Annotated in this window: 51 protein-coding genes, 1 tRNA gene and 3 pseudogenes (2 of these 55 cut by a window edge); 25 read left to right on the top strand and 30 right to left on the bottom strand. The window is 63.7% G+C overall.

Annotated elements, in window-relative coordinates; genetic code table 11:
* Together CK224_RS02560 and CK224_RS02555 are read left to right on the top strand one after the other, a co-directional pair.
* On the top strand, positions 1–791 hold the 3' portion of the coding sequence (locus CK224_RS02560) for a hypothetical protein (protein ID WP_095780901.1). 388 nt of this gene lie to the left of the window's left edge; 791 of the gene's 1179 nt are visible here — the last part of the coding sequence; its start codon lies beyond the left edge, outside the window; its stop codon occupies positions 789–791.
* A 155-nt stretch (positions 792–946) separates the two neighbouring features.
* Positions 947–1450: a hypothetical protein gene (locus tag CK224_RS02555; RefSeq protein ID WP_067000288.1), complete on the top strand. Its 504-nt coding sequence runs from the start codon at positions 947–949 to the stop codon at positions 1448–1450.
* A 28-nt stretch (positions 1451–1478) separates the two neighbouring features.
* On the opposite strand, the gene CK224_RS02550 is transcribed toward CK224_RS02555, so the two are convergent.
* Positions 1479–2807 (bottom strand): DNA polymerase IV, encoded by a 1329-nt coding sequence (locus tag CK224_RS02550; RefSeq protein WP_095780676.1) that lies wholly within the window; start codon positions 2805–2807, stop codon positions 1479–1481.
* A 65-nt stretch (positions 2808–2872) separates the two neighbouring features.
* Here CK224_RS02550 and CK224_RS02545 point away from each other — a divergent pair, with 65 nt between their 5' ends.
* Both CK224_RS02545 and CK224_RS02540 read left to right on the top strand, forming a co-directional pair.
* The gene (locus tag CK224_RS02545) at positions 2873–3448 is read left to right on the top strand and encodes a GNAT family N-acetyltransferase (RefSeq protein WP_067000293.1); all 576 of its coding nucleotides are present in this window, start codon (positions 2873–2875) and stop codon (positions 3446–3448) included.
* A 101-nt stretch (positions 3449–3549) separates the two neighbouring features.
* Positions 3550–5133 carry a hypothetical protein gene (locus tag CK224_RS02540; RefSeq protein WP_067000296.1) on the top strand — a complete coding sequence of 528 codons (1584 nt, stop codon included), beginning with the start codon at positions 3550–3552 and terminating at the stop codon, positions 5131–5133.
* Positions 5134–5210: 77 nt separating this feature from the next.
* Here CK224_RS02540 and CK224_RS02535 read toward each other — a convergent pair whose 3' ends face one another.
* Positions 5211–5864, bottom strand: a complete 654-nt coding sequence (locus CK224_RS02535) for a hypothetical protein (protein WP_067000299.1) — start codon at positions 5862–5864, stop codon at positions 5211–5213.
* A complete protein-coding gene (locus CK224_RS02530; protein WP_067000920.1) occupies positions 5861–6160 on the bottom strand; it encodes a DUF3572 domain-containing protein in 300 nt (99 codons plus the stop codon). Before CK224_RS02530 ends, CK224_RS02535 begins: the two co-directional genes overlap by 4 nt.
* 238 nt (positions 6161–6398) lie before the next feature.
* Here CK224_RS02530 and CK224_RS02525 point away from each other — a divergent pair, with 238 nt between their 5' ends.
* Together CK224_RS02525 and CK224_RS02520 are read left to right on the top strand one after the other, a co-directional pair.
* Positions 6399–6770 carry a response regulator gene (locus tag CK224_RS02525; protein ID WP_027166515.1) on the top strand — a complete coding sequence of 124 codons (372 nt, stop codon included), beginning with the start codon at positions 6399–6401 and terminating at the stop codon, positions 6768–6770.
* A gap of 15 nt (positions 6771–6785) precedes the next feature.
* The gene (locus CK224_RS02520; RefSeq protein ID WP_067000302.1) at positions 6786–8159 is read left to right on the top strand and encodes a PleD family two-component system response regulator; all 1374 of its coding nucleotides are present in this window, start codon (positions 6786–6788) and stop codon (positions 8157–8159) included.
* Between the two features lie 509 nt (positions 8160–8668).
* On the opposite strand, the gene rpmG is transcribed toward CK224_RS02520, so the two are convergent.
* The 7 genes and pseudogenes from rpmG to topA form a co-directional block, all read right to left on the bottom strand.
* On the bottom strand, positions 8669–8836 hold the full coding sequence (gene rpmG / locus CK224_RS02510) for a 50S ribosomal protein L33 (protein ID WP_040995604.1): 168 nt from the start codon (positions 8834–8836) through the stop codon (positions 8669–8671).
* Between the two features lie 155 nt (positions 8837–8991).
* Positions 8992–9231, bottom strand: a pseudogene (locus tag CK224_RS02505) (hypothetical protein); the annotation flags it as partial.
* A 13-nt stretch (positions 9232–9244) separates the two neighbouring features.
* On the bottom strand, positions 9245–10420 hold the full coding sequence (locus CK224_RS02500) for an MFS transporter (RefSeq protein WP_095780675.1): 1176 nt from the start codon (positions 10418–10420) through the stop codon (positions 9245–9247).
* A 19-nt stretch (positions 10421–10439) separates the two neighbouring features.
* Positions 10440–11180 (bottom strand): NUDIX domain-containing protein, encoded by a 741-nt coding sequence (locus CK224_RS02495; RefSeq protein ID WP_067000311.1) that lies wholly within the window; start codon positions 11178–11180, stop codon positions 10440–10442.
* A 184-nt stretch (positions 11181–11364) separates the two neighbouring features.
* Positions 11365–11805, bottom strand: coding sequence for a DUF983 domain-containing protein (locus CK224_RS02490; protein WP_067000923.1), 441 nt, complete (start codon positions 11803–11805; stop codon positions 11365–11367).
* Positions 11805–14114: a ribonuclease R gene (gene rnr, locus CK224_RS02485; RefSeq protein ID WP_095780674.1), complete on the bottom strand. Its 2310-nt coding sequence runs from the start codon at positions 14112–14114 to the stop codon at positions 11805–11807. The genes CK224_RS02490 and rnr overlap by 1 nt, the downstream gene beginning before the upstream one ends.
* 6 nt (positions 14115–14120) lie before the next feature.
* Positions 14121–16688, bottom strand: coding sequence for a type I DNA topoisomerase (gene topA, locus CK224_RS02480; protein WP_095780673.1), 2568 nt, complete (start codon positions 16686–16688; stop codon positions 14121–14123).
* A 406-nt stretch (positions 16689–17094) separates the two neighbouring features.
* Between topA and CK224_RS02475 the strand changes: the two genes are divergently transcribed.
* From CK224_RS02475 to CK224_RS02460, 4 genes are all read left to right on the top strand, one after another.
* Complete coding sequence (locus CK224_RS02475; protein ID WP_067000319.1) at positions 17095–17841, top strand: cytochrome c biogenesis CcdA family protein; 747 nt, start codon at positions 17095–17097, stop codon at positions 17839–17841.
* Between the two features lie 147 nt (positions 17842–17988).
* Positions 17989–19356, top strand: coding sequence for a bifunctional UDP-N-acetylglucosamine diphosphorylase/glucosamine-1-phosphate N-acetyltransferase GlmU (gene glmU / locus CK224_RS02470; RefSeq protein WP_095780672.1), 1368 nt, complete (start codon positions 17989–17991; stop codon positions 19354–19356).
* Positions 19357–19589: 233 nt separating this feature from the next.
* Entirely contained in the window at positions 19590–21413 is a 1824-nt protein-coding gene (gene glmS, locus CK224_RS02465) for a glutamine--fructose-6-phosphate transaminase (isomerizing) (protein ID WP_095780671.1), read from the top strand.
* Between the two features lie 291 nt (positions 21414–21704).
* Entirely contained in the window at positions 21705–22460 is a 756-nt protein-coding gene (locus CK224_RS02460) for a DUF502 domain-containing protein (protein ID WP_067000327.1), read from the top strand.
* Here the strand turns inward: CK224_RS02460 and recG are convergent.
* Positions 22412–24520: an ATP-dependent DNA helicase RecG gene (gene recG / locus CK224_RS02455; RefSeq protein ID WP_095780670.1), complete on the bottom strand. Its 2109-nt coding sequence runs from the start codon at positions 24518–24520 to the stop codon at positions 22412–22414. The genes CK224_RS02460 and recG overlap by 49 nt on opposite strands.
* A gap of 93 nt (positions 24521–24613) precedes the next feature.
* Here recG and CK224_RS02450 point away from each other — a divergent pair, with 93 nt between their 5' ends.
* The 4 genes from CK224_RS02450 to CK224_RS02435 all read left to right on the top strand — a co-directional run bounded on the left by CK224_RS02450 (position 24614) and on the right by CK224_RS02435 (position 30886).
* Complete coding sequence (locus CK224_RS02450; protein WP_095780900.1) at positions 24614–24901, top strand: succinate dehydrogenase assembly factor 2; 288 nt, start codon at positions 24614–24616, stop codon at positions 24899–24901.
* 7 nt (positions 24902–24908) lie between these two features.
* The gene (mfd, locus tag CK224_RS02445; protein ID WP_095780669.1) at positions 24909–28406 is read left to right on the top strand and encodes a transcription-repair coupling factor; all 3498 of its coding nucleotides are present in this window, start codon (positions 24909–24911) and stop codon (positions 28404–28406) included.
* A gap of 213 nt (positions 28407–28619) precedes the next feature.
* Positions 28620–29993: a 3-deoxy-7-phosphoheptulonate synthase class II gene (locus CK224_RS02440; RefSeq protein WP_067328161.1), complete on the top strand. Its 1374-nt coding sequence runs from the start codon at positions 28620–28622 to the stop codon at positions 29991–29993.
* A 188-nt stretch (positions 29994–30181) separates the two neighbouring features.
* Positions 30182–30886, top strand: coding sequence for a hypothetical protein (locus CK224_RS02435; protein ID WP_095780668.1), 705 nt, complete (start codon positions 30182–30184; stop codon positions 30884–30886).
* Here CK224_RS02435 and CK224_RS02430 read toward each other — a convergent pair whose 3' ends face one another.
* The 3 genes and pseudogenes from CK224_RS02430 to CK224_RS02420 form a co-directional block, all read right to left on the bottom strand.
* Entirely contained in the window at positions 30887–31654 is a 768-nt protein-coding gene (locus CK224_RS02430; protein WP_095780667.1) for an RES family NAD+ phosphorylase, read from the bottom strand.
* The gene (locus CK224_RS02425; protein ID WP_095780666.1) at positions 31614–31991 is read right to left on the bottom strand and encodes an antitoxin Xre/MbcA/ParS toxin-binding domain-containing protein; all 378 of its coding nucleotides are present in this window, start codon (positions 31989–31991) and stop codon (positions 31614–31616) included. Before CK224_RS02425 ends, CK224_RS02430 begins: the two co-directional genes overlap by 41 nt.
* Positions 31992–32062: 71 nt before the next feature.
* Positions 32063–33134, bottom strand: a pseudogene (locus CK224_RS02420) (diguanylate cyclase).
* Between the two features lie 322 nt (positions 33135–33456).
* On the opposite strand from CK224_RS02420, the gene CK224_RS02415 reads away from it, so the two are divergent.
* Together CK224_RS02415 and CK224_RS02410 are read left to right on the top strand one after the other, a co-directional pair.
* The gene (locus CK224_RS02415) at positions 33457–33876 is read left to right on the top strand and encodes a GFA family protein (RefSeq protein WP_095780899.1); all 420 of its coding nucleotides are present in this window, start codon (positions 33457–33459) and stop codon (positions 33874–33876) included.
* Positions 33877–33953: 77 nt separating this feature from the next.
* Positions 33954–34313 (top strand): diacylglycerol kinase, encoded by a 360-nt coding sequence (locus tag CK224_RS02410; protein ID WP_095780665.1) that lies wholly within the window; start codon positions 33954–33956, stop codon positions 34311–34313.
* Between the two features lie 23 nt (positions 34314–34336).
* On the opposite strand, the pseudogene CK224_RS02405 reads toward CK224_RS02410, so the two are convergent.
* Positions 34337–34946, bottom strand: a pseudogene (locus tag CK224_RS02405) (DedA family protein).
* The gene (locus CK224_RS02400; protein WP_095779282.1) at positions 34946–35506 is read right to left on the bottom strand and encodes a DUF1003 domain-containing protein; all 561 of its coding nucleotides are present in this window, start codon (positions 35504–35506) and stop codon (positions 34946–34948) included. Before CK224_RS02400 ends, CK224_RS02405 begins: the two are co-directional and overlap by 1 nt.
* Positions 35507–35703: 197 nt before the next feature.
* On the opposite strand from CK224_RS02400, the gene CK224_RS02395 reads away from it, so the two are divergent.
* The 3 genes from CK224_RS02395 (at position 35704) to CK224_RS02385 (ending at position 40419) form a co-directional block, all read left to right on the top strand.
* On the top strand, positions 35704–36423 hold the full coding sequence (locus tag CK224_RS02395) for a DNA-3-methyladenine glycosylase I (protein ID WP_095780664.1): 720 nt from the start codon (positions 35704–35706) through the stop codon (positions 36421–36423).
* Between the two features lie 103 nt (positions 36424–36526).
* Positions 36527–38206, top strand: coding sequence for an NAD+ synthase (locus tag CK224_RS02390; protein ID WP_095780663.1), 1680 nt, complete (start codon positions 36527–36529; stop codon positions 38204–38206).
* Positions 38207–38613: 407 nt separating this feature from the next.
* Complete coding sequence (locus CK224_RS02385) at positions 38614–40419, top strand: ABC transporter ATP-binding protein (protein ID WP_095780662.1); 1806 nt, start codon at positions 38614–38616, stop codon at positions 40417–40419.
* Positions 40420–40470: 51 nt separating this feature from the next.
* On the opposite strand, the gene CK224_RS02380 is transcribed toward CK224_RS02385, so the two are convergent.
* From CK224_RS02380 to CK224_RS02360, 5 genes are all read right to left on the bottom strand, one after another.
* Entirely contained in the window at positions 40471–40782 is a 312-nt protein-coding gene (locus CK224_RS02380) for a PilZ domain-containing protein (RefSeq protein WP_066998925.1), read from the bottom strand.
* A 115-nt stretch (positions 40783–40897) separates the two neighbouring features.
* Complete coding sequence (locus CK224_RS02375; protein WP_095780661.1) at positions 40898–41386, bottom strand: NUDIX hydrolase; 489 nt, start codon at positions 41384–41386, stop codon at positions 40898–40900.
* Between the two features lie 220 nt (positions 41387–41606).
* Entirely contained in the window at positions 41607–42107 is a 501-nt protein-coding gene (gene gpt, locus CK224_RS02370; RefSeq protein WP_066998919.1) for a xanthine phosphoribosyltransferase, read from the bottom strand.
* 206 nt (positions 42108–42313) lie between these two features.
* A complete protein-coding gene (locus CK224_RS02365) occupies positions 42314–43147 on the bottom strand; it encodes a universal stress protein (RefSeq protein ID WP_067328185.1) in 834 nt (277 codons plus the stop codon).
* A gap of 103 nt (positions 43148–43250) precedes the next feature.
* Complete coding sequence (locus tag CK224_RS02360; protein ID WP_066998913.1) at positions 43251–43991, bottom strand: competence/damage-inducible protein A; 741 nt, start codon at positions 43989–43991, stop codon at positions 43251–43253.
* A 127-nt stretch (positions 43992–44118) separates the two neighbouring features.
* On the opposite strand from CK224_RS02360, the gene CK224_RS02355 reads away from it, so the two are divergent.
* Positions 44119–45087: an alpha/beta fold hydrolase gene (locus tag CK224_RS02355; protein ID WP_095780660.1), complete on the top strand. Its 969-nt coding sequence runs from the start codon at positions 44119–44121 to the stop codon at positions 45085–45087.
* Between the two features lie 191 nt (positions 45088–45278).
* Positions 45279–45560, top strand: coding sequence for a hypothetical protein (locus tag CK224_RS02350; RefSeq protein WP_095780659.1), 282 nt, complete (start codon positions 45279–45281; stop codon positions 45558–45560).
* 70 nt (positions 45561–45630) lie between these two features.
* On the opposite strand, the gene CK224_RS02345 is transcribed toward CK224_RS02350, so the two are convergent.
* The 3 genes from CK224_RS02345 to CK224_RS02335 all read right to left on the bottom strand — a co-directional run bounded on the left by CK224_RS02345 (position 45631) and on the right by CK224_RS02335 (position 47375).
* Positions 45631–45870: a DUF2188 domain-containing protein gene (locus tag CK224_RS02345; protein WP_066998906.1), complete on the bottom strand. Its 240-nt coding sequence runs from the start codon at positions 45868–45870 to the stop codon at positions 45631–45633.
* 32 nt (positions 45871–45902) lie between these two features.
* Positions 45903–46181 carry a DUF982 domain-containing protein gene (locus CK224_RS02340; protein WP_066998903.1) on the bottom strand — a complete coding sequence of 93 codons (279 nt, stop codon included), beginning with the start codon at positions 46179–46181 and terminating at the stop codon, positions 45903–45905.
* 90 nt (positions 46182–46271) lie between these two features.
* On the bottom strand, positions 46272–47375 hold the full coding sequence (locus CK224_RS02335; protein ID WP_066998900.1) for an NADH:flavin oxidoreductase/NADH oxidase: 1104 nt from the start codon (positions 47373–47375) through the stop codon (positions 46272–46274).
* Between the two features lie 153 nt (positions 47376–47528).
* On the opposite strand from CK224_RS02335, the gene CK224_RS02330 reads away from it, so the two are divergent.
* A complete protein-coding gene (locus CK224_RS02330) occupies positions 47529–48107 on the top strand; it encodes an NUDIX domain-containing protein (RefSeq protein ID WP_095780898.1) in 579 nt (192 codons plus the stop codon).
* 100 nt (positions 48108–48207) lie between these two features.
* Here CK224_RS02330 and CK224_RS02325 read toward each other — a convergent pair.
* The 4 genes from CK224_RS02325 to CK224_RS02310 all read right to left on the bottom strand — a co-directional run bounded on the left by CK224_RS02325 (position 48208) and on the right by CK224_RS02310 (position 49805).
* Positions 48208–48296: transfer RNA gene (locus CK224_RS02325), tRNA-Leu, on the bottom strand.
* A 117-nt stretch (positions 48297–48413) separates the two neighbouring features.
* A complete protein-coding gene (locus tag CK224_RS31145) occupies positions 48414–48587 on the bottom strand; it encodes a hypothetical protein (RefSeq protein WP_156752709.1) in 174 nt (57 codons plus the stop codon).
* Positions 48588–48833: 246 nt separating this feature from the next.
* A complete protein-coding gene (locus CK224_RS02315) occupies positions 48834–49502 on the bottom strand; it encodes an outer membrane protein (protein ID WP_066998895.1) in 669 nt (222 codons plus the stop codon).
* A gap of 90 nt (positions 49503–49592) precedes the next feature.
* A complete protein-coding gene (locus CK224_RS02310) occupies positions 49593–49805 on the bottom strand; it encodes a hypothetical protein (RefSeq protein ID WP_095780658.1) in 213 nt (70 codons plus the stop codon).
* Positions 49806–49969: 164 nt separating this feature from the next.
* Here CK224_RS02310 and ade point away from each other — a divergent pair, with 164 nt between their 5' ends.
* Positions 49970–51781: an adenine deaminase gene (gene ade, locus CK224_RS02305; protein ID WP_095780657.1), complete on the top strand. Its 1812-nt coding sequence runs from the start codon at positions 49970–49972 to the stop codon at positions 51779–51781.
* 60 nt (positions 51782–51841) lie between these two features.
* Here the strand turns inward: ade and CK224_RS02300 are convergent, their stop codons facing one another.
* Together CK224_RS02300 and CK224_RS02295 are read right to left on the bottom strand one after the other, a co-directional pair.
* On the bottom strand, positions 51842–53005 hold the full coding sequence (locus CK224_RS02300) for an alpha/beta hydrolase (RefSeq protein ID WP_095780656.1): 1164 nt from the start codon (positions 53003–53005) through the stop codon (positions 51842–51844).
* Between the two features lie 106 nt (positions 53006–53111).
* Positions 53112–54221 (bottom strand): alpha/beta hydrolase, encoded by a 1110-nt coding sequence (locus tag CK224_RS02295; RefSeq protein ID WP_164747326.1) that lies wholly within the window; start codon positions 54219–54221, stop codon positions 53112–53114.
* 215 nt (positions 54222–54436) lie between these two features.
* Here CK224_RS02295 and ilvA point away from each other — a divergent pair, with 215 nt between their 5' ends.
* Both ilvA and CK224_RS02285 read left to right on the top strand, forming a co-directional pair.
* Entirely contained in the window at positions 54437–55693 is a 1257-nt protein-coding gene (gene ilvA, locus CK224_RS02290; RefSeq protein WP_095780655.1) for a threonine ammonia-lyase IlvA, read from the top strand.
* Positions 55690–56066 carry the 5' portion of a DUF1697 domain-containing protein gene (locus CK224_RS02285; protein ID WP_095780654.1) on the top strand. 196 nt of this gene lie beyond the right edge of the window, so the window shows 377 of its 573 coding nt (coding positions 1–377); its start codon is at positions 55690–55692; its stop codon lies off the right edge, out of view. Before ilvA ends, CK224_RS02285 begins: the two co-directional genes overlap by 4 nt.

Raw genomic sequence — 56066 nt, 5'->3', positions numbered from 1 at the left:
TCGGCGATCCCAACTATTACAATCTCTGTCCCTCGCATCCCGACGCGCGCGCCTATGTCCGGGCGCTGGTTGCGGACATCTCGCACGGTTACAAACCGGACAGGATCGAACTCGAAAGCCCTTCCTTCATGGGATTTGCCCATGAATACCATCACGAGAAGGACGGCGTCGGCCTGACGCCCGAGGAGGATTTCCTGCTGTCGCTGTGCTTCTGTCCGTCCTGTGTCGATCTCGCGGCTAAAGCCGGGGTCAACGCCGAACGGGCGCGAGCGCTCGTCCGGCAATGGATCATCGAGACCTGCGAGCGCGCGGTGCCGGAGCGGCGCTTCCCCGGTTTTCCAGCGGGCGGACTCGAGGTTTTCGGGCCGTGGCCGGAGCTACACGCCTATCTGGTCTGGCGCTTCGAGCCGGTGACCAGTCTGGTCGCCGAGTTGCGCGAGGTGGCGCATCCGGTCACCAAGGTCCTCATCATCGACCTCAAGGAAGGCTGGCTGGGCGGCTGCGATCTGGCGGCTGTCGGCAAGGTCTGCGACGGGGCGATCCTGTGCGCCTATGACATGCAGGCCGAGGATGTCGCAAGCCTGGTGACGGACGGCCGCGCCGCGCTCGGCGCCGGCAAATTTCTCGGCACCGGCTACCGGCTTTTCTACCCGGAAATGGCGGGTCCGCAGTTGCTAGCGGCGAAGGTCAGCCCGGCGCGGAAAACTGATGTCGATGGCATCAATTTCTATAATTACGGGCTGGTGCCGGCAGCGCGGCTGGATTGGGTGAAGGCCGCGCTCTCGGCCTGAGCCGCCGCCGGCTTAAAATACCCTCACGGCAACCGGCCTTGTTGCAAAACGGTCATATCGGCAGGGGAACCTGCCAAGATCGCTTGCGTTCCTGAGTCTGTTTGCGCCTTCCGAAGCCAGGAGGCGTGTTTCGGCTCCAACGGGGGAGAATTTCGATGAGACCAGTGGTTCCGCTCGTTCTCGCCGGCTGCCTGATGACTGCCGCAAGCGCCTACGCCGACGATGCAGATTTCCTGCGCTCGTTCCAGGGCAGCTTCGCCGGCAACGGCACCTTCAAGGTGAGCGCGAATGCGCCGACGGTGAATATCTCCTGCGACTTCAAATCCGGCGCTACCTCGACCTCGCTGTCGCTCGACGGCAAATGCCGCGGGCTGATCTTAATGACGCGGGAGATCAGCGCGGATCTGAAGGCCACCGGCAGGGGCTATAGCGGCGTCTATATCGGCTCGCGTACCGGGCCGGCGCAATTGAACGGCAGCCGCTCGGGCAACGCGCTCAATCTCGGCATCCGTTGGGCAAAGGAGGTCAATGGCGACCGCAAAGCGCAGTTGACCGTCGAAAAGACCGGCAGCGACAGCATGCGGCTGACAGTGACCGACACGGATCCGAAGACCGGCAAGACCATGGTGACGAGCCGGATCGACCTGCAGCGCACCTGATCAAGCCAGCCATGAATGCCAGCCGGTCTCAGTCCTCGAGCGGCTCGGGCGGGTTGGCGGCACGGCCCTTGCCGAAGGTGTAACCGGTCTCGACGGCCTTCCTGCCGAATTTGTCGCGCAGCTCGTCGATCGCGGTTTCGGCCATCGCGCGCTTGCGCGACTGGACGTCGACCAGATCCGGCGGATCGGCCTTCCCGTCGTCGGAAAGATCGCTGACGCCGATGCCGAGCAGGCGGAATTTCGTGCCGTCGGTCTCGCGACGCAACAAATCGAGCCCGGTCTGGAAGATGCGATCGGCCAGCCGTGTCGGATCGCCAAGCTGGCGGTTGCGGGTGCGCAGCTTGAAATCCTGCGTCTTCAGCTTCAGCACCACGGTGCGCCCGGCAATGCCGGATTTCTTCAGCCGCGCCGAGACTTTTTCCGACAGGCCGCGCAGCACCGGCACCAATTCTGCCAGCGAGCCGATGTCGTTGTCGAAGGTGGTTTCGGCCGATACGCTCTTGGCATCGCCGTCGGGGTCGACGCGGCGGTCGTCCTCGCCGCGCGAAAGCCGGTAGAGCCGGTCGCCCATGACACCGTAACGGCGCATCAGCTCGCCGCGCTCCATGCGCTGCAGTTGGGCAATGGTGCGGATGCCGTCGCGCTCGAGCGTCGCGGCCAAGGCCTTGCCGACGCCCCAGATCAGCGTGACCGGCTGCCCGGCAAGAAAGCTTGGCGCTTCCGCTTTGCCGATGACTGAAAAGCCGCGCGGCTTGCGGAAGTCCGACGCGATCTTGGCCAGGAACTTGCAGTAAGAGAGACCGGTGGAAACGGTGATGCCGAGTTCCTTCTCGACGGTCTGCGCGAAGCGGGCCAGCACAAGCGCCGGCGGCATCCCATGCAGCCGCTCGGTACCGGCGAGGTCGAGAAAAGCTTCGTCGATCGACAGCGGCTCGACCAGCGGCGTCAGCGCCTGCATCAGCGCGCGCACCTCGCGGCCGACGCCGACATATTTTTCCATGTTCGGCGCAATCACCACGGCCTCGGGACAAGCCTCGAGCGCCTTGAACATCGGCATCGCCGAGCGCACGCCCTGGATGCGGGCAATGTAGCAGGCAGTGGAGACGACGCCGCGCCTGCCGCCGCCGACGATCAGCGGCTTGTCCTTCAGCGCCGGATTGTCGCGCTTTTCGATGGCGGCATAGAAAGCGTCGCAGTCGATGTGAGCGATGTGCAGCCGGTAGAGTTCCGGATGATGGACAAGGCGCGGGCTGCCGCAGCGCTCGCAACGGCGCGTCTCGCTGCGCTGAGAAGCCAGGCAGTCGCGACAAAAGCCGTGTTCGGGATTGTTGACAGGAGCCGCCATCGCTGCGAACATAAAGAGAACAAGTGCAATGGTACGACAGTGCAGGGCCGGCAACAAGCTTGGCCTGGGGAGAACGTATGAGCACGACCATAGTACCGCTGAGTCCTGAGCGTTGGACCGATTTCGAGGATCTCTTCGGCAAGCAGGGCGCCTGTTACGGCTGCTGGTGCACGCATTTCCGGCTGACTCCGGCGGAGCGGCGGGCGAGCGACCGCGAGCGCAACAAGGATCACATCAAGGCGCGCATCGGAGCCGGCCCGCCTCCAGGGCTTCTGGCTTTCGAGGACGGCAAGGCCGTCGGCTGGATGCAGGTCGGCCCGCGCGCCGACGTGCCCGAATGGAACAATCAAGGCCGGGGCTCGGCGCCTGTCGATCCCGCGGATGCCCAAGACCCGAACGTCTGGGCGATCTCCTGCTTTTTCATTCGCGCCAAGGCGCGGGGCAGGGGCATCACTCATCGCCTTGTCGACGGCGGCATCGCCTTTGCCCGCGAAAATGGCGCCAGGCTGCTGGAAGCCTGCCCGATCGATCTGTCGCGCGATTCGCGTTCGATCGGGCTGTTCGTCGGCTCGTCGCGCGTGTTCGAGAAGGCCGGGTTCGAGAGGCTTCTGGAGCGCAAGCCCGGCAGGCCGCTGATGCGGCTGGTGCTTTAGCCGCTTGAGGATTTGGCTTACGGTCATCGTCTTGCGGCTGTAATGCTTCTTTTCTACCAGAAGACGAAACGATTTGCCTTCCGAGACCGACGGAGACTGACGTGAAGCGTGTTTTGCCACTTGTTTTCATTCTTGCTTTCAGCGCGCCGGCCGTTGCACAGACCGTCGACAGCCAGGGCGCCAAACAGCTTTCGGACAATCTGGCGCGCTATTTCGGCAAGCAGGCGTTCGAGAAGGGCGTGCTCAAGGTCTCGGTCGAAGGCGACGCCTACAAGATCGCAGTGGACGTCAAGGCCCTGGTCAGCGCCCTGCCGGAGCAGAAGCCGTTCAAGATCGACCTCGCGCCCTATGCCTTGTTGGTGAAGCCGCGCAGCGATGGATCCTGGGACGTCAGCTCGGATTTTTCCCAAACCATGTCCTTCGAATTCAACGGACCCGAAGGCCCGCAAAGCATGCAAGTTTCGGTCAAGGACGGCAAGGGCTCCGCCGTCTACGATCCGAACCTGGCGGCGTTCACCAGCGGCGCCAGCTCGATGGCGGGCATGACGATGACGTCTCGGGAAGCCAAGCAGCAGGCGGACGTCACCGCCGGTGCCGGCACCGCGACGATTGCCGCCACCAAGTCGGCCAATGGCGGCGTCGACTTCAAGGCAACGCAAAAGGTCTCGAGCTTCGTCGAGACGATCAAGATCGACGATCCCAACAGCGGAATGAATTTTCCAGTCGCCCTGAAAACGCCCGAACTTTCCGTTGATGCGAATGGCAAGGGCGTACGGACGAAGCCGTTGCTCGACCTTCTTGCCTTTGCCGTCGCCAACGAGGACGAAGCCAAGCTCAAGGCTAACCAGGCGGAGCTCAAATCGCTCCTGTTGGCCGCCCTGCCCGTCTGGGAAAGGATCGACGGCAACTACAGCTTCAAGGATTTCGAGGTGGAGAGCCCCGTCGGCAAGTTCGCGGCGAAGCAGTTCAGCACCGCGTTCGCGATGGACGGAATCTCACCGAACGGCAGAGTCGATTACTCGATCAAGGCCTCCGGCCTGACGATCCCGCAGCAAGCGCTGCCCGCCTGGAGCGTCGCGTTGCTGCCGACGGATATCGACCTCAACTTCGGTGGCGCCAATATTGATCTCGATACGATGGCAAGGAAGACGATCGAAGCCTTTGATCTCAATAAGAATCCGTCGCTGCCGGATGCATTCGGCAAGGCTTTGGTCGAGGATTTCAAGGCCAAGAAGCCCAAGATCGTGTTCGGGCACTCGACAGTGAAGAATGGCGGTATCGAAGTCGCCATGGAAGGCGAGGTGTATTTCCCGGATAGCAAGAAAGCCGATGGGAGCGTGACCATCGACGTCGCCGGCTACGACAGGATCGTCGATGCCCTGAAGGAAGCGGCAAAGAGCGATGAGCAAATGGTGCAGGCCTTCCCGTTCGCGCTTGCCGTCAAGGGTTTTGGCAAGACACTGCCTGACGGTCGCCTGGAGTGGGTGATCAACACCAAGGCCGACGGGTCCATCGTCGTCAACGGCGCCATGCTGAAGGGCCCGGATAAAGTCCAGGACGACAACGCGGGGCAGGACGACAATTCGGGCGGCGATGACGGCGCGAACAGAACGGACAATTCAACCGGCGGGGCCGATTCGGACGGCGGCGACAATGGCGGGGCTGGAGCGAAGCTGCAGCCCTGAGCACTTGAAGGTAAGGCGTCTAACGTTTTCGGACGGAGCTACGGGGAGCCCAACGCTCGCACTTTTCCTGCATCGCCCTAAAGGCCGAGCGCGGCCGCAATCCTCGGCGCCGCCTCGCGCCAGTTATCGACCGAGATGATGTCGTCCGGCGTCGGCGGCAGGAAAGCGCGCAGCGAATTGTCGGCCATCAGGTGGAAGAGATGCGCGTCGGTAACCGAATTGCGCGCCGACACCAGGTTGGCGGGCTGGTCGTCGACGAAGGCGACGGGCCGGCCCTTGGCGCCGCGCAGCTTGGCGATCGCCGGACCCTTGGCCATTTCCGTGGTCAGCAGAGGGTAGTTCAGGCCAAGCGCGTCGAGATACGTCCGGCGCACGGCGCGGTGCTTGTGTGGCATCGCGGTCAGGAGCACGATCTCGGCGCGCTGTCCGAGCGACGTCAGCGCCTCCGCGGCGCCGTCGGTGATGCTTTGCCAATCGGCCTGGGCATCGAAGAAATCGCCGAGAAGCGCCGTCACTTCCGCCTGCTCGATCAGCCGGCCGGACGCCGTCTCGGCGATGTTGCCGGTGAGGCGGAAGGAGGCGAGGGTGAGTCCGAAGCCGCGCGACCTCAGGTAGTGCGGGAAGGGACGGATAAATTCGAGCACGACATCATCGACATCGAGCACCAGCAGCGGCCGGTCGTCGGCCGCCAACTCCTCGATCTGGCGCGCGGTTTCGGGATCGTCGCTCATGTCGAGCGCTCATGATCGTCATTGCCGAGCGGCAGCGCCCGCAAGGCCTTGCCGACGGCAGCCGGTGGCGTGCCAGTTTCCTCGGCAAAGCGCAAAAGCGTCGGCTCGTGGGCGAGGATGAACTGCAGCACGCCGGCAAGGAAGCCCGGCTCCGCGGCAGCGTGGCGGATCGACCGCGCCTCGATGCCGGTTATCGCCAGGAAGCGAGGCAACAGCTCCGGATCGCCGGCGACGAAGCCAAGCGCCCTGACGGCAAGGGTTTCCGCCTCCTCGCGCATTGACGCTGCGTTCGTCATCATTACCTTTTGCCGATGTGCATGTTGAGTCTTTCTTCCGCAGTAATGGCAAGCGTCGCTTGCGGCAAGTCTCAGCCGCTTCAGCCCTGCAGCCGCAAGTGGAATGGGTGTGCTTTTCCAACGGCAGGTTTGCGTTTCGTCAATCATATTGACGTAGGGTACAGGCGGGTTGGGTGCGATCCGGCAAGGACGCATGACGGCGGTCTTCGGCTCAGGGGACCGTCGGGACGGGAAATTGATGGCTAAGAAGGTCATGATCGTCGAGGACAATGAGCTCAACATGAAGCTCTTTCGGGACCTCATCGAAGCCAGCGGTTACGAAACGGTCCGCACGCGCAACGGCCTGGAGGCGCTGGATCTCGCGCGCCAGCACCGGCCGGACCTGATCCTGATGGACATCCAACTGCCCGAGGTTTCTGGCCTGGAAGTGACCAAGTGGCTGAAGGAAGACGACGAATTGCACTCGATCCCGGTCATCGCCGTCACCGCCTTCGCGATGAAGGGCGACGAGGAGCGCATCCGCCAGGGTGGCTGTGAGGCCTATATTTCCAAACCAATCTCGGTGCCGCGCTTCATCGAAACGATCAAATCCTATCTGGGCGATGCCTGAGCCGGAGCCTTTGAGATGACCGCGCGGATCCTCGTCGTCGATGACATCCCCGCCAATGTGCGGCTGCTGGAGGTTCGGCTGCTGGCCGAATATTTCGAAGTGCTGACGGCCGGCAACGGCCCGGATGCGATCGAGACCTGCGAAAACGGCAAGGTCGATGTCGTGCTGCTCGACGTGATGATGCCGGGCATGGACGGCTTCGAGGTCTGCAAGCGGCTGAAGAGCGACCCGGCGACCTCGCATATTCCGGTTGTCATGATCACCGCGCTCGACCAGGTATCGGACCGGGTGCGCGGCCTTGAGGCGGGCGCCGACGATTTCCTCACCAAGCCGGTCAATGATCTGCAACTGATGACGCGGGTGAAGAGCCTGGTCAGGCTGAAGTCGCTGACCGACGAATTGCGGCTGCGCGCCTCGACCACGCGCAACATCGGCATCGAAGAGCTGCTCAGCCGCAACTTCGCGACGGAAGACACCAAGCCCAAGGTGCTTCTGGTGGACGAGCGCAAGTCGTCTATCGAGCGTATCCAGAAGATGCTTCGCGGCAGCGCCGATCTCGACGTCGCCACCGATCCGAATGCCGGATTCTTCCAGGCCGCCGAGACCGCCTATGAATGCGTGCTGATCTCGACGGCCTTCGCCGATTTCGATGCGCTCCGGCTTTGCTCGCAACTGCGCTCGCTCGACCGCACCCGCTTCCTGCCGATCATGCTCTTGGCCGATGAGGGCGAGGAGGGCCGCATCATCCGCGGCCTCGAACTCGGCATCAACGACTATCTGACGCGGCCGATCGATCAGCACGAGCTGACGGCCCGGCTGCGCACGCAGGTGCGGCGCAAGCGCTATAACGATCAGCTGCGCGCCAGCGTCACCCAGACCATCGAGATGGCGGTGACCGACGCGCTGACCGGCCTGCACAACCGCCGCTACCTGGATAGCCATCTTGAGACGCTGTTCGACCGCGCCGTGGCGCGGCGGCGGCCGCTCTCGGTGATGATCACCGACCTCGACCGTTTCAAATCCATCAATGACGCCCATGGCCATGACGGCGGCGACGACGTTCTGCGTGAATTCGCCAGGCGGCTGCGCAAGAACGTGCGCGGCATCGATCTCGCCTGCCGCTTCGGCGGCGAGGAGTTCGTCGTGGTTATGCCGGATACCGACGGGCCCATCGCCGAGAAGGTGGCCGAGCGTATCCGCGCCGAGATCGCGCAGGCGCCCTTCGCAATCGGAAGCGGTGGCAAGACGATCGAGGTGACGGTCAGCGTCGGCGTGTCATCGGTGCTGAGGGGAGCCGATACGGTCGCGGCGTTGATGAAGCGAGCCGACCTTGCGCTCTACGAGGCCAAGAGCGGCGGCCGCAACCGGGTTGTCGCCAAGGCCGCCTAATCCATGCCACCCAATTGGTGCGCAGCAGTTTTGGCGCACCGACATGGACAAGACCAGAAGACTTAAGCGCGTTGCCTGAATCGTTGCGCCGCGATGCGGTTACCCACGGAAGCCCCAATTCCGCGTCAACCCGATAGGGTTAGGAATTTACCTTAATCCAAGCGATTCGGGAGCCGTGGTTAAGAAATGGTTGATTTTCATAAGTTCTTGAGCAAATCTGCTTGGCATAGAACGAAGACGAAGCCGGCACGAGGGTAGACTGCCCGGCTCGATCCAGAAAATACCCCATGATGCTCAGGTCCGCCGCATCTCCTGGGTCCGTGGGGTCGGCCGGCCGGCGCTGGCACATAGTGGCCTCCTCGTACCGCTGCCAACCGCCGACCGGCCCCCTTTTTCTCATGCATGATTCAGCGTCAGGCAGCCGCGGGCTTTCTTGCTCGAGCGTCCGCCCGCTGAAAACAAAAACGCCGCCCCAAGGGGCGGCGTTCGGCATTTCAGGATAAACCGGATTACTTGATCTTGGTTTCCTTGAACTCGACGTGCTTCTTGGCAATCGGGTCGTACTTACGGAACGACAGCTTGTCCGTCTTGGTGCGGCTGTTCTTGCTGGTCACGTAGAAGAAACCGGTGTCGGCGGTCGACAGAAGCTTGATCTTGATGTTTGCGGCTTTGGCCATGATGTTCGTCCGTTAATGTTCGTGGAGTTTTGGCCGCTGGAGCACGGGGAAAACACCCGGACGCGGGAAACTTGGCGCGACACATAAAGAACGCGCCCGGAAAGTCAAGCCCAAGCCCCTTCTTGCCCCGTTTTGACGCGGCGGAACTCGCCGCGTCAGGCGTTCTCCCTGACCTGCAGATCGGCCTTCTTCCAGTCGCCGCTGGTGTTCCACCAGCGGTTCGGATTGGTACGGTCGTCGAGTCCCTTGGAACGGCTGGTCAGCAGCGGCTGAATGCGGATCACAGGCTCCTGGTAGGAATGGGCCTGGAATATCGCTTCGGCGACACGGGCGGCGAGCGCCTGATCGTCGGGCAGTTCGAACGATACCTCGACCGTGCCCGGCCGCCTGCGCAGGGCGACATTTTCACTAGAGGATCTTTCGCACCAGCCTGACGAGGACCAGGAGCATGTACGCGGCAAAGAACAGCGCCAGCGACCAGCCGAAGCCCGAAGGGCCGAAGGCGTCCATGCCGATGCCGATCGCCTGCGGACCGATCACCATGCCGACGCCGTAGCAGAGCACGAAGGCGGCGTTGGCGGAGGCGAGCTCATGGCCGGAAAGCTGGGTACCCAGATGCGCAAGGCCGATCGTGTACATGGCCGCGACCACACCGCCCCAGACGAACAGAAGCGCCGCCATCAGGTGCCAGTCCTTGGCAAAGAAAGGCATGAACACGGTTCCGATGAGGCCGACCGTGGCGCAGGCCAAAAGCAGGTAGCGGCGGTCCGAGACTCGGTCGCTGATCATGCCAATCGGTATCTGCAGCAGCACGTTGCCGAGCCCGATCATGGTCAGCAACAGCGCAGCGTCGGCCTCCGAATAGCCGATGCGGCTGCCATAGACCGGGAACAGCGAAAAGCCGCCGGTCTCGACGGCGCCGAACACGAGCACGGCGAAGGTTGCTGTGGGCACCATCCAGATATAGCGCAGGAAATGGCTGGTTTCGCCGTCGGCGACGATCGCCGGGCTCTCGTTACGAGCCGCCAGCACCGGGATGGCAGCAAGCGTTACCAACGCAATGGTGACGCCGAACGGCAGGAACCCACCGGAGCCGACATGGGCGAACAGCCACGGCCCGGCGGCGAAGCCCAGAGAAAGCACCGTAGCGTAGATGCCAAGCACAAGGCCGCGACGATGCGGGGGCGCCGAGGTGCTGATCCAGAATTCCGACAGAATGAAGAGCACTGTCAGCGAAATGTGCAGCGCGACGCGGAGCGGAAACCACATCCAGAAGGCCGGCGCGAAATGAAAGCCGACAAAAGCGAGCGCGCCAACGGCGATCATCAAAAGCATGGTCTGGGCGACGCCGAGGCGCATGGCCAGCGGCGTGGCGAGCGGCGCGCCGGCGATCGAGGCGAGCCCGGCGACCGCCGTGTTGAGGCCGATCATCGAGGCCGAGTGGCCGCGCGATTCGAGGATGACGCTGAGCAGCGGCATGCCGAGGCCGATGGCGATGCCGACCACGCTGATCGAGGAGATCGCCGCAGTCATCGGCAGCCAGTGTACGCGTTCGTCGCCCTGTTGCTGGGTATCGACCGTCATCGATGTGGATGCTCTGCTTCTAAAGGACTTCGCGAACGAAGCGGTTTCGGATGAGCCGGAAGAACGGCACTGCGCCGCCCGGACGCAGTAACGGATCGCGGGCGAGGCGCCTTTCCAGTTCTTCCAGGATCATGCGGGTGATGTCGGGAATATCGGCCTTGCGGGCGTTGCCAAGCGGTAACCAGACGAGCTCTTCCAACTCGTTGGTTGGACCGCCGTCGGGCAATTCGACGGCAACATCCTCACGCCAGGCGCTGAAGAACCGGGTATCGAAGCGGCGCACGCGGTTGGGCGGCGTGATGGCGCGCGCAATAAAGCGCAGGGCGTCCAGCGACGGTGCGACGCTGTGTTCGACGAAACCCTGCCAATCGCGCTTGGCGGTGGCGAACGGGCCTTTACGACCGATCAGCAGGCCGGCTTCCTCGTAAGTCTCACGAATTGCCGACATGGCGATGGCGCGCGCCCGTGCGGCACTCGCGCGGCCGGGGCCGCTCACAAGCCTCGCCTCTTCCTCAGGATGCAGCGGGGCAGCCACCGGAACGCGGCTGTCGGCGGGATCGGTGCGGCCCCCGGGGAAGACGAATTTTCCCGGCATGAAGGCGTGGCCGGCGTGGCGGCGGCCCATCAGCACCAGAACGTCGCTGGCTCTCCTGTCGAGCAGGATCAAGGTTGCGGCATCGCGCGGGCGAAGCGGCCGACCGCCGTGCACGGCCAAGCCTTTATCGAGCTTGTCGACATCCGCCTTGGTCATTCCTTCCATGCGCTCGACCTAGCGGAAACTTCTCGAACGCGAAAGTGGCTTACGTGTTCGGGCCTTTGCACCAGCCCGGACCAAACGTCGCTGCCGGAGCAATTCCAGGAAAAAACGCGCAGCGGTTCTCGATCTGGAATTCCACTGCTCGGAGATGGTCGTTGCTTGTATCAAGGACAGAACCGCTCCAGGCTTAGAGATGCGGCTCGAACTCGTCCTTCTCGCCGCCGAAGCCGTGCATATAGAGCGCCCATTGCAGGCCGATGACGGCGCCTTTGACCGGCTGCAACAGCGCGACGGCCAGAATAATGGTCAGCGGCACCCAGATCAGCGCGTGCTGCCAGGTCGAAAGCGTGGTGGCGGCCTCCACAGTCATGAAGGCGCCAACCACAATGTGGCCGACGATGACGATCACCAGATAGGCGGGAAGGTCGTCGGCGCGATGGTGATGAAGCTCCTCGCCGCAGACGCCGCATTTGTCGACGGGCTTTGTGAAGGCGCCGAACAGCTTGCCTTCGCCGCAATGCGGGCACCGGCCAAGCATGCCGCGCTTGATTGCCGTCCACAGCGGACGCGCGACGTGGCCCGAATGGTGCTCGCCGCCGAAAACCTGTTCTTCCATGCCCTTCGACATCATCTTCTCCTGCCGCGGGGACCCATGCGCGACTGCGACGCGCGGGCGCGGCCCTTGGTCTTGTGGAACGACCGTCGCGAGCCTGGCAGCGGCTTCGGGTCGCTCAGCATTTCGAAACGCATCGCGCCCGCCATCGGCGCAACCTCGAGCAGCCGCACCTCGACGCGGTCGGCTAGTTGGTAGCCCTTGCCAGTGCGCTCTCCGAACAGCGATCGAGCGGTTTCATCGTAGATATAGTAATCGCCGTCCAAACTTGACACCGGGATGAAACCATCGGCGCCATACTGCGGCAATTGGACAAAGAGTCCCGCCTTGGCGACGCCGGAGATGCGAGCGTCGAAGGTGTCGTTGATGCGCTCGGCGAGATAGGCCGCGATCAGCCGGTCGACCGTGTCGCGTTCGGCCGCCATGGCGCGGCGTTCGGTGGCCGAGATCAGCGCGCCGACCTCTTCCAGGCGATCCGCTTCCTGCTGCGTCAGGCCGCCGGGACCGAGGCCGAGCGCGGCAATCAGTCCGCGATGCACGATGAGATCCGCATAGCGCCGGATCGGCGAGGTGAAATGCGCGTAGCGTCTCAGGTTGAGACCGAAATGGCCGATGTTCTTCGGCGAGTATTCGGCCTGGCTCTGTGAGCGCAGCACCACTTCATTGACCAGCGCCTCGTTGTCGGCGCCGCGCACCCGCTCCAGAATGCCGTTGAACTGTCCGGGCCGCATCTGCGCGCCGCGCGCCAGCGACAGGCCAAGCGTGTGCAGGAACTCGCGCAGCGATTCCTGTTTCGCCAGCGACGGCGCGTCGTGGATGCGGTAGACGAGCGGCTCTTTCTTGCCTTCAAGCGTCTCCGCGGCCGCGACATTGGCCTGGATCATGAACTCCTCGATCAGCTTGTGGGCGTCGAGGCGCTCCGGCACGACGACCCGGTCGACGGTACCGTCGGGCTTGAGCAGGATCTTGCGTTCCGGCAGCTCCAGTTCGAGCGGCTGGCGGCTGTCGCGGCCGCGCTTGAGCACGGCATAGGCGTCCCAGAGGGGCTTCAGAACGCCTTCGAGGATCGGCCCCGTCTTGTCGTCGGGCACGCCATCGATCGCCGCCTGCGCCTGCGGATAGGCGAGCTTGGCCGCCGATTTCATCATGATGCGGTGGAAGGAGTGCCTGAGCTTGCGGCCTTCCGCCGAAAAGGTCATGCGCACGGCGATCGCGGGACGGTCCTCGCCTTCGCGCAGCGAGCAGAGGTCGTTGGAGATGCGCTCGGGCAGCATCGGCACGACGCGATCCGGGAAATAGACCGAATTGCCGCGCTTCAGCGCCTCGCGGTCGAGCGGCGTGTCGTAGCGGACATAGGCCGCGACATCGGCGATTGCCACAGTGACGATGACCCCGCCGTGATTCTTCTCATCCGTATCGGGCGTGGCGAACACCGCGTCGTCATGGTCCTTGGCGTCGGCCGGATCGATGGTAACCAGCGGCAGATCGCGCCAATCCTCGCGCCCGGCAAGCGCCATAGGCCTCACGGCGTCGGCTTCGGCGATCACATCGGCCGGAAAGACGTGGGGGATGTCGTGGGCGTGGATTGCGATCATCGAGACCGCCTTCTCGCTGGTCAGCGAGCCCAGCACCGCCAGCACCTTGGCCCGCGGCAGGCCGTAGCGCGAAGCGCGCGCCGGCTCGACCTCGACCAGATCGCCATTTTTGGCGCCGTTCTGGAATTCCTTGTCGACGATCAACTCGGGCTGGCGGCGTTCCACCGGCTCGATGCGAAAGGTGCCGTCCTTCAGCACGCGGAAGACGCCGAGAACGGCTTCGCTGCGCTTCTCGAAAATCTTCATGACCCGCCCGGTATAGGCGGGGCCTGAGGGATCGTCGGTCGGGAAGGTCTTGGCGAGGACGCGGGCGCCGATGCCCGGAACCGGGCCGCTGGCGCCGCGCGAAATGCGGATGGCGATCACGGGCGGCGAGCCCGGGCCGGTGTATTCGCTCGGATGCGCCAGAAGCACACCGTCGTTATCGCGGCCGAAAATGTCGAGCACGGCGACATGCGGCAGGGAGCCGGCGCGGGTGAGCCGCTTGCGGTTCCTGGTCAGCAGGCCCTCATCCTGCAGGTCGCGCAGCAGATCCTTGAGCCAGATGCGGTCCTCGCCGCGCAGCGCGAAAGCCTTGGCTATGTCGCGTTTTCCGGAGCGGTCGGGGTTCTCGGCGATGTAGCGCAGGATTTCGTCGCGCGAGGGCCGGTAGTCATCCTTGACCACCTTCGCCCTGGTGTCGGCGCTGCGCGGATCGCCGTGACTTCTTCCGGAGATCCTGCGCGCCACGTCGTGCTATCCTTTCTTTGCCGCCCGGCGGAACGGCTTCTTGCCGCCTCCGCCCTTGGCTTCCTTCTCGGCAATCAGGGCGATTGCCTCGTCCATCGTCACCGATTGCGGATCCTTGCCCTTGGGCAGCGTGGCATTGACCTTGCCGTAATTGACGTAGGGTCCGTAGCGGCCGTCGCGCACGACGATCTTGCCGCCGCCGTCGGGATGCTCGCCCAGTTCCTTCAACGCAGCCGGCGTGCTCCCGTTGCGGCCGCCCTTGCCCTTCTGATGCTTCTCGGCGATCACCGAAACGGCGCGGTTCAGGCCGATCGAGAACACGTCCTCGATGCTTTCGAGATTGGCGTAGGTGCCGTCGTGCAGCACGAAGGGTCCGTACCGCCCAAGACCGGCCGAGATCATCTTGCCGGTTTCCGGATGCTTACCGACATCGCGCGGCAATGCCAGCAGCGCCAGCGCCTTCTCATGGTCGATCGACTCGGCGGTCCAGCCCTTGGGCAGGCTCGAGCGCTTGGCGTCCTTGCCTTCGCCGCGCTGGATGTAGGGGCCGAAGCGGCCGCTCCGGAGCGTGATCTCCTCGGCGGTGTATGGATCCTTGCCGAGCAGCTTGACGCCGTCGTCGCCGTTGCCGTTCTCGCCGTTGGGATTGGCGGCGTCGCCAAGCTGGCGGGTATAGGAGCATTCCGGATAATTCGAGCAGCCGACGAAGGCGCCGAATTTACCGAGCTTCAGCGACAGATTGCCGGTGCCGCATTTCGGGCAGACGCGCGGGTTTGAGCCGTCCTCCCGCGCGGGGAACACCAGCGGCGCCAGCTCGTCGTTGAGCGCATCGAGCACGTCTGAGACGCGCAGTTCCTTGATGTCGTCGACGGCGCCCGAAAAATCCTTCCAGAAGTCGCGCAGCACGTCCTTCCAGGCGAGCTTGCCGTCGGAGATCTCGTCGAGCTTTTCCTCGAGCGAGGCTGTGAAGTCATATTCGACATAGCGCTCGAAGAAGCTTTCGAGGAAGGCCGACAGCAGCCGGCCCTTGGCCTGCGGCACCAGCTTGCGCCGGTCGATGGCGACGTAGTCGCGGTCCTCGAGCGTCTTCAGGATCGCCGTGTAGGTCGACGGCCGGCCAATGCCGAGCTCTTCCAGCTTCTTGATCAGCGACGCCTCGGAATAGCGCGGCGGCGGCTCGGTCGTGTGCTGGGTGGCGTTGATCGCCTCGCGGGCAAGCTGCTCGCCGGCGCGGATTTCGGGCAGGCGGCGGCTTTCCTCGTCCTCCGCGTCCTCGTCCTTCTGGTCGGTGTAGGCGGCGATGAAGCCGTCGAAGCGGATGACCGAGCCGACCGCGCGAAGCTCGGCGGTGCGGGCGCCGTTGACCGCCTCGATCTCGACCGTGGTGCGCTCGATCTCGGCCGGCTGCATCTGGCTGGCGATCGCGCGCTTCCAGATCAGCTCATAGAGGCGCGCCTGATCGGCATCGAGATATTGCCTGACCGATGCCGGCGTGCGCTTGAAATCGGTAGGGCGGATCGCCTCATGCGCTTCCTGGGCGTTCTTGGCCTTGACCGAATAATAGCGTGGGTTTTCGGGCAGGTATTTCGCGCCGAACTCGCTGGCGATGGCATCGCGCGCCGCGGTGATCGCCTCCGGCGCCATCTGCACGCCGTCGGTTCGCATATAGGTGATGAGGCCGGCGGTCTCGCCGCCGACATCCATGCCTTCGTAAAGCTTCTGCGCCACCTGCATGGTGCGGTTGGCCGAGAAGCCGAGCCGCGAGGAGGCGGCCTGCTGCAGCGTCGAGGTGGTGAAGGGCGGGCCCGGATTGCGCTTGGTGGGCTTGGCTTCGACCGACAGCGCCTTGAAGGTCGCACCTTCGAGCATCGCCTTGATGTCGTCGGCCCGGGCCTTGTTGGCGATGTCGAGCTTCTGCAGCTTCTTGCCGGCATAGGCGGTCAGCCGCGCCTCGAAACTGTCGTTGCGCGGCGTGTTGAGGATGGCGGCGATCTGCCAGTATTCCTCGCGGACGAAGCGCTCGATCTCGGATTCGCGGTCGCAGACCAGCCGCAGCGCCACCGACTGCACGCGCCCGGCGGAACGGGCGCCCGGCAGCTTGCGCCACAGCACCGGCGAGAGGGTGAAGCCGACGAGATAGTCGAGCGCGCGGCGCGCGAGATAGGCGTCCACCAGCGGCGCATCGATCTGGCGCGGATTGGCCATGGCCTCCATTACCGAGGTCTTTGTTATGGCGTTGAAGACGACGCGGCTGACCGGCTTGTCCTTCAGCGCGCGCTTCTGCCTCAGCACTTCCAGCACATGCCAGGAAATCGCCTCGCCCTCGCGATCCGGGTCGGTGGCGAGGATCAGCCCGTCGGCGTCCTTGACCGCCTTGGCGATGTCGGCGAGGCGCTTGCCGGAGGCGGTGTCTACCGACCAGGACATGGCGAAGTCCTCGTCCGGGCGCACCGAGCCGTCCTTGGCCGGCAGATCGCGGACATGGCCGAACGAGGCCAGGACCTTATAGTTCTTGCCCAGATATTTGTTGATTGTCTTCGCCTTGGCCGGCGATTCGACGACGACGACGTCCATGAGGTCTCTTATCAGCTGTGAGGCGGCGGAAGAGCTCCGCGGCGCACGACGAAATCCCACTCTTTTCGTCGCTCACATGGCCGTGCTTTTGCAATCGGTCAAGGGGACAGGCCCAATTTGCGAACTGGCCGACAGCGATACACTCTTAGAGTGTATGGCGGAGAACACATTTTTTGGCGCACCGACGGATCGTGTCTTGGCTCGGTCTTTTACCGAGGGGAGTCGCCGACAGAACCAGCATCGGCCCGGCGGTACGCGGACGGCACGCGGCACTGGCGCGCCATCCATTGAACGCGCAGCGGCCGCCGCTTCTTCCTCGGCTAGCGACCACGCGCCACACAATGGTGATTGGCACGAGGGCGCCGGCATCGCTATATCGGCGCCAGCACAACCGGGGCATCGTGAAATGGCATTGGACATCGGCTATGTCAGCGCGGTCGGAGCAGGGGCGATCTCGTTCCTGTCGCCGTGCGTGCTGCCGCTGGTGCCGCCTTATCTTTGCTACATGGCCGGCGTTTCGGTCGACGATTTCCGCGGCAACGCCGGCGCGACGGCGCGGGAAGGCGCACGTGGCGCGCTGCTCTATGCCTCTGTTGCCTTCGTGCTCGGCTTCTCGACCGTCTTCGTCGCGCTTGGCGCCGGCGCCTCGACGATCGGCCGGCTGCTGCGCGTCTGGCAGGAACCGCTGGCGATGGTGGCCGGCGCGCTGATCATCATCATGGGCCTGAATTTCCTCGGCATCGTGCGCATCCCGCTCTTGTCGCGCGAGGCGCGCTTCCAGTCGCAGGGCAAGCCGGCCAGCATGATCGCCGCCTATGTCATGGGGCTGGCCTTTGCTTTCGGCTGGACGCCCTGCATCGGCCCGGTGCTGGGGCCGATCCTGACTTTAGCCGGCGGCCGCGAGACGGTGGGCGAGGGCGCGCTGCTGCTCGCCGCCTATTCGCTCGGGCTCGGCATCCCCTTCCTGATCGCGGCGCTGTTTTCCGGCGCCTTCATGCGCTTCCTGGGAAAATTCCGCGTCCATCTCGGTCGCGTGGAAAAAGCGATCGGCGCGCTGCTCGTCGTCGCCGGCGTGTTTTTTCTCACCGGTGGCGTGCAGAGCGCATCCTACTGGCTGCTGGAAAACTTCCCGGCGCTCGGGCGGCTCGGGTGATCTGCCACTTCGTGCACAGGATCGAATTGTGGACCCGACGATCAAGAGTCCAGGTGATCCGCTGTCTCACCGGAATTTAACCGCATTGGTGCAGCATCACGCCGCTGCTAGCATGCGATGATTTGAATCCTTTCATACGGTTGCCCTATGAGCCAGAGATCCTGCCTGTCCGTCATCCTCGCCGCCGGCGAAGGTACGCGCATGAAGAGCGCGATGCCCAAGGTGCTGCACGCCATTGCCGGCCTGCCGATGGTGGCTCATGTGGTGAAGGCCGCTGAGGCCGCCAGGGCAACGGGTCTGGCGCTGGTGATCGGCCACGGCGCCGACGAGATGCGGAAGGCGGTGCAGAAATTCGCGCCGAAAGCCGAGACCTTCGTGCAGGAGAAGCGGCTCGGCACGGCCCATGCGGTGCTTGCCGCGCGCGAAGCGATAGCGAAGGGCTACGACGACATCCTCGTCATGTTCGGCGACACGCCGCTGATCGATGCGGCAGCGCTGGCTGCCGCGCGGCAGAAGCTGGCGGAGGGTGCTGCCGTTGCGGTGATCGGCTTCCGCCCGCCCAGTCCGACAGGCTATGGTCGGCTGATCGAGAAGGGCGGGCGTCTCGTCGCCATCAGGGAGGAGAAGGACTGCTCCGAGGCGGAAAAAAAGATCGGCTTCTGCAATGCCGGGATGATGGCGGTGGCCGGCAACCAGGCGCTTCGGCTGCTCGACAAGGTCGGCAACAACAATGCCAAGGGCGAGTTCTATCTCACCGACATCGTCGAGCTCGCCGGCGCGGACGGGCTCGATGTGGTGGCCACGGAGGCGAGCTTCGAAAGCGCGCTCGGCATCAACAACCGGGCCGAGCTCGCCGAGGCGGAAGCTATCTGGCAGGCGCGCCGGCGGCGCGACGCGATGCTTGCCGGCGTGACGCTGATCGCGCCTGAAACCGTCTACTTCTCGCACGACACCGAGATCGGTGCCGATACGATCGTCGAGCCGCATGTCTGGTTCGGCCCGGGCGTCAAGATCGCTTCAGGGGCGAAAATCCACGCCTTCAGCCATATCGAAGGCGCTACGATCGCCTCCAATTGCGATGTCGGGCCGTTCGCGCGGCTGCGGCCGGGCGCCGATCTGCGGCAAAAGGCCAAGGTCGGCAATTTCTGCGAGGTCAAGCAGGCAACGATCGAGGAAGGGGCTAAGGTCAACCACCTGACCTATATCGGCGACGCGCGGGTCGGTGCCGGGGCGAATATCGGCGCCGGCACCATCACCTGCAACTATGACGGCTTCTCTAAATTCTTCACCGATATCGGCGAGGGCGCCTTCGTCGGCTCCAACTCTGCGCTGGTGGCGCCGGTCACGATCGGCAAGGGTGGCTACGTCGCCTCGGGCAGCGTAATCACCGAGAGCGTGCCCGACGATGCGCTGGCCTTCGGCCGCGCCCGCCAGAAGACCCTGCCTGGTAAGGGCAAGGAACTGCGCGAGCGCTTCGCGTCGGCGGCCGCGGCCAAGAAAAGAGCAGCGGAATGATTGTCAAAAGACGTTTTTCCGGGCCGGCGCTGCTGGCGGCAACCATAAATGATCGAGCACCGCGTCGCGAAAAACCAACCATTTGCAGTAACCGGATTGCAAGCGCGGCGTGTCATGGTGCATCAGTCGCAAAACCGTTCCGGGTGACACCGAACGAAACGCAAAGTGACTTTCGCGGCAGGCCGGCCATCCGTAGATAGCGCTGGGTTTTCGCAGGGAATCGGGGGCAGCGCATGTGCGGTATCGTTGGAATTGTCGGCCATTCACAGGTCGCGCCGCTGATCGTCGATGCGCTGAAGCGGCTCGAATATCGCGGCTATGACTCGGCCGGCGTCGCCACCATCGAGAATGGCACGCTCGGCCGCCGCCGCGCCGAAGGCAAGCTGATCAATCTTGAACGCCGGCTGAAAGAGGATCCGCTGGAAGGCACGATCGGCATCGGCCACACGCGCTGGGCGACCCATGGCGTGCCGAACGAGACCAATGCGCATCCGCATTTTTCCGAAGGCGTCGCGATCGTCCACAACGGCATCATCGAGAACTTCGCCGAACTGCGCGACGACCTCTCCCGCGATGGCTACAAATGCGCCTCTCAGACGGACACCGAGGTCGTCGCGCATCTGGTGGCGCGGGAGCTCGCCAAGGGGCTGAAGCCGGTCCAGGCAGCGCACCAGGCATTGAAGCGGCTCTCGGGCGCGTTTGCGCTGGCGATCATGTTCAAGGGCGACGAGGATCTGATCGTCGGCGCCCGCAACGGTCCGCCGCTTGCCGTCGGCCATGGCGACGGCGAGATGTTTTTGGGCTCGGACGCGATCGCGCTGGCGCCTTTCACCAACGCAGTCACCTATCTCGAAGATGGCGACTGGGCGGAAGTGCGTCGCAACAGCGTCACCATCTATGACGCCGACGGCAACAAGGTCGACCGCAAGCGCCAGCAGTCGCTCTCGACCAGCTTCATGGTCGACAAGGGCAACCGCCGCCATTTCATGGAAAAGGAAATCCATGAGCAGCCGGAGGTGATCTCGCACACGCTGGCGCATTATGTCGATTTCGTCTCCGGCGTGTCGAGGCCGCTCGATCTGCCCTTCGACTTTGCCAAGATCGGCCGGTTGGCGCTCTCGGCCTGCGGCACCGCCTATCTGGCCGGGCTGATCAGCAAATACTGGTTCGAGCGCTATGCGCGGCTGCCGGTCGACATCGACGTCGCCTCGGAATTCCGTTACCGCGAGATGCCGTTGTCCGGGAACGACGCGGCGTTCTTCATATCGCAGTCGGGCGAGACCGCCGACACGCTGGCTTCCCTGCGCTACTGCCGCCAGGCCGGCATGAAGATCGGCGCGGTCGTCAATGTGCGCGAATCGACCATGGCGCGCGAATCCGACGTCGTGCTGCCGACGCTTGCCGGGCCGGAGATCGGAGTCGCCTCGACGAAGGCTTTCACCTGCCAGCTCTCCGTGCTGGCCTCGCTCGCAGTGCGGGCCGGCGTGGCGCGCGGGACGATCTCGCGCGATGAGGAGAAGCGGCTGGTGCGCGAGCTTTCCGAGGCGCCGCGCTTTGCCACACAGGTGCTGAAGCTCGACGAGCAGATCGAACGCATCTCGCGTGAGCTGTCCCGCTACAAGGACGTGCTCTATCTCGGCCGCGACACCAATTTTCCACTAGCCATGGAAGGGGCGCTGAAGCTCAAGGAAATCTCCTACATCCACGCCGAAGGCTATGCCGGCGGCGAGCTGAAGCACGGACCGATTGCGCTGATCGACGAAAACATGCCGGTTATCGTGATCGCGCCGCATGACCGCATCTTCGAAAAGACGGTTTCCAACATGCAGGAAGTCGCGGCGCGCGGCGGCAAGATCATCCTGATCACCGACGCCAAGGGCGCGGCCCAGGCCGGCATCAAGTCGATGGAGACGATCATCCTGCCCGAAGTACCTGAGATCATCGCGCCGATCATCTACGCGCTGCCGATCCAGATGCTCGCCTATTTCACCGCGGTGTTCATGGGCACGGATGTCGACCAGCCGCGCAATCTGGCGAAATCGGTCACGGTCGAATAGCACTGTCACTGCTTCTTTTGGGCACCGTAGTTCGAAGTATGGCTTGCCGATGGCCCTTTCACTCCTCGGCGGGCGTCGCGGAATGGATCCTCGGGTCTACGCCGCGTCGCTTCGCTCCTTGCTCCGCGCGTGGATGACGAAGGGAGGGGTGTTGCAGCCAGTCGCGAACGCAGGAGCTTCATTTGGAACGCTGAAAGCCGCTTCATAGAGCGCGCTCTTTAAAAACTTCGCAGTTCCAAACCGAATTGCGGTTCACTAAAGTTCAACCGCAATCTGCGCCGCGGTGATCCTATGTCCGACGCCCTGAAGACCTCTGGCATGACCCGGCTCAGGAATTACTTCCTGACAGGCTTCATCGTCTGCGCGCCGCTGGCGATCACCGCCTACATCGCCTGGTCGCTCATCGGCTGGGTCGATTCTTGGGTGAAGCCCTACATTCCCGCCCGCTACAACCCCGACACCTACCTGCCGTTTCCGGTCCCCGGCTTCGGGCTGATCGTGGCGCTGGTGCTGATCACGTTCATCGGTTTCATGACGGCCAACATCGTCGGCCGCGCAATCGTCAATTTCGGCGAGCGGCTGCTTGGCCGCATGCCGCTGGTGCGCGGCATCTACCGCTCCCTGAAGCAGATTTTCGAGACGGTGCTGTCAAACAAGGGCGACATGTTCCGCCAGGTCGGGCTGGTCGAATATCCGCGCAAGGGAGTCTGGTCGCTGGTCTTCGTCGCCAGCGAGAAGGAAACGGAGATCAACCAGAAGCTCGACCAGGAAGGCGATCCGTTGATCGCGGTGTTCATGCCCTGCACGCCGAACCCGACCACAGGCTTCCTGATGTATGTTTATAAATCCGAGATCGTGCTGCTCGACATGACGATCGAGGACGGCGCCAAGCTGATCGTTTCGGCCGGCATGGTGGCGCCGGAGGTCAAGGCCAAGCTGGTGACGCTGAACGGCGAGCCGATCGAAGGGCCGCTTGCCAATCCGGCGCTGGGCGCGGCTCAGCCGGCGCGCAGCAGCCGCACCGCCTCGTCGCGCCCGAACAGGTAGAGCAACAGCCTAAGCGCCTCGCCGCGCCCAGACTGCAATTCGGGGTCGCGCGACAGGATCAGCCGTGCGTCGTCGCGAGCGGCTTCGAGCAGGTCGGCATGGAACTCGATGCGCGCGACCTGGAAACCTGGCGTGCCGGACTGGCGGGTGCCCAGCAGCTCGCCTTCGCCGCGCAGCTTCAGATCCTCCTCGGCGATGCGAAAGCCGTCCTCCGTCTCGCGCATGACCGACAGCCGGCGCTTCGCCGTCTCACCGAGCGGATCCTTGTAGAGCAGCACGCAGGATGAGGGCTTGTCGCCGCGCCCGACCCGTCCACGCAACTGGTGCAACTGGGCAAGGCCGAAGCGCTCGGCATGCTCGATGACGATGATCGTGGCGTCCGGCACGTCGACACCGACTTCGATGACGGTGGTGGCGATCAATATGCGCGTTTCGCCCTGCTTGAAGGCGCGCATCGCATCGTCCTTCTCCGCGCCCTTCATGCGGCCATGGACGAGGCCGATCTGGTCGCCGAAGAGCGGCTTCAGCGAAGCGAAGCGGTCTTCCGCCGACATCAGCTTGATCTCTTCGGATTCCTCGACCAGCGGACAGATCCAGTAGATCTTCTGACCCTCGGCGACGGCGTCGACCATGCGCCCGACTAACTCGTCCAGCCTCTCCATTGGCAAAGTGACGGTGCGTATCGGCTGGCGGCCCGCCGGCTTTTCGGTGAGCTTCGAGACATCCATGTCGCCGAAGGCGGTCAGCACCAGCGTGCGCGGAATGGGCGTCGCCGTCATCACCAGCATATCGGGCGCGTCGCCTTTGGCGGTGATGGCGAGACGCTGGTGGACACCGAAGCGGTGCTGCTCGTCGACGACGGCAAGCACGAGGTCGTGGAAGGTCACCGTCTCCTGGAACAGCGCGTGCGTGCCGACGACGATGTCGATCGCACCGCTGGCGAGGCCTTCCAGTGTTTCGGCGCGTTCGCGGCCCTTCTCGCGGCCGGTAAGGACGGCGACGCTGAGGCCGGCTTTTTCCGCCAGCGGGGCGATGGTCGCCAGATGCTGCCGCGCCAGGATTTCGGTCGGCGCCATCAGCGCAGCCTGGCCGCCTGCCTCGACCGCGCGCCCCATGGCAAGCAGCGCGACCACCGTCTTGCCGGAGCCGACATCGCCCTGCAGCAGACGCAGCATGCGTTCGGGTTCGGCCAGGTCGGCGTTGATTTCGCCGAGCGCGAATTCCTGGCTGGGGGTGAGCCTGTAGGGCAGGGCAGCGCGCAGTTTCTCGACAACGCTTCCATCGCCGACCAGCGGCCGGCCCGAAAGGCGGCGGATTCTGGCGCGCACCAGCGCCAGCGACACCTGTCCTGCTAGGAGCTCGTCATAGGCCAGGCGCCGCCAGGCCGCACCCTCGACGGCAACGTCGATCGGGTCCTTGGGATAGTGGATGCGGGTCAGCGCAGCGCCGAAGGACGGAAAGGTGTGGCGGCGCATGAAGGCGTCGTCCTGCCATTCCGGCAGTTCCGGCAAGCGGCCGAGCGCCTGTCCGATGGCGCGGCGCAGCACTTTTGCGGACAGGCCGGCGGTTAGCGGATAGACGGGCTCGACCAGCGGCAGGCCCTCGGCCTCGTCGAGCGGCGCGATATGGTCGGGATGAACCATGGTCGGGCGGCCGTTGAACCATTCCATGCGGCCGGAGATTACGACGCGCTCGCCCTCAGGCAGCATCTTCTGCAGATAGGCGGCATGGGCATGGAAGAAGGTCAACGCGATCTCGCCGGTGTCGTCATGGGCGTAGATCCGGTAGGGCACGGACCTGTTGCCGCGCGGCGGCGGCTGGTGACGGTCGACCCGCACCTCGAGTGTTACGATCTGGCCTTCGGCCGCTAGCGCGATGCCAGGCCGGTTGCGGCGGTCGATAACCGCGTTGGGGAGCACGAACAGAAGATCGGCGGCGCGCGCGGCGCGGTCGCCGAGATCGGCCGGCACGACACGTTCGATCATGGTCCCGACCTTCTGGCCGACGCCGGCGAGCGAGGTGATCGGGACGAACAGGGGATCGAGGATGGAAGGACGCATCTCGTCAGCTTATGTCGCGGAGGCCGCAGCGCAAAGGCTGACACCGTCCTCTATCCACGCTATATGCGCCGCTTCGAACAGGGATGCAGCGCGATGACCGGAACACAGCGATCAAGCGAGGGACTGGACGTCCGCCGCCGCAAGCTGCTGTTCCGCTCCTGGCATCGCGGCATGCGCGAGATGGATCTCATCCTGGGATGCTTCGCCGATGCCGAGATCGGCGCCTTGACCGGCGACGAAATCGACCAATATGAAAAGCTCCTCGAAATCCCCGACACCGAATTCCTGCCGATGATCACCGGCGAGTGCCCGGTTCCGCCCGATATCGATTGCGCGGTGCTGCAGAAGATCCTGGCGTCGCGCCGGACCATGACATTTTGAAAGAAGCATGAGTCTCATTCCCTCCATTGGCCTGCCGAAGGGCCGCGCCGGCCAGTTCATCGTCGATGGCGTCGCTGACGGTTACGAAGCTTTCGCGCTGGCGCGGACGGCGCAGGAGATCGCGCCCGACAAGCCGGTGCTGTTCGTCGCGCGCGACGGCCAGCGGCTGCCGGCGATCATCGATGCGCTCGCCTTTGCCGCGCCCGGCCTGCCGGTTCTGGAACTGCCTGCCTGGGACTGCCTGCCTTACGATCGTGTCTCGCCGGGCGCGGATGCCGCCGCGCGGCGCCTCGACGCGCTCTCCGCCATCATTGCGCTGGCGAAAAAGCCGCACCGCGCGGTGATCCTCACGACGGCCAATGCGCTCTTGCAGCGCATTCCGCCGGCCGAGCTGATCGAGGCGCAGACCTTCCATGCCAAGCCCGGCAACCAGATCGACATGAACGTGCTGATCGCGCGGCTGGAGAATTCCGGTTTCGAGCGCGTGCCGACCGTGCGCAACGTCGGCGAGTTCGCGGTGCGCGGAGGCATTCTCGACCTCTTCGCGCCCGGCTGGAGCGAGGCGCTGAGGCTCGACTTCTTCGGCGACACGCTGGAATCGATCCGCGTCTTCGACGTGGCGACCCAGCGCACGACCGGCCAGCGCAAGTCGATGGCGCTGCAGGCGATGAGCGAGGTGGCGCTGACGCCGGAAACGATCAGCCGCTTCCGCCGCTCCTATATCGAAGCCTTCGGCGCGCCGTCGCGCGACGATGCGCTCTATGCAGCCGTCAGCGAAGGACGGCGCTTTGCCGGCATGGAGCACTGGCTGCCTTTCTTCTACGAGCAACTGGAGACGGTGTTCGACTATCTGCCGGACGCGCCTGTCATCTTCGATCATCTCGCGCATGAGGCGCTGGCCGAGCGCCATACGCTGATCCTCGATCACTATGAGGCGCGGCGGAAGCAGGCTGACGGCGCGCTGAAAGATGCCGTGCCCTATAAGCCGGTGGCGCCGGATCTGCTCTATCTCTCGCCGGAAAATCTCAAAGCCTCGCTCGGACCGCGCGAGGACATTGATTTCACCGTCTTCGACGCACCCGATGTCGGCGGCAAGAAGGTCTTCCATGCGGGCTCGCGGCAAGGCCGCAGCTTCGCCGAGGAGCGCGCCGACCCGAACAGCAATGTCTTCGACGTGGTGGTGAAGCATATTGCCGACGAGCGCGCCGCGCGCCGCCGCGTCATCGTCGCCGGCTGGACCGAGGGCTCGCTCGACCGCCTCGGCCAGATCCTCGCCGAGCATCATCTCGGCAACCTGAAACCGGTGGCGACTCTTTCCGAGGTCGAAAAGCTCGAGCCGGGGCAGGCCGGTCTTGCCGTGCTGCCGCTCGAATCCGGCTTCGAGACCGACGGGATGGTCGTCGTCGCCGAACAGGACATTCTAGGCGACAGGCTGATCCGCCGCTCCAAGCGCAAAAAGCGTGCCTCCGACTTCATTGCCGAAGCATCGTCGCTGTCATCCGGCGACATCGTCGTTCACGCGGACCACGGCATCGGCCGTTTCGTCGGTCTGCGCACCATCGAAGCGGTCGGCGCACCGCATGACTGCCTCGAAATCCACTATGCCGGCGACGACCGGCTGTTCCTGCCGGTCGAAAACATCGAGCTCCTGTCGCGCTACGGTTCGGATTCGGCGGAAGCGCCACTCGACAAGCTCGGCGGCGGCGCCTGGCAGGCGCGTAAGGCGCGGCTGAAGAAGCGGCTGCTCGACATGGCCGGGCAATTGATCCGCATCGCCGCCGAGCGGCAGATGCGCGCAGCACCCGCCATGATTCCGGCCGACGGCCTTTATGGCGAGTTCGCGGCGCGCTTTCCCTATGAAGAAACCGACGACCAGCAGACGGCAATCGATTCCGTCATGGACGATCTCGGTGCCGGCAAGCCGATGGATCGGCTGGTTTGCGGCGACGTCGGCTTCGGCAAGACGGAAGTGGCGCTGCGCGCCGCCTTCATCGCGGCGATGGAAGGGTTCCAGGTCGCCGTCGTGGTGCCGACGACGCTGCTGTCGCGGCAGCATTTCAAGACCTTCTCGCAACGCTTTTCCGGCCTGCCGATCCGCGTCGCGCAGGCATCGCGCCTGGTCGGCTCCAAGGAACTGGCCGAGACCAAGAAGGGCGTCGCCGACGGCACGGTCGACATTGTCGTCGGCACGCACGCGCTGCTCGGTAGCTCGATCTCCTTCAAAAATCTCGGCCTGCTGATCATCGACGAGGAGCAGCATTTCGGCGTCAAGCACAAGGAGCGGCTGAAGGAGCTCAAGAACGACGTGCATGTGCTGACACTTTCGGCGACGCCGATTCCGCGCACGCTCCAGTTGGCGCTGACCGGTGTTCGCGAGCTGTCGCTGATCGCCACCCCTCCGGTCGACCGCATGGCGGTGCGCACCTTCATCTCGCCCTTCGATCCGCTGGTCATCCGCGAGACGCTGCTGCGCGAGCGCTACCGCGGCGGCCATTCCTTCTATGTCGTGCCGCGTATCAGCGATCTTGCCGAAATCCATGATTTCCTGAGAGAATCCGTGCCGGAGCTGAAAGTAGCGGTCGCCCACGGCCAGATGCCGGCCGGTGAACTCGACGACATCATGAACGCCTTCTATGACGGCCAGTACGACGTGCTTCTGTCGACGACCATCGTCGAATCCGGCCTCGACATTCCGACCGCCAACACGCTGATCATCCACCGAGCCGATATGTTCGGTCTGGCCCAGCTCTATCAGTTGCGCGGCCGCGTCGGCCGCTCGAAGGTGCGCGCCTATGCGCTGTTCACGCTGCCGGCCAACCGCAAGCTCACCGATACGGCCGAGCGCCGGCTGAAGGTGCTGCAGTCGCTCGATACGCTCGGCGCTGGGTTCCAACTTGCCAGCCATGACCTCGATATCCGCGGCGCGGGCAATCTCCTCGGCGAGGAGCAGTCAGGCCACATCAAGGAGGTCGGTTTCGAGCTCTACCAGCAGATGCTGGAGGAAGCGGTGGCCGAAGTGAAGGATTCCGGCGAAGTGCTGGATGGCGGCTGGTCGCCGCAGATCGCGGTCGGCACCGCCGTGATGATCCCGGAGAGCTATGTGCCGGACCTGCAGCTCAGGATGGCGCTCTACCGCCGCCTTGGCGACTTGGAGACCACCGAGGAGATCGACGGCTTCGGCGCCGAGCTGATCGACCGTTTCGGGCCGCTGCCGGAAGAAGTGACGCATCTGTTAAAGATCGTCTTTATCAAGGCGCTTTGCCGCAAGGCCAATGTCGAGAAGCTCGATGCCGGCCCCAAGGGCGTCGTCATCCACTTCCGCAAGCGCGAATTCCCCAATCCGGTCGGACTGGTTAAATTCATCGGCGAACAGGGCTCGCTGGCCAAGATCAGGGCTGACCACAGCGTCGTCTTCATGCGTGACTGGCCGAATGCCGAAAAGCGCCTGGCCGGCTCGGCTGTTGTCATGACTCAATTGGCGCGGCTGGTCGACAAAGCTGCCTGACGGCTTCACACCGGCATCCGAGCAGTTCAAGGCATTCGCCACTGCTGAAATTCCCGGCTAGAATAGAAAATCGGCTTCGTGTAAGGAGCCGCGACCTCTGATTTGGGGCGGGAATGGCGGGCGAGACCGCTCGCCAGTTTGTTTTGACGCAATTCCGGACGTAAACCGTTCACAGTTTTCCTGGAATTGCTCTGAAGAGTTTTGGGTGCAGCGATGACAAAATGGTCGCCGAATTCGTGGAGAGCAAAGCCGATCAAGCAGGTTCCGGCCTATCCGGACCTTGCGGCGCTGGAGGCCACGGAAGCCCGGCTCACCACCTATCCGCCGCTGGTGTTTGCCGGTGAAGCGCGCAAGCTGAAGAAGCAACTGGCGGCGGTCGCCGCCGGCGAGGCCTTCCTGCTCCAGGGCGGCGACTGCGCCGAGAGCTTCGCCGAGCACGGCGCCGACAACATCCGCGACTTCTTCCGCGTCTTCCTGCAGATGTCGGTGGTGCTCACCTTCGCCGGCGCGCAGCCGGTGGTGAAGGTCGGCCGCGTCGCCGGCCAGTTCGCCAAGCCGCGCTCCTCCGACAGCGAGACCAAGGCCGGCGTGACGCTGCCGAGCTATCGCGGCGACATCATCAACGGCATCGAGTTCGACGCCGCGTCGCGCATCCCGGATCCCGCAAGGCAGGAGATGGCGTATCGCCAGTCGGCGGCGACCCTCAATCTCCTGCGCGCCTTCGCGCAAGGGGGCTATGCCAGCCTGGAGAACGTGCATCGCTGGATGCTGGGCTTCGTTGCCGACAGCCCGCAGGGCGAGAAATACGAATCGCTCGCCAACCGCATCACCGAGACGATGGATTTCATGCGCGCGGTGGGCATCACGTCGGAAACCAATTTCGCGCTGCGCGAGACCGATTTCTACACCAGCCACGAGGCGCTGCTGCTCGGCTACGAGGAGGCGCTGACCCGCGTCGATTCGACTTCCGGCGATTGGTACGCGACTTCGGGCCATATGATCTGGATCGGCGACCGCACCCGCCAGCCCGACCATGCGCATGTCGAATATTGCCGCGGCATCGAGAATCCGCTCGGCCTGAAATGCGGTCCGTCGCTGACGCCGGACGGCCTGCTGGAGCTTATCGACCTGCTCAACCCCGAGAATGAGCCCGGACGGCTGACGCTGATCGCGCGGTTCGGCTCCGACAAGGTCGCCGAGCATCTGCCGAAGCTGGTGCGGGCGGTGAAGAAGGAGGGCCGCAACGTGGTGTGGTCTTCCGACCCGATGCATGGCAACACGATCGAGGCGGCCGGCTACAAGACGCGGCCGTTCGACCGTATCCTGAAGGAAGTGCAGACCTTCTTCGAGGTGCACCGCGCCGAAGGCACGCATCCGGGCGGCATCCATGTCGAGATGACCGGCAAGAACGTCACCGAGTGCACCGGCGGCGCCCGGGCCATCACGGCGGAAGACCTGCAGGACCGCTATCACACCCATTGCGATCCGCGCCTCAATGCCGACCAGGCGATCGAACTGGCCTTCCTGGTCTCGGATCTGCTCAAGAAAAGCCATACGATCCAGCACAAGCAAGCCGCCAACGCCTAAGCCGCTTGCCAGCGATCGAACCGGGGCGTCGGACAAAGTCCGACGCCCTTTTCGTTTGGGCCGATCCTGCGAGGCGCCGGCCGCCGAAACCTTACGAAAATTTATAGTTACGCGACCATCGCAAGACCAAGATTGAGGTGGAGGTGTCGCCCGCGGTCGAAAACCGCGCACACGACACAGGTCCCCCCATGCGCCACGAGCATGCCATCGTTCATCACCGCGCGATCGACTTCTGGTCGGCGCGGGCGGCGGTGCTTGTCGTCATCTGCCTGCAGCTTCTGGTCATCAACGACCTGTCCTTCGGTCCGCGCTGGCTCGCGCCCGCGATCGAGGCGGCGCTGCTCGTGCCTTTGTCGATCGCAACGGCCTGGACGCAAATGGCGACTCAGAAGGCCGTCGATCACGAGCATTGGTATGCGATCAGCCGGTTTCGCGTCTTCATCCGCCGTACCGCCTTGGTCATGACCGGCGTCATCAGCATCATGAATTGCGGCTCGCTGGTCTTCCTCGTCCAGAAGTTGCTTGCAGGCCATGCCGGCGCCGGCACGACGCTGCTTGTCGACGCGCTCAACATCTGGGTCACCAACGTCATCGTCTTCGCGTTGTGGTTCTGGAGCACCGACCGCGGCGGCCCGCCGACCTGCGGCCTGGTCAAGCGCGCGCATGCCGATTTCCTGTTCCCGCAGATGACGCTGTCCGATCGCGAGATCCGCGACTGGCTGCCCGGCTTTGTCGATTACGTGTTCCTGGCCTTCACCAATGCGACGGCGTTCTCGCCGACCGACACATTGCCGCTCACTCAGCGCGCCAAGCTCCTGATGATGGCCGAGGCAATGATCTCGCTGCTGACGATCGCGCTAGTTGCCGCGCGTGCGGTCAACATTCTGGCTTAACTAGCGCCCGCGCTCCCAGCGCATATTCGCCAGCCTCAGATCGACAAAGCTCGTCCTTGCGAATTCCAGCCGCCTGTCTGGAAATTCGCAGATTGCCTGGACCCCGAACGAGCCGATGCGGATGCGCCAGGTATGAGGCTCCAGCGGCTTGGCCTTGGCAAAACCGCTGCACGTCAAGAGCGCGATGTTGGCGCCCTTCGGATCGCGCGCCGAGCGGTAGCGGATAGCCTGCATCCCCGCCTCGCGCGCCACGTCGGCGATGGCCTGGCAGGCGGCATAGTCAGTCGGATCCGTCCAAGCCTTCTCGTCGCGGTCGAGCGGCGGCCGCGTGAGGTCGACGGCCTTCTCGCATCTGATCGCCGCGGCAAAGGCGGTATATTCGGCCGCGTCGTTCGGCCATTGCGTCTGCGGTGATTCCGCAAAGAACAGCAAGCGGTAGAAGGCCATTTCCGCCACTGCCGTCAGCACCGTCTCGGCGGCGTAGTAGACGCCCTTGGTCTTGCCGGCGCGGCGGAAGCGCGAGCCGTACGGATAAATCGAGCCGTAGCGGAAGGGCGTCGCCAGAAGATAGTGAAGATGGCGGCATTCCAGCGGGATCCGCGGCTTGCTTTCCTCGATGAGGTCTTCGAGCAGGCCCTGCTCGTCGAGCCTGTCGACGAGCTTCAGGGTCGAGACGCGATGCTGCGCCTCGACCATCCGCCAACATTTGCCTTCGAGCCTGACGGCCTCAGACGAGAGCGCGTCGGGAATCCAGGTAGGCAATGACATCGACAAGTCCGGCAATGGTCAGGATTTTTTCGAGCGGCGTGCCGTCGAGCGCCGTGTTCGGGTTCTTCAGCCATGCCCGGGCGACCGTCTCGTCGCCGCCGACGATGGCGTCGAGCGAGCGGAACAGCCGCACGAACAGCACCGCAAGCTCGAACGGCTTGGTGCCGCGCTCGAGCAGGAATTCCTGCTTGCGCATCCGCGAGACCGTCGCCTCGGAGACGCCGATGACCAGAGCAAGCGTTCGCGCCGTGATCTCGAGCAGGTCGGCCGCGCGCAGCGTGGCCTTGGTGATGACGGCATTTTCTGCCGCCGTCGCGGCAGCGACTGGACGTTGCATGAGCGCACCTTTCATTTCCGTGGAAAATATAGTCCACAGAAATTCATTTGGAAAGGGCTTTCAAAGTGCACTCAGTCCTTCTTGTAGAGCAGCCAGCCCTTGCCGGCACGGCCGGCCATTGTGGAATGCCTGGTGACGCGGTTGCGGCCGCCGATCTTGGAGCGATAGAGCGCGCGGTCGGCCTTGGTGTAAAGGTCTTCGGGGGTGTCGGCCTCGGAAGCCATGCAAATGCCCATCGAGACAGTCACCGTGCCATAGTTCATCCCGGTCTTGGCTGCTGGTGAACGGCGTCTGTTCGATCAGCACGCGGATGCGCTCGGCGATTTCATAGGTGGTATCCTCGCTGGCGCCTTCGACGATCAGCGCGAACTCCTCGCCGCCGGTGCGCGCCACGAACATGTCGGCGCGGATGCTGGACTGGAAGATGTCGGCGATGATCTGGATGATCTTGTCGCCGACCGGATGGCCGTAACGGTCGTTGATGTCCTTGAAGCGATCGATGTCGGCAAGGATGAGCGCGTTGAAGAGGATACCGCGGTTGCTGTTGTAGATGCGCGTGATTTCCTTGTCGAAGGCGCGGCGATTCCAGATCTGCGTCAGCGGATCGGTATTGGCGAGCCGCTTGTATTCCTCCAACTTCGATTTGACGCTTTCGAGCTCGGCCGTCTTTTCGCTGAGCGTGCTCGCGATCTGGCGGTTGTGATCCAGCGTCGAACTGGTGGCGGCAGACATCGCGCCGGCGATCTTTTGCAGCAGATCCTGGGAAAGCAGGCTGCGATTGCTCAGGCCGCTCGACGTCTCGTCGAGGATGCGGCCGTACTTTTCGATATGGCTGCGCTCGCTGCGCAGCAGCGCGGCGACGTCCTCAAGCTCCTTGGCGACCACCTCGCGGGCGTGTTCGACGATCGCAGGCCCGTGGTGCTGCGGGAAGAAGGTGCGTCCGATGCGATCGAGATCCTCTTGCGTCGGCCGATTGCTCAACGAGACGACAGCGAGGCTGAGCTCGTGATTGCTGCCGCTCAGCGCTTCATAAAAGATTTCGTAGTTGCGCGGCAGGCCGAGCAGGCCGAGCTGGCGCATGGTCGCCACAACGGTGCTGGCGATGTCGCCATTTCTGTCGCTCGGGACGGCTGCCGGCTGCATAGTCTGTTCACTACCCCCTTCAGTGCGCGACCGGAGACCTGCCACCGCCGGGAGCCGCCAATATGGGGATCGAATCAGAATTGCGATGCTAGGCCGCGTCCCCAACACGACCATCGCCTGCAGGAACCATAAATGCAGCTGCGCTAAAGTTTCCTTAATGGCGGGCGTTTCCAGACCGTTTTTGCTGCTTCAGGTTGCACTGCGGTGCAGGCGCAGCTTTTGAAACGCGCCGCTTCGGTGTCGCATTTGCCTGCGCCGGACGAGCGCAAAACTGGAATCTTGTCCGGCGCGCTCGAGGTGAATGGCGTTGAAGGAGGCCGGGATGGGGGAAAATCACACTGGATCGTGCCTGTGCGGAGCGGTGCGCTTCACGACGAGAGGAGCGCTGCGCGGAGTGGTCTATTGCCACTGCTCGCAGTGCCGCAAGCAAACCGGCCATTTCGTTGCAGCGACTTCTTCGAGGGACGCCGACATCGACATCGAGGGGGCCGACGCGCTTGCTTGGTACGGCGCGTCCGACATAGCGAAACGCGGTTTTTGCAGCAGCTGCGGCTCGGTGCTGTTCTGGAAGCACAACGAGCTCGACACGATCTCCATCATGGCCGGCTCGTTCGACAAGCCGACCGGGCTTTCGGCCGAAAGCCACATCTTCGTCGGCGACAAGGGCGACTATTATGCAATCGACGACGGCCTGCCGCAGTTCGACAAGTCGACGCCGTCGATAAAGGTCGCGGTCGAGTGACTTTTGGGCCGCCTGCCTTATTCCCTTGACCCGGCTGTTGCGATATCCCCTCACGGTGATTCGAAACGGGGCTGGGCATGCAGCGGCTGATCGACGCTTTCATCAATTCGGCGCGGGCTTTCCGCAAGCTGGCTGCTCACGAAAAGGCGTTCCAGCAGGAGTTGATGCTGCTTGCGCTCGCTCTGCCGGCCGGCTGGTTCATCTCGGTATCCTGGCGCGGCTACGCCTTGCTGATCGGCGCGGTTCTGCTGATGATCCTGGTCGAGGTGCTGAACACAGGCATCGAGGCGGCGTGCGACGCGATCTCCCGCGAGTTCCACATCGACATCCAACTCGCCAAGGACTGCGGCTCGCTGGCGGTGCTGATTTCGATCGTGATCGCGGGCGCCGTGTGGGGCATTGCCATCATCGAGCGCATCATCGGCGCGCCGATCTGACCGGGAGGCATCGGTCCGACAGCTTAGGATTCGGCCTGATCCTCTTTTGCGTCCATTGCGCGCTCCCTTCCGGCAAAGTGGCGGGCAACCAGCCCGGCGAGGACGGCCACAGCGATGCCGACGGCGAGGGCGACGAGCACGCGTTCATGGCGGGCAAATGCCTGGCCGACCATGCGCTCCGCCCCAAGCCCGAAGACATAGCCGAGGGTGCCGAAGAGGGTTGCCCAGACGGCCGACGAGATGGCGTTCAGGATGACGAAGCGCGGCACCGACACGGTCGACAGCCCTGCGGCGATGCCGCCGACAAGGCGCATTCCGTAGATGTAGCGGTTCGTCAGCACGAAGATGTTGGGGTGGGTGTTGAGCAGCCGGTAGGCGCGGCGAAAACCCGGCCGCCTGCGCAGCCTGACGACATAGGGATGATCGGCAAAGCTGCGGCCGAGGGTGAAGAAAGCCGTGTCGCCGGCGAAGGCGCCGAGAAAGGCGGCCAGGAAAGCCTGCCAGAGCACGAATATGTGCTGATGGGCGAAGAAGCCGCCGAGGATGGCAGCGCTTTCGCCCTCGGCGACGCAACCGAGGAAGACCGCGATCAGCCCGTATTGCTCGATGGAGACGATGGATGGCCTCGGTCATCAGCCCGCCGACCGCGCCGACAGCTTTTCGTCGATCCGCCTGATCTGCTCGGCCATGCGCAGGATCTCGTCGCGCATGCCGATGAGCTCACTGTGGCGCAGTTCGTCGAGCTTCTCATGCAGCGCCATGATCTCGATCTCGGCCTTCAGGTTGACCTCATAGTCATGGGCGGCGTCGATGCGGTCACGCTCGGTCTGGCGGTTCTGCGACATCATGATCACCGGTGCTTGCAAGGCGGCGACCATCGAGAGCACGAGGTTGAGGAAGATGAAGGGATAGGGATCGAAGGCGTTCCGCGACAAGAGCCAGACATTGCCAAAGGTCCACAGCACCAGAAAGGCGATGAAGCCCAGAATGAAGGACCATGAGCCGCCGATACGGGCGATCGTGTCGGCAACGCGATCGCCATAGCTCTGATGAAAGGCGACTGCCTTGTTGGTGTCCCTAGTGATGGTGGTGCGTTCCAGCGTCGACTTGAGCACGCGGCTCTCTAGAGGAGAGAGACCGTCCGGCTGTCGTTTCAGCCAGCGGTTCGACAGATCCTCGACCGTCTTGTTCATCGTCCTCTCCGTCGTCAGGCCCGCGTTTCCAAGAATCCGGATGGTAACCGCTGCGCGTTTTTCCTGAGATTGCTCACTTATCTCACGCAATTCCGGACGGAAAACCGCTGCGCACTTTTCCTGGAATTGCTTATAGAGGTAGAGGCTACCGAGCCTGACGGGAAGTGATAGATTGGTCGGAGCAGGCGAGGGCGGAAATGGCCGACTTCCAGCAAATTCGTGCCCGGGCGGCAAAACGCAAGGGCGGTGAAGAGGCGCTGGCGTCGCTGCTCGGACCCATGCCCGACAACGCGGCCGTGGCGAAAGTTCATGACGACCGCATCCTCTCCACCATGGCCGAGCGCATCTTTGCCGCCGGTTTCGTCTGGCGGGTGATCGAGCAGAAATGGCCTGGTTTCGAGGAGGCGTTCCTTGGCTTCGAGCCGAAGCGGCTCCTGTTCCAGCCGGACGACTTCTGGCACGAGCTGGCGTCCGACAAGCGCATCGTGCGCAACCCGCAAAAGATCAAATCCGTGCGCGACAACGCGGCTTTCGTCGACCGCGTCTCGAAGGAACATGGCGGCTTCGGCAAGTTCCTGGCCGACTGGCCGGCCGACGACCAGGTCGGGCTGACCGCCTATCTCGGCAAGCATGGCAGCCGGCTCGGCGGCAACACCGGCCAGTATTTTCTGCGCTGGCTGGAGTGGGACACCTTCATTGTTTCCGCCGACATGGCGGCGGCGCTGCGCGACGCCGGTCTCGACATCGCCGAAAGCCCGACTTCGAAGCGGGATCTCGACAAGATCCAGGCGCAGATCAACCGATGGTCCGCCGAGACCGGGCTGCCGCGCCGGCACATCTCGCGCATTCTGGCGATGTCGATCGGCGAGAACCATTCGCCGGAGACGCTGCACGAATATATGGGCGAGCAGGCCTGATCGCTGCGGCTGCAGCGGGACTTGACCGGCATTCGCCGGCCAGTCCTGGGTGGCACAAGCAATCGCCATTGCCCGGCGATTGCCGCCACGCTAAATCCAATTCATGACCCAGACCGCTCCCGACCTACTGCGCATTGCCGTCGCCCAGCTCAACCCGACCGTCGGCGATGTCGCCGGCAATCTCGCCAAGGCGCGCGAGGCAAGGGCGGATGCGGCCCGCCAGGGCGCCGATCTAGTGCTCTACACGGAGCTCTTCCTCGCCGGCTATCCGCCGGAAGACCTGGTGCTGAAGCCGGCCTTCCTGAAGGCTTGCGAAAAGGCGGCGCAGGATTTCGCCGCCGACACCGCCGATGGCGGTCCTGGCGTCATCATCGGCACGCCGCTGAAGCGCCGGACCGGCACGCATAACTCCATCGTCTTCGCCGATCGCGGCAAGATCATCGCCGAGCGCTACAAGCTCGACCTGCCGAACTATGGCGAGTTCGACGAGAAGCGCGTTTTCCAGGCCGGGCCGGAGCTGCAAGGGCCGGTGAATTTCCGCGGGGTGCGCATCGGTGTCCCGATCTGCGAGGACATCTGGGGCGACATCGCCGTCTGCGAGACGCTGGCCGAGAGCGGCGCCGAGATCCTGCTTGTGCCGAACGGCTCGCCCTACTACCGCGCCAAGATCGACGTCCGCCACCAGGTGGTGATCCGTCAGGTCATCGAATGCGGATTGCCGATGATCTACGCCAATCAGCTTGGTGGCCAAGACGAACTCATCTTCGACGGCGCCTCCTTCGCCATCGGCGCGGACGAGACGCTTGCCTTCCAGATGAGCCAGTTCGAGGAAGCGGTCGACGTCACCACCTGGAAGCGAAGGGATGGCATCTGGGTCTGTTCCGAAGGCCCAATGTCGAAGATTCCGGAGCGGGAGGAGGCCGACTACCGGGCCTGCATGCTGGGCCTGCGCGACTACGTGAACAAGAACGGCTTCAAGAACGTGGTGCTCGGCCTCTCCGGCGGCATCGACTCCGCGATCTGCGCTGCACTGGCGGTCGACGCGCTTGGCGAGGAGCGGCTGCGCACCGTCATGATGCCCTATCGCTATACCTCGAAGGACTCGCTGAAGGACGCCGAGGATTGCGCCCGCGCGCTCGGCTGCCGTTACGACATCGTGCCGATCTCCGAGCCGGTCGAAGGTTTCCGGCATGCGCTGACCCAGCTCTTCGAGGGCACTCAGGAAGGTATCACCGAGGAAAACCTGCAGAGCCGTGCGCGCGGCACGATCCTGATGGCGATCTCGAACAAGTTCGGTTCGATGGTCGTCACCACCGGCAACAAGAGTGAGATGTCGGTCGGCTACGCCACCCTCTATGGCGACATGAATGGCGGCTTCAACCCGATCAAGGACCTCTACAAGATGCAGGTCTATGCGCTGGCGCGCTGGCGCAACGCGCATGTGCCGCCGGGGGCGCTCGGCCCATCGGGCGAGGTCATTCCGAAGAACATCATCGATAAGGCGCCGTCGGCGGAGCTGCGCGAAAACCAGACCGACCAGGATTCGCTGCCGCCTTACCCGGTGCTGGACGACATTCTCGAATGCCTGGTCGAGAACGAGATGGGCGTCGACGACATCGTCGCGCGCGGCCACGACCGGGCGACGGTGACGCGCGTCGAGCATCTGCTCTACATTGCTGAGTACAAGCGCCGGCAGGCGGCCCCAGGCGTGAAGATCACGAAGAAGAATTTCGGCCGCGACCGCCGCTACCCGATCACCAATCGGTTCCGGGATCGCAGCTAGTCCGCCGAAACGCAAAGCTGTTCGCTGAACCGGCGCTGTTCGCAGCGCAACCCACCATTGTTGCAAAATCGTCTCAGTGGCCGGACAAGACGCCCTCCTGGCGCCGCCCTGCCTTGGCGAGATGGTGAGCCGCCTCTATAAGAGCGCTTCCGCGATTCCCTTTCGGGAGGACCGTATGGCAGGATTTGACATCGTTATGCGAGGCCGCGAAGCCTAGATCTGCACCGGCCGTCCGAACTCCGTTCGGAAGGCCAGCCGCAGGCAGGCATCTGGCTCTGCCGGTCGCCACCGAGGGCGCGCGACCAGCCATACTGAACCTCCCCGTTTCAAGGGCGCCATAGGGCGCCGGCGCGGGTTTTCCAATTTGATTTTAGCGGGACCGGGCCTCTGTGCGCCCGGATGACATCATGGCTCGTTTCAGAATAGATCTGCGCGCCAGCGCCTTTCGCAGCGTGCTCGGCTTCACGCTCGGCCACTGGCGCCGCCAGCCGTGGCGCCTGTCGCTCATCATGGGCGCATTCCTGCTCTCGACGCTGGCCGACGTGCTGACGCCGCTCTATTCCGGCAGGCTGGTCGACGCGGTCGCCAGCAGCGCCGGCGCCGACGAGGTTGCGTGGCACGCCGCAATGACGGCGTTCGCCATCCTGATGGCGCTGGCGTTGGCGGCTGTGGTGCTGCGCAACGCCGCCTTCATGGGGATTGTCGAACTGACGTTGAAGATGATGTCGGACATCGCCGCCGACGCGTTCCACCGCGTCCAGCGCTTCTCGACGGACTGGCACGCCAACAGCTTCGCCGGCTCGACGGTGCGCAAGATAACGCGTGGCATGTGGGCGCTCGACCTGCTCAACGACACGATCCTGATCGCGCTGCTGCCGTCGTTCGTCATGCTGGTGGGCTCGACGCTGCTGCTCGGCTGGTTCTGGCCAATGATGGGGTTGGTGGTCGCGATCGGCTCGGTGATGTTCATCGCCGTCACCGCCATGCTGTCGCTTGGCTACGTCGCGCCGGCGGCACGCCTCGCCAACAGCTGGGATACACGCCTCGGCGGCGCGCTGGCCGACGCGGTGAGCTGCAATGCCGTGGTCAAGGGTTTTGGCGCCGAGGCGCGCGAGGAAGCGCGGCTTGCCCGCGTGGTCGCCAAATGGCGTCTGCGAACGGGCCGTACCTGGGTGCGCGGCACGTTCAACGGCACCGCGCAAGGCACGATGCTGCTCTTGATGAGGGCGGCCGTGATCGGCCTTGCGCTCATGCTTTGGGCGTGGGGCGAGGCGAGTGCCGGCGACATCGCCTTCGTTCTGACGTCGTTCTTTGTCCTGCAGGGCTATCTGCGCGATATCGGCACGCATATCCGCAACCTGCAGCGCTCGATCAACGACATGGAGGAATTGGTCGACTTCCAGTCTGAACCGCTCGGCATCGAGGACCGGCCCGGTGCCGCTCCGATCCGGATCACCGACGGCCGCATTGCGTTCGAGAAGGTGACGTTCCATTACGGCAATCACCGGCTGCCGCTCTATCGCGACTTCGAGGTCGAGATCGCCGCGGGTGAACGCGTCGGGCTGGTCGGGCATTCGGGATCGGGCAAGACGACTTTCGTCAAGCTGATCCAGCGCCTCTATGACGTGAACGGGGGCCGGATCCTGATCGACGGCCAGGACATCTCGAAGGTTGCGCAATCATCGTTGCGCAGCCAGATCGCCATCGTGCAGCAGGAGCCGATCCTGTTTCACCGGTCGCTGGCCGAGAACATCGCCTATGCCAGGCTGGGCGCAACGCAGGCCGAGATCGAGCATGCCGCGAAGCTCGCCAGCGCGCACGACTTCATCGCCGATCTGCCCAAGGGTTACGGAACCCTGGTCGGCGAGCGCGGCGTGAAACTGTCGGGCGGCGAGCGCCAGCGCGTGGCGATCGCGCGCGCCTTCCTGGCCGATGCGCGCATCCTGATCCTGGACGAGGCGACATCGAGCCTGGATTCCGAATCGGAGGTGCTCATCCAGAAGGCGATGGAGCGGCTGATGGTCGGGCGCACGACATTGGTCATCGCACACCGGCTTTCGACCGTGCGGGCACTCGACCGGCTGCTGGTTTTCGACCGCGGCCGCATCATCGAGGAAGGCTCGCACGACGAGCTTATCCGGCTGAACGGCGGTATCTACCGCCGGCTGTTCGAGCGCCAGGCGCTCGAACTCACCAAAGGCCTGGTCGCCTGAGGAAAGGCATCCGGCTTCGGCCGGGTGCCTTCCCGCCTTACGGGCCGACCGTCAGCCGTAGTGCAACTTGGGCTTGGCCTCTGTACCGGTGAACTTGACGCCCACGCGGTCGTTGCGGCGCCAGCGGACTTCCGCGCGATAAGCCACGCCATCGAGCGGGACGTAGAGCAGGAAACGATCGGGAACGCGTGATTCCGGTGCGACTTTCAGCTCGGCGCCACCGGCATTCTGATTGCGCAACGTGCAACTGACCTCGGAATTCTGGATACCGGTGATGATCGTCCCGCCCTTGAGCACGCGCTGGCGATGCTCGCGCCGGTGTTCGCCGGAGTTCTCTTCAAGTGGTTGCGCGGAGTTCGTCATCGATCGACGCCATTAGCCGAATCGGCACTGCATTAATAACACAAAGCACCGATGTTCGCGCACCGCAACGCGCGGCATGCTCGTCGGGTCACATATGCGTTATGTGAGCGATGCCTCAGGCGAATCTATGCGGATCGGCGCAGAAATAGGCAATGATCTGGCAAAGATCGGGCTCGTTGACCATGCGGGCGGCCTCGGCGGAGCCGACCCATCTGCGGGTGCGGGCGCGCTTTTCCTTCCAGCGGTCCGCGACGCGGTCGACCTTGAGCGGGAACACCAGGACCTCGCAAGGCACCTCCTCGCCGGATGCCAGGACCTTGCCGTAGAAATAGCGGCCGGCTTCGAGATGCGAGACCGTGCCGTGCAACCCCGCTTCCTCGCCCGCTTCGCGGGCGGCAGCTACGCAAAGCGGCTCCCTGGCTTCCGGCCAGCCTTTCGGCAGCACCCAGCGCCCGGTATCGCGGCTGGTGATCAGCATGATCTCGACGCCGTTTTCGTTCTCACGCCAAGGCAGGGCTGCAACCTGCAGGCGGCAAGGCACTGAGCCGAAGAGTCGTCGGACTCTTTCGGCCATCTGGTTGTGCGTCGTTGGCCTCGTCAACATCGTAGAAGCTGCCCCGAGCCTCTAGAATCATTTGCCATCAAACGAATCTTACGACGTATTGTGGACGATAAAAGTAAAAAACTTCACTCGGGTTGGTTAACCCGGACAGGGCCAGGCAATTGCGAAATCATCGCCCCCGAGGCCTTCTCCCCGAGAGCCTTCTCCATGCAGCAAACAGTGATTTGCGCGGGCGCTGGACGGAAATAGCGGCTTCCAACGATCAGCCGGCGTGATCGTCGGCAATCGGCTTCTGATAGGTGAAGCCCATGTCCCACGGGAAGTAGATCCAGGTGTCCTGGCTGACCTCGGTGACGAATGTATCGACCAGAGGCCTGCCCTTCGGCTTGGCATAGACGGTGGCGAAATGCGCCTTCGGCATCATGGCGCGCACGATGCCGGCCGTCTTGCCGGTATCGGTGAGGTCGTCGATGATGAGCACCCCCGCGCCGTCATCGGCAAGAAGCGAAGGCGAGATCTCCTTCAGCACCTGCAACTGACCCTGGCTGGTGTAGTCGTGATAGGAGGCGACGCAGACCGTTTCGATGACGCGGATGCCAAGCTCGCGCGAAATGATCGCGGCGGGCACCAGGCCTCCTCGGGTGATGCAGACGATCGCCTTCCACTGGCCTTTGTTGGTGCCGGAAAGCCGCCAGGCGAGCGCGCGGGCATCGCGGTGGAACTGGTCCCAGGAGACCGGAAAGGCTTTTTCGGGAAGGGACATGGTTCGTGCACTCCGCAAGCGCGCGCCGCAGCGCGCAGATACGATGGAATGCAGCCGGAATTAGCCGGAAAGCGCCAGCCTTGGCAAGGTGGTAGCCAAGGATGGCTGTGTACTTCTATCGCGCTGTTCAGGCGACGCGGTGCAAGTTCCCTGTTTGATACATGTCCTTGTCCCCCGAACCCGATTCCCACTTCGCGGAGAAAGGCTTATCTCGACAGGAAGGCTGCCACGTTTGCCGTGCGCAGCACGGTGCGGGTGACGCCGCCGAACAGGAGCTGTCGCAGCCAGGAGTGGCTGTAGGCGCCGAGCACCAGCAGATCGGCGCCGGATTCGGCGATCCTCTCCTGGATGATGTCGTCGACCGAGCTTGCCCCCGATTTCTGCACGGAAACGCTGACATTGGCGCCGTGGCGTGACAAGGCAGCCGCGATCTCGGCGCCCGCCGCCTCGGGAGCCTCGTCGAGCGTTTCCGGCGGATCGATGACGAGAATGTCAGTCTTGTCCGCCTCGCTGATGAAGGGCAGGGCATCGAATGCTGCACGAGCCGCCTCCTTACTGCCGTTCCAGGCCAGCAGCACACGCCTGAAGGTGGTGACGAGCGGCCCGGCATGCGGAACGACAAGCACCGGCCGGCCGGCATCGTAGACCAGGGTATCGACATCGGCGCCCGGATCGCCCCCGGTGTCGCGCTGCGCGGCGATAATCAGGTCAGCCGCCCGCACGCTCGAAATGCCGGTCAGCGCGCTGTCGCCGGAGAAGCTTTCGAGGCTCCGCCACTCGAAGGACAGGTCGGAATCCTCGACGCGCCTGAGAAAGACCGCCTGCAGCTTCTCGGCGCGCTCCTTGTTCATCTCGGCCGAGACCTGCAGGAATTCGGTGTCGGGGAAACCGGTTGCCGACGTATAGGGGACGGGAAGCGCTTCGGCGTGGATGCCGACGAGGTGGCTTTCGAACCGCTCGGCAAGCGGGATGGCGCAATCGAGCACGCGCTCGGCGTCCTGTTCGTTCTGCAGAATGGCGACGATCGTCTTGAAGCGCATGGCAGATCCCTCAAATTTATCGGCGCAAGATCGCCACCGGCATCAATGGCCGCAACGAAAGTGCCGTGCCAGAAACGTCGGCGCGCGCCTTCTGGTTCCGGGGTCAGCTCGCGGCCGACAGGCCCGCCACCATGGCCGCAACGTCTTGGCGCGCGGCCTCGAGAGCCGCTTCGTCGCGGGCACGTACCACGAGCTCGGTCCAGAATTTGCCCTCGCCATATTTCGGGTAGGAGCCGATAATGGTGTCGGGATGCGCTTTTTGGATGTCGGCCAGCGGTCCGCCGATCAGGCCTTCGCCGAACGGGCAGTGCACGGTTGCCGACAGCATCTTGATGCCGGTCTTCAGCGTCGGCACGACATTGTCGAGCATCGCCTGGAAGATCGACGGCACACCGGCCATCACGTGAACGTTGCCGATACGGAAGCCTGGCGCGATCGACACCGGATTGTCGATGTGGTCGGCGCCGCGCGGCATGCGCGCCATGCGCTTGCGCGCCTCGGTGAATTCGATACCGCGCTCGGCATAGCTTGCCTCCAACATGGCGTAAGCCCTGGCATCGTATTCGCAAGGCACGCCGAAGGCCTTGGCTATCGAATCGGCGGTGATGTCGTCATGCGTGGGGCCGATGCCGCCGGTGGTGAAGACATAAGTGTAGCGGGCGCGCAGCGCGTTGGCGGCGGCGACAATCTCGTCCTCCTCGTCGGGAACGATGCGCACTTCCTTCAGGTCGATGCCGATCGCGGTCATGATATCGGCGAGATGGCCGATATTCTTGTCCTTGGTCCTGCCGGAGAGGATCTCGTCGCCGATGACGAGCATGGCGGCGGTGACGATTTCGGGCATGGCTCACTCCGGCTGCAGGTGGCCTGAAATAACGCGGCGGACAGCCGGCCGCAATGCGCACGCGAGGCGGGGCTCTTGTGGCAGACACGGTTGCGAGTAAGGTGCGGCGATAGGGCTCGGGTGCAAGATGCTGATATCGATTTTGCCGTGGCTGATCGGTGGCCTGTTCGTTGCGGCCGCCGCCGTCGTGCTCGGCTTCATGCTCGCAACATGGTGGATCGCGACCAAGGCCGAGAGGCTGGTACCGGCGTGCGGCAAGTTCATCGAGATCGGCGGCAGCCGCATCCACTATGTCGAAGCAGGCGAGGGCAGGCCGATCGTGTTCCTGCACGGGCTCGGCGCGCAACTCCACCATTTCCGGCACACGCTGTTCGGCCGCTTCGGCGCCGGCTACCGGCTAATCGCTCTCGACCGGCCGGGCTCGGGATACTCGGTGCGGGCGGGCGGGGCGAGCGGCCGTCTGCCCGAACAGGCGGAAGTGGTGCGGCGCTTCATCGAGGAGCTTGGGCTCGAACGGCCTTTGATCGTCGGTCATTCGCTGGGCGGCGCCATCGCGCTTGCACTTGCGATCGAGCATCCGACGGCGATTTCCGGCATCGCGCTCATCGCGCCGCTGACGCATCTGGAGGCGAGGGTGCGCCAGAAATTCGACCTGCTCTATGTTCCCTCGCGCCTGAAGCGCTGGATCTTGGCCCATACTTTAGCGATACCGTACAGCCTGAAATATGCGGAGCCGACGATGAAGTTCATCTTTGCGCCGCAAGCCGTGCCGGGGGACTACATGATCGCCGGAGGTGGTTGGCTCGGGTTGCGGCCCGCCCATTTCCAGGCGACCTCCACCGATATCGTGGCGGTGGAAGAGGATCTCGGCCGCCTCGAACAGCGCTATGGCGAGATCCTGATGCCGGCCGGCATTCTGTTCGGCGCGGATGACCGGGTGATCGGCATCGCGGCTCATGGCGAACCGATGCCGGGCAGGATCAGAGAGCTCGATTTCGAACGCGTCCAAGGGCTCGGGCACATGCCGCAATTCGTGGAACCGGAACGCGTCGTGGCCTTCATCGAGCGCATCGCCGCGCGCGCATTCCCAGCGTGAGGATCCCGTTCGGTCAAAGGCCGAGGGGGATCGCGTCCATTCACGAACCGTCACGCAAAAGTGTCGGACATTCCGCCTCACCTACACTTTCAACGGGAACTTCGGCTCCAACCCTCGGTTTTAATCCGTGTCGGGCTGGCGAATTTTCCGGCCAGCAAGAATGCGGCAAATCACCAGATGGAGTACCAATTATGCCTACGAAGATTTTTGCAGCCTCGGCGCTTGTCCTGGCCATGGGCACCTCGGCTATGGCACAATCGTCGGACGCTTGGTGGTGGTGGCATCGTGATCGCCCGGTCCATAGCGAGCAAGTGCCGGTTGATCCCTACACCACGGGCAGCATTTATTCCGATCGCGACGCCGGCGCGCTAAACAGCTTCGGCAACGGTGCCGTCGGCCCATGCGCCTCGGATACGGCCGGCCCCGACGCGAATGCCGGCGCGAACGTCAACGACCAGTATTGCGGCAAGTAGTCCGTTCGCCAGCGAGCGACCGACGTGAAGCTTTTACAGCGTCGGTCGCAGCAAGGTCGGGCGACGGAAACTATTCTGAGACTTCGGTCTGCGGCCGGTCGCGGCCATCGGCCAGTTCGTCATGCCAGACACCCTCGGAATCCTCATACTGGATGCCATCCGTGGTGCCGGCGACCTGCTGCTCGGCCGAAGCAATTTCAGCCGCGCGCAGCGCGTCCTGGCGGGTGGGAAATGTTTCTGAAAAAGTCGAGCCGACCATGTAGGCCCAGCCGCCGTCATGCTCGACGATCTTGTAGGTCAGTTTCGCCATGGAATCCTCCGGTCGAGAAGCCCTTTGCCTGCTCAATGCAGCTTTCCGTCGGACAGCCTTTCTTCGGGAACCAGCACTTCAGATTCCTCGGCTGCCTCGATCAGCGCGCGGCGCGCGTCCGCCGTCGAACGATACCCCTCCAGCGCTTTCAGGCAAGTATCGAGAGCATCACGATGCCGCTGGCCGCGATTGAGCGGCCACACGGTCATCAGGCACTCGGCCGCTTCGCGGGTGCTGCTTATTTGGCGATATTTGCCGACATGGCCGAGTTCGACCACCACCGGCTTCTCAAATGGCTTGCTGTCTGTCATGGCCGCCAACGTAAAACGGCCAATTTGGTTGCAATGGTGGCGGAAGGCTGCGCCCAAAGGTCTCAGCCCATCGTCACCTGTGCAAGCCGTTCAGCCCGCCGCTTTCATCCAGTGCTGCATCGTCGTGACCGAGCGCGCCAGCTGCGGCGCCGGACGGATTTCCTCGCCGAACGTCGCCGCCGCGCGCCAGCCCCAGCGCGGATCGGCAAGGAAGGCGCGAGCCAGAGCCACCATGTCGGCGCGGCCGTCGGCCACGATCGCCTCGGCCTGCTCTGGATCGTCGATCAGGCCGACGGCGCGCGTCGGAATGCCGGCGCCCTTGCGCACAGCCTCGGCCAGATGCACCTGGTAGCCGGGGCCGCTGGGCAGCTTCTGCAACGGCGAATTGCCGCCGCTGGAACAGCACAGATAGGCGACGCCTTCCGCCTTCAGCGCATTGGCCACTTCGATTGCCTCCTCGATCTCGAAGCCGCCGTCGACCCATTCCTTCACCGAAAGGCGGGCCCCCAGCATCAGGCCCGGCGCTGCCTTCTTCACCGCCCTGGCGATCTCCACGGCGAAGCGCATGCGGTTTTCCAGCGAGCCACCCCAGCGGTCGGTGCGCTGGTTGGAAAGCGGCGACAGGAACTGGAAGATCAGATAGCCGTGAGCGGCGTGCAGCTCGATGAAGTCGAAGCCGGCGCGCTCGGCCCGCTTGGCCGCGTCGGCGAAATGTTGGATGACTTGCCGGATCTCTTCCTCGTCCAATGCGTGCGGTATATTCCACCCTGTGTCATAGGCGATGGCCGAAGCCGAAACGGTCTGCCAGGGATCCTCGCCCGCTTGCAGGGGGCCGCCGCCTTCCCAAGGCCGCCTGTTGGATGCCTTGCGGCCGGCATGGGCGAGTTGGACGCCGAATTTGGTGCCGGGCGCGGCGACGCGCCTGGCCGCATCGAGCGTGCGCTTGGCCGCCGCCTCGTTGTCATCGGAGTAGAGGCCAAGGCAGCCATGCGAGATGCGGCCGCGCCGCTCGACGTCGGTCATCTCGACGGTCACCATGCCGGCGCCGGACATGGCCAGGTTCATCCAGTGGTGCAGATGCCAGTCGCTGGCGGAACCGTCCTCGGCCGAATACTGGCACATCGGCGCCACCGCAATACGGTTTGGAAAGGTCAGGCCGCCGAGGGTGATCGGCTGGAAAAGCGATGATGTCATGGAAACGGCTCCTGGGAGAGATATTGCTATCTAGGCAGCCGCGGCACTTCGCGCCAGACAACAGCCGGTGAAAGTCACGCTGGACCAGTCGGTTTCCAGGATTGCGCCCGCGCCTGTTCGCCGATAACGCTTGCCGACAGCATGGAGCCCATCATGGAAGATCGCGTCCGCATCCAGTCTGAAGAAATCCTGTCCGACGATTGGGCGGTGCTCAAGAAGACGGTGCTCGACTATCGCCGCCGCGATGGGCGCTGGGAGACGCAGATCCGCCAGACCTACGATCGCGGCGACGGCGCGGTGATCCTGCCTTTCGATCCGCAGCGCTCGACGGTGCTGCTGGTGCGGCAGTTCCGCTATCCGGCCTATGTCACTGGCCATCGCGAGCCGCTGATCGAGGCCTGTGCCGGTCTGCTCGACGAAAACGATCCGGAAACCTGCATCCGCAAGGAAGCGGAAGAGGAACTCGGCTATTATTTGAAGAACGTTGAGCGGCTGTTCGCGCCCTATATGAGCCCCGGCAGCGTGACCGAACGGCTCTGGCTCTTTACCGCGCGCTATTCGCCGGCCGACCGTATCTCCGACGGCGGCGGAGCTCCGGAAGAGGGCGAAGACATCGAGGTGCTGGAAATGCCGCTCGACGAGGCGCTGGCCGGCATCGCCGACGGCCGCATCGTCGACGCCAAGACCATCATTTTGATCCAGCACCTGAAGCTCAATCCGATCAAGGGTTGAGTGGCCTGCCACCCGAAGCGAGGAGCGAAGGGTGGTGCGGACGACGGGAATCGAACCCGTACGATCAGAGATCGAGGGATTTTAAGTCCCTTTGACGAGTTGGTGTGGGCGACGGGATTTGAACCCGTAAGTGCTTGAAACACCGGCAGATTTTAAGTCTGCTGCGTATACCAGTTCCGCCACGCCCACTCCCACATGGTGGGGTTTTACCACCGATCTCCCACGAAAAATCCCACACGATTGCCAGAGTTCATGTGTGGCTCGCGGCGCACCGATTAGCACTAGGGTAAGTGAAGCGCTAGCTACTTACCCTGGGAGCCGTTCGGTCGGTGTTATCACTTTAGCAACCACGGCCTCGTGAAAGAACACCGCCGCGCCGGCAAGGGCGACGGTCACAAATAGCAGCATATAGGCTCGAGCGATCTTCGGTTCCGATGCGCGCCGCCACTTCTTCCCGTCGAACAGGTCGTAGCGTTCCACTAGGAAGATCGCCAAACCGAGTGAGACAACCACCGCTACCATCATTATCATTATGGGATTCCTCAGCGCTTAGAGGCGCAGCCACGTGGGCGTTTGTTGAGGCGTACCTTGTGCAAGGACCATTGTGGAGCGGCTGGGTTAGCACGCGCGCTGACATGCTCGACAAATCCCTTTGGCATGAAGTTCCGCCAATCGGGATTTTCCTTGAAGGATGCGGTTGGATTTTCCGCGTAGCTGCTCCGCAAATCAGAATTTGTAGCTGAAGTTTACGCCCAGGGTATGGAGCTTCAGGTCCTGATCACGATCGGAGAAGTCGTCCGGGACGTCGAAATGCTCCTTGCCGAAATCGTAGTAACGGTATTGGGCGCCGACGACGATGTTGCTGCTCAGCGCATAGTCGACCCCGGCGCCGATCGTCCAGCCGGTGCCGGTGCGTGTCCTGGCGAAGCCGCTGCCGCCGACATCTTGCGAGGTCTCGATACCGGCGAAGGCGACGCCCCCGACGCCATAGATCAGCCAGCGATCGACCGCCAAGCCGGCTTCGGCATTGATCGATCCCAGCCATTTGACCTCGGTGCCGACGGCATTGCCAGGGTCGAGCAAGGCCGAACCGTCGATCGAGGCATAGTTGAGCTCAGCGCGCGCGCCGATCACCGCCTGATTGAACTGCCAGAGGCCGGCGACATGGCCGCCGACGAAGCCGCCGTCGACATCGGGAGAAGCGGCGAACGGCTCGCCTTCGGTGCCGGAGATGTCAGATGAGCCCCAGCCATAGCCGGCCTGCAGGCCGGCATAATAGCCTGTCCAATCGAAGCCCGGCGCAGTCATGGGCAGGTCGGCGATCGCGTCCGCGGCCAAGGCCGGCCCGGACAGCAGGGCGAAAAAGCCGGCACTGGCAAGTGTCAGGCGACCCATCGAGCGCTCCGAAATGGCGGTTTCGAAAACTTCTCGGTGCAACCTAGCGTTATTCGCCCGAAAACGGAATTGTATTCCTGCAACAGTGGTTTACTTCGGCGGGTTGCGCACGCGATCTTCCAGGTCACGCTGTTTCTCGTCGGACTTGGCCAGCCGTGTGAAAGCATATTCGCCTAGTGAGGAGCCGGCGATGAAGATGGCGATCGGCGCGGCCCATGCCCAGAATGAATGCAAGGTGAAGAAGGCCAGGCCGGCGCAACATGCCGACAGCATGAAGATTGCGAACCGGATCGTTTTTGCCATCTCTTCTGCAACCCGAATAGCCGGAGATCCAGTCTAGGCGAGATTTCGCCCTGCTGCCGCAGGGGAGATCTGTCGGGAGCCGGTCCTGCCTTAAAAACAAAGCAGTTTTGCCAACTGGTCAAAACCGCGCCAGCTTGGCACAGTCGGGCAAACAGGAGTTCTTCATGGCGACCGGCACCAATCCGACGAAACCCAAGCCCTGGACCGAAGTGGCGACGCAACTGGTCGACGTCGCGATGGGGCGCCGGCCTGCCGATCTCGTGATCCGCAACGGACGCTGGGTGAATGTCCATTCGGGCGAGATCATTCCGGGCACCGACATCGCCGTCGCCGCCGGACGCTTCGCCTATTGCGGCCCGAATGCCGGTCATACGATCGGGCAGGGGACCAAGGTGGTCGATGCGGGCGGCCGCTATCTGGTGCCCGGCCTCTGCGATGCGCACATGCACGTCGAAAGCGGCATGGTCACGGTGACGGAATTCTGCCGCGCCGTGATCCCGCACGGCACCACCTCGATGTTCATCGATCCGCACGAGATCGCCAATGTTCTGGGCCTGCCGGGCGTTCGGCTGATGCATGACGAGGCGGTCGCGATGCCGATCAACGTCCATGTGCAAATGCCGTCCTGCGTGCCTTCGGCGCCCGGCCTGGAGCATGCCGGCGCGGAGCTTACGGTTGCAGACGTCGCCGAGGCGATGACCTGGGAGAATATCATCGGCCTTGGCGAAGTGATGAATTTCCCGGGAGTCGCCGCCAACGATCCGGTGATGTCGGGCGAGATCGCCGAGACGGTGAAGGCCGGGAAAACCGTCGGCGGCCACTATGCCTCGCGCGATCTCGGGTTGCCGTTCCACGGCTATGTCGCCGGCGGCGCCGAGGATGACCATGAGGGCACGCGCGCCGAGGATGCGATCGCCCGCGTGCGTCAGGGCATGAAGGCGATGCTTAGGCTGGGGTCCGCCTGGTACGACGTCGCTGCGCAGATCAAGGCGGTCACCGAAGGCGGCATCGACCCGCGCAACTTCATCCTGTGCACCGACGACAGCCATTCCGGCACGCTGGTGCATGAGGGTCATATGGATCGGGTGGTGCGGCACGCCATCAGCCAGGGCCTGAAGCCGGTGACGGCGATCCAGATGGCGACGCTCAACACCGCCCAGCATTTCAGGCTGGAGCGCGAGGTCGGTTCGATCGCGCCGGGGCGGCTGGCGGATCTTTTGATCGTGTCCGATCTTGCCCAGATGACGATAGACGAGGTCTATGGCCGCGGCGTCAGGCTGGCGAAAGCCGGCAAGCTCGAGATCGACATTCCGGCCTATGATTATCCCGGGACGGCGAAAAACACGGTCAAGCTCGGCAAAAGGCTCAAGGCCTCTGACTTTGACATCGCCGCGCCCCAGGGTGCCAACGAGGTGCGGGCGCGGGTGATCGGCGTTATCGAAAACCAGGCGCCGACCAGAGCGCTCGAGGCCGACCTGCCCGTCGAGGACGGGCTGGTCGCCATGGATCGCCGCAACGACATTTGCCAGATCGCCCTGGTTGAACGCCACAGGGGCACGGGCGGCGTCACCAACGCCTTCGTGTCGGGCTTCGGCTATGTGGAAGACTGCGCGATGGCCTCGAGCGTGGCGCATGATGCGCACCACATCATCGCCGTCGGGACCAACAAGGAGGACATGGCTTTAGCCGTCAACCGGCTGAGCGAGGTCGGCGGCGGCGTCGTGCTTTACTCCAAGGGCAAGGAACTAGCGCTCGTGGAAATGCCGATCGCAGGGCTGATGTCGGACGAGCGCGCGGAGATCGTCGCGGCCAAGGCCGAGCAGTTGACGGAAGCGATGCGCAAGGTCGGCTGTTCGCTCAACAACGCCTACATGCAGCATTCGCTGCTGGCGCTGGTCGTCATCCCGGAACTCAGGATTTCCGATGTCGGCCTTGTCGACGTGACGTCGTTCCAGAAGGTCGATCTGTTCGTCTAGCATGTGCCGATGTTCGGGTGAGGTCAGCCTGACCGAACCTCGACACGCCCTAACCGGTGCTCAGCCGCCGGTGGCGATCGTCAGCACCCTGAACGGCGTGGTGATGACCACCTCGGCGACCGAGCCGACCGCCTTGCCGAGACCCTGACCGATATTGTTGAGCTGCGTTGGATCCGGCTCGTCGGAGGCAAGACCGGCAGGCGTGCGCAGTCGATTGCCCAGCAACTGCACCAGGATCGGATTGTCGGCGAATTTGGCATGGTTCAACCGGTCTCCGCCCTTGGTTTGGGTCAGATCGACAACCGTCACGCCGTAGTTGGCGAGATCTGCCGCGTTGTCGTAATCGCCGACGCGCGGCTTTTCGCCGGAAATGAAGCTGGACAGCTTGAGCGCCCGGTCGTCGCCCGAGAGAAGGATGGCGAAAGGCTTGTCGGGCTTGCCGTAGCGGATCATCTGCTTCTTGAAGACATCCACGTCGATGTCAGGCGAGGCGAGGATGACGTAGCCGAGCTTGCCGTTGAGATCCCGGTCGCCGGTGATGGCGAGCTGGCGCAAAGCTTCCATCGTCAGCCAGGTCCCCATCGAATGGGCAATGATGTCAATGCTTTTGGCGCGTGACTTGGCAAGCATCCTCAGTGTCGCTTCCAGGTCGTCGCGCGCGGCGGTGGAGCTGTCCTTGTCATAAATGTAGCCGGTCGTCTTGCCGCTCGACGCCCACGAGAACAGCACCGGTGTGCCCGGATAATTCGTGTCGTGCGCGATCTGCGTCAGGCGGTAAACGCCATCGTCGAAGCCGTTGTTGAAGCCGTGCACGAAGACCAGGGCGCGGTCGCCGCGTATGGCAATATCGGTGCCGACCGCCTTCGCGAATTGCGAAGCGTTCCCATAGTGGACGACATCGGTTGCGGTGAACTGCCTGGCCGGAATGCTGTCGGCCGAACCCTTGGCGCGCTCGATCGCGCCAACCTGGTGGGTCTTTGGAACCGTGACATCGACGCGCGCGTAGCTGGTGGTCAGCGAACGGTCGCCGTCGAAAACCTGCCGCGGGTCCTTGGTCGCCTGCTGCCGGGTCGTGGCGACGAAGATCTCGTGCTTGGCCGCAATTTCGGATGCAGGCGCGGTAACGGCCTTCCGATTGAGCAGGTCATGCGCGTTCTGCCCGGCGCAGCCCGTCAGGGCGAGCGTGAAGGCAAGGCCAAGGACGATCTTCCAACGCACGATCACCCGGGATCCCCCAAGGGCGGCAAACCTCTCGGGCTCCTTCGATAAAGCCAGCGAGCGGTCTGGTCCAGTTCAAAGTCCGTGCAGGGCGGCAACCGCGTGAACACGGTTATTGAGTGGCGAGCTGGCTGATCCGGTCGGTGACGTCGCGGTCGCTGGCAAAGCCGTCGTCCTGGCGCAGCCGCTGGCCGATCATCTTCACCAGCATCGGGTTGTCGGCGAATTTGGTGTGGTTGAAGCTGTCGTTGCCCTTCACCTTGGAGAGGTCGACCACCGTGACGCCGTAGGAGGCGAGGTCGGCCGCGTCCCTGTAGTCGCCGACGCGCGGCCGTGCACCGGCAATCAGGCCGGAGAGCCGGAGAGCGCGGTCGTCGTCCGACAGGAGCAGGATGAACGGCTTGTCGGGCTTGCCGTAGCGGCGCATCTGGCTCTTGAAGACATCGACGTCGATGTCGGGCGAGGCCAGGAGAACATCGCCGAGCTTGCCGCCGAGGTCGCGGTCACCGGTGATGGCGAGCTGTCGCAGTGTTTCCATCGTCACCCACGTCCCCATCGAATGGGCGACGATGTCGATGCGGCGCGCACCGGTCTGCGCCAGCATTCTCAGCGTCACTTCCAACTGGTCGCGGGCGGCGGCGGCACTTTCCTTGTCATAGACATAGTCGGTGGTCTTGGCGCCCGAAGCCCATGAAAAAAGCACCGGCGTGCCGGGATATCCGGAATCGTGAACGATCTGGGTCAGACGGTAGACGGCATCGTCGAAGCCGGTGTTGTAGCCGTGGACGAAGACCATGACGCGGCCGCCGCGGGCGTCGATGTCGGCATTGAGCGCGCTGGAGAATTTCGGCTGCGTGTCGTAGCCGACGACCTCGGAAGCCATGAAATATTTGGTCGGATCGTTCGACGTCCCGCGCGAGCGGCGCTCGATCTGACCAGTCTCATGAACCGGCGGGACGGTGACGTTGACGCGGGCGTAATTGAGCGTCGCCGAGCGCTCGCCGTCGAAAACCTTGTTCGGGTCGTCTGAGCGCTTGCGGGTGGTGGCGATGAAGATCGAATGGTTGCCGGCGATCTCGGTCGCCGTCGTCGGCACCACGACGCTGCCCAGGATTTCCTGTGACGGTCGTCCCGCGCAGCCTACAACCAGCAAGGCCAGGGCAATGATGCAAATCGTCTTCAAATGCACGTCGAAACTTCCATTCCGGCCGCAATTGGCCATCTGCCTCCGCGAAATCTCCCGGACAGGGGAAGTGCGGCGGAAGTAAGTCGTGTCCAGCGGAAATTTGATCGGCGGGTGCCAACCGCCTTGGCACTGTTGCGCGAAAACCAAAGTGGCCGCAGCAGGCCGGCGAGCGGCTGCATCGGTGGCCGCGAAAACCAAACTATGCAATAGGCTTGGGCTGCGAACCACATGGTCTCGGAGCCGGTTGCCTCATGAACAGTTTTTCTTCCCGCGTCGCAGGCGCCGCGGAGGCGATCCGCGGGATCTTTCCGGAAACGCCGCTGCAGGAGAACGACTATCTGTCGAAAAAGACCGGCGCCCGCGTCCTCCTGAAGCGCGAGGACCTGACGCCGGTCCGCTCCTACAAGATCAGGGGCGCCTTCAACTTCTTCCGCAAGGCGCTCGCCGCCGGCAACAATGCCGAGCTGTTCGTCTGCGCCTCGGCGGGCAACCACGCGCAGGGCTTTGCCTTCGTCTGCCGCCATTTCGGCAAAAAGGGCGTGGTGTTCATGCCCGTGACGACGCCGCAGCAGAAGATCGACAAGACGCGGCTTTTCGGCGGCGATTTCGTCGAGATCAGGCTGGTCGGCGACTTCTTCGACGATTGCTATCGCGCCGCCTCCGAATTCACCGAAGCCGCCGGCGCGCATATGGTGCCGCCCTTCGACCACAAGGACATCATCGAGGGGCAGGCGACCGTCGCCTACGAGATCGCAACCCAGATGCCGGGCGGGCGCATGCCCGACATCGTCATGCTGCCGGTGGGCGGAGGCGGCCTGGCTGCCGGCGTCACCCACTATTTCGCCGACCGGCAACCTGAATTGCGCTTCGTGTTCTGCGAGCCGGCGGGGGCGCCTAGCCTTAGCGAGAGTCTCGCCGGTGGCAAGCGGGTCAGGCTCGCCAAGGTCGACAACTTCGTCGATGGCGCGGCGGTGGCTGAAATCGGCCGCGAGCCGCTGCGCCATCTCAAGGAATTCACCGCTGACGCGGTGCGCCTTGTCCCGGAAAACCGACTTTGCGCGACGATGATCGAGATGCTCAATGTCGAGGGCGTGGTGCTGGAGCCAGCCGGCGCATTGGCGATCGACGCGCTCAAGGACTTTTCCCGCAAGGAGATGAGGGGCAAGACCATCGTCGCGATCGTCTCGGGCGGCAATTTCGATTTCGAGCGCCTGCCGGACGTCAAGGAACGGGCGCTGCGTTTCGAAGGGCTGAAGAAGTACTTCATCATCCGCTTCCCGCAGCGGCCGGGCGCATTGCGCGATTTCCTCGAAATGCTCGGCCCGGACGACGACATCACGCGCTTCGAGTATCTCAAGAAGTCGGCGCGCAATTTCGGCTCTGTGCTGATCGGCATCGAGACCAAGGACCGGCGCAATTTCGATCTGCTGAAGGCCAATTTCGACGCCGAGGGCGTGCAGTATCAGGACATCACCGACAACGAGACGCTCGCGGGGTTCATCATATGAGCGGGCCAAAAACGGGCGACAAAGGAACGGTGTTCGTAGCCCTGTTTTCCGGCATCAATGTCGCTGGCAACCGCATCGTCAAGATGGCGGAGCTGAGGTCGTTCTTCGAAGACCTCGGCTTCACAGACGTATCGACCTACGTGCAAAGCGGCAACGTCGTGTTTCGTGCCAACAACAGCGACGCTGCGGCGCTGACCAAAGCACTCGAAGCGGCCTTCGAGAAGAAATGGGGGTTCAATTCCCGCATCATGGTGCGCAATGCCGGCTGGTTCGAGCGCCTGGTGAAGGACAATCCCTATCCGGAGGTTGCGGGCGAGCCTACCAAGCTGCATGCCTATGCGCTGGAGCGAGAGCCGACCGCGGAAGAGGCGAA

The sequence above is a fragment of the Mesorhizobium sp. WSM3862 genome (assembly GCF_002294985.1).
Lineage (GTDB): Bacteria > Pseudomonadota > Alphaproteobacteria > Rhizobiales > Rhizobiaceae > Mesorhizobium.
The sequence above is the reverse complement of the archived record's forward strand: the minus strand, read 5'-3'. Positions and strand labels throughout refer to the sequence as shown.

Bases quoted from the DNA above. Each gene is read 5' to 3' on its own strand.
- CK224_RS02365 (WP_067328185.1), bottom strand. From the start codon at position 43,147: ATGCGCTTCAAGACGATCGTCGCCATTCTGCAGAACGAACAGGACGCC.
- glmS (WP_095780671.1), top strand. From the start codon at position 19,590: ATGTGCGGTATCGTTGGAATTGTCGGCCATTCACAGGTCGCGCCGCTG.
- mfd (WP_095780669.1), top strand. From the start codon at position 24,909: ATGAGTCTCATTCCCTCCATTGGCCTGCCGAAGGGCCGCGCCGGCCAG.
- CK224_RS02490 (WP_067000923.1), bottom strand. From the start codon at position 11,805: ATGTCGAAGGGCATGGAAGAACAGGTTTTCGGCGGCGAGCACCATTCG.
- CK224_RS02355 (WP_095780660.1), top strand. From the start codon at position 44,119: ATGCTGATATCGATTTTGCCGTGGCTGATCGGTGGCCTGTTCGTTGCG.
- CK224_RS02410 (WP_095780665.1), top strand. From the start codon at position 33,954: ATGCAGCGGCTGATCGACGCTTTCATCAATTCGGCGCGGGCTTTCCGC.
- CK224_RS02310 (WP_095780658.1), bottom strand. From the start codon at position 49,805: ATGGCAAAAACGATCCGGTTCGCAATCTTCATGCTGTCGGCATGTTGC.
- rpmG (WP_040995604.1), bottom strand. From the start codon at position 8,836: ATGGCCAAAGCCGCAAACATCAAGATCAAGCTTCTGTCGACCGCCGAC.
- CK224_RS02545 (WP_067000293.1), top strand. From the start codon at position 2,873: ATGAGCACGACCATAGTACCGCTGAGTCCTGAGCGTTGGACCGATTTC.
- CK224_RS02335 (WP_066998900.1), bottom strand. From the start codon at position 47,375: ATGACATCATCGCTTTTCCAGCCGATCACCCTCGGCGGCCTGACCTTT.
- CK224_RS02330 (WP_095780898.1), top strand. From the start codon at position 47,529: ATGGAAGATCGCGTCCGCATCCAGTCTGAAGAAATCCTGTCCGACGAT.
- CK224_RS02430 (WP_095780667.1), bottom strand. From the start codon at position 31,654: ATGTCATTGCCTACCTGGATTCCCGACGCGCTCTCGTCTGAGGCCGTC.
- CK224_RS02460 (WP_067000327.1), top strand. From the start codon at position 21,705: ATGTCCGACGCCCTGAAGACCTCTGGCATGACCCGGCTCAGGAATTAC.
- CK224_RS02440 (WP_067328161.1), top strand. From the start codon at position 28,620: ATGACAAAATGGTCGCCGAATTCGTGGAGAGCAAAGCCGATCAAGCAG.
- CK224_RS02525 (WP_027166515.1), top strand. From the start codon at position 6,399: ATGGCTAAGAAGGTCATGATCGTCGAGGACAATGAGCTCAACATGAAG.
- glmU (WP_095780672.1), top strand. From the start codon at position 17,989: ATGAGCCAGAGATCCTGCCTGTCCGTCATCCTCGCCGCCGGCGAAGGT.
- CK224_RS02400 (WP_095779282.1), bottom strand. From the start codon at position 35,506: ATGAACAAGACGGTCGAGGATCTGTCGAACCGCTGGCTGAAACGACAG.
- CK224_RS02390 (WP_095780663.1), top strand. From the start codon at position 36,527: ATGACCCAGACCGCTCCCGACCTACTGCGCATTGCCGTCGCCCAGCTC.
- CK224_RS02350 (WP_095780659.1), top strand. From the start codon at position 45,279: ATGCCTACGAAGATTTTTGCAGCCTCGGCGCTTGTCCTGGCCATGGGC.
- ade (WP_095780657.1), top strand. From the start codon at position 49,970: ATGGCGACCGGCACCAATCCGACGAAACCCAAGCCCTGGACCGAAGTG.
- CK224_RS02380 (WP_066998925.1), bottom strand. From the start codon at position 40,782: ATGACGAACTCCGCGCAACCACTTGAAGAGAACTCCGGCGAACACCGG.
- CK224_RS02385 (WP_095780662.1), top strand. From the start codon at position 38,614: ATGGCTCGTTTCAGAATAGATCTGCGCGCCAGCGCCTTTCGCAGCGTG.
- CK224_RS02550 (WP_095780676.1), bottom strand. From the start codon at position 2,807: ATGTTCGCAGCGATGGCGGCTCCTGTCAACAATCCCGAACACGGCTTT.
- CK224_RS02360 (WP_066998913.1), bottom strand. From the start codon at position 43,991: ATGCCCGAAATCGTCACCGCCGCCATGCTCGTCATCGGCGACGAGATC.
- CK224_RS02495 (WP_067000311.1), bottom strand. From the start codon at position 11,180: ATGGAAGGAATGACCAAGGCGGATGTCGACAAGCTCGATAAAGGCTTG.
- CK224_RS02375 (WP_095780661.1), bottom strand. From the start codon at position 41,386: ATGTTGACGAGGCCAACGACGCACAACCAGATGGCCGAAAGAGTCCGA.
- ilvA (WP_095780655.1), top strand. From the start codon at position 54,437: ATGAACAGTTTTTCTTCCCGCGTCGCAGGCGCCGCGGAGGCGATCCGC.
- CK224_RS02415 (WP_095780899.1), top strand. From the start codon at position 33,457: ATGGGGGAAAATCACACTGGATCGTGCCTGTGCGGAGCGGTGCGCTTC.
- CK224_RS02395 (WP_095780664.1), top strand. From the start codon at position 35,704: ATGGCCGACTTCCAGCAAATTCGTGCCCGGGCGGCAAAACGCAAGGGC.
- CK224_RS02425 (WP_095780666.1), bottom strand. From the start codon at position 31,991: ATGCAACGTCCAGTCGCTGCCGCGACGGCGGCAGAAAATGCCGTCATC.
- gpt (WP_066998919.1), bottom strand. From the start codon at position 42,107: ATGTCCCTTCCCGAAAAAGCCTTTCCGGTCTCCTGGGACCAGTTCCAC.
- CK224_RS02315 (WP_066998895.1), bottom strand. From the start codon at position 49,502: ATGGGTCGCCTGACACTTGCCAGTGCCGGCTTTTTCGCCCTGCTGTCC.
- CK224_RS02295 (WP_164747326.1), bottom strand. From the start codon at position 54,221: ATGGCCAATTGCGGCCGGAATGGAAGTTTCGACGTGCATTTGAAGACG.
- CK224_RS02520 (WP_067000302.1), top strand. From the start codon at position 6,786: ATGACCGCGCGGATCCTCGTCGTCGATGACATCCCCGCCAATGTGCGG.
- topA (WP_095780673.1), bottom strand. From the start codon at position 16,688: ATGGACGTCGTCGTCGTCGAATCGCCGGCCAAGGCGAAGACAATCAAC.
- recG (WP_095780670.1), bottom strand. From the start codon at position 24,520: ATGCGTCCTTCCATCCTCGATCCCCTGTTCGTCCCGATCACCTCGCTC.
- CK224_RS02435 (WP_095780668.1), top strand. From the start codon at position 30,182: ATGCGCCACGAGCATGCCATCGTTCATCACCGCGCGATCGACTTCTGG.
- CK224_RS02535 (WP_067000299.1), bottom strand. From the start codon at position 5,864: ATGAGCGACGATCCCGAAACCGCGCGCCAGATCGAGGAGTTGGCGGCC.
- CK224_RS02530 (WP_067000920.1), bottom strand. From the start codon at position 6,160: ATGACGAACGCAGCGTCAATGCGCGAGGAGGCGGAAACCCTTGCCGTC.
- CK224_RS02450 (WP_095780900.1), top strand. From the start codon at position 24,614: ATGACCGGAACACAGCGATCAAGCGAGGGACTGGACGTCCGCCGCCGC.
- CK224_RS02340 (WP_066998903.1), bottom strand. From the start codon at position 46,181: ATGACAGACAGCAAGCCATTTGAGAAGCCGGTGGTGGTCGAACTCGGC.
- CK224_RS02475 (WP_067000319.1), top strand. From the start codon at position 17,095: ATGGCATTGGACATCGGCTATGTCAGCGCGGTCGGAGCAGGGGCGATC.
- CK224_RS02555 (WP_067000288.1), top strand. From the start codon at position 947: ATGAGACCAGTGGTTCCGCTCGTTCTCGCCGGCTGCCTGATGACTGCC.
- CK224_RS02345 (WP_066998906.1), bottom strand. From the start codon at position 45,870: ATGGCGAAACTGACCTACAAGATCGTCGAGCATGACGGCGGCTGGGCC.
- CK224_RS02500 (WP_095780675.1), bottom strand. From the start codon at position 10,420: ATGACGGTCGATACCCAGCAACAGGGCGACGAACGCGTACACTGGCTG.